Consider the following 54,700-nt stretch of genomic DNA (forward strand, 5'->3'; position numbering starts at 1 on the left):
CCTGTGCGGGCATGCCGGCGCCCGGGCCGTGGTGCGGGAGGCCGTCCGGCGCGGTGGCGCCGGGAGCCTGCGGCGCGGCCGGCGACGGCGGCGGCGTGGCGGGTGCGGTCCGGGGCGGGCCGCCGGCGACGAGGACGTCGTCCGGTGCGGGCCGGGCAGGTTCGGACTCCGGAGAAGGGTCGTCCTGATCAGCGCTCACAAGCCATAAGGATGCCCGACGATGCGAGCGGCCGGACCGGAAACCGTGCATCGCCGGGCATAACACCACATCGGCCAGGGCGGCCGGCCTCCGCGCCGCCCGCCCCGACCTGCGGGCTCACTCGCTGTCGAGCCCGCTCTGCAGCGAGGCGACCTCCGACGGAGTGGCGCCGATCACCTTGTACTGCGCGTGCTTGTAGAAGGTGCCGCCGGTGGACTTGGCCCAGCTCTGCCACGCCGCGGTCGCGATCCGGCAGCTCGCCCACACCGAGCTCGAGTCGTTCATCGTGATGGTGTCGGTGCAGTTGCCGAGGTCCTTGCCGGTCAGCGTGCCGGCGGTGATGTTGAACCGGACGTCGACCGTCACCGGGGTGGACGCCCCGTACGGCGGGCGGATCTTGGCCTCGACCGTGCAGCCGGAGTTGCTGTTGCAGCCGCCCTTCTTCCACTCGTCGACCGACGGGCGCGCCGACGCGTCGAACGAGTTCTTCAGGTCGCCCATGCTGGTCCGCATGGTGGAGATGACCGTGGACGCCTCGGACGAGGACTTCGGCGTCACGTCCAGCGCCACCCGCGGCGTCGTCGCCTCGTAGCGCAGCAGCTGCGCGTCGTCGGCGTCGGTGATGTAGAGCGTCGAGGTGAAGGTGGTGAACTTCAGCGCCTTCTTGCCGGCCCAGGTCGTCTTCAGCGGCTTGACCTTGGCGGTCGCGGCGGCGCGCAGCTTGGCCGCGAGCGCGGTCGGCGACAGCTCCTGCTTGAAGTCGATGTCGAGCTTGTCGGCGCTCAGCCGGCCCCACTGCTGCCCGCTGCCGAGGTAGTACGGCGTGCCCTCGGTGCTCTCGATCTGGTCGCGCCAGTACGAGGCGTCGGCCTTCAGGAACAGCTTGCCGTCGGCCGACAGCAGCGTGACGCTGTCGCTGTTCCAGGTGACCGGGCCGGTCGCGCGGCCGCCCTTGGTCACGTCGAGCTGGCCCTCGATGTTGTCGGCGCCGCCGCCGAAGTCGCCCTTCAGCCCGACGACGCGCTCGGCGGCCATGGAGTCGGCCGCGGCCTTCAGCTTCTCCTCGGGCGACTTGCCGCCGCCGTTGGCCGCCACCACGAACACGACGACGCCGATGAGGAGGATCACCACGACCGCGCCGCCGACGAGCGCCGCGATCAGCGGGCCGCTGCTGCGCTTGGGCGGCGGCATGCCGGGACCCATCGGCCCGGTGGGGCCGGGGGGCGGCGGGAAGAACGGCGGCGGCGTGCCGGGGCCGCCGGGACCGCCATACCCGCCGGGCGGCGGCGCGCCGGGACCGCCCGGAGCGCCCGGAATGCCCTGGCCACCCGGGTAGCCGGGGCCGCCCGGACCAGGGGAAGCGCCGGGCCCCGCAGGCGGCGGCGGAGGCGGCCAGGAGGCACCACCCGGGTTCTCCCAGCCCGGGTTCGGCGGAGGGTTGCTCATCCGGTCACGTCCTTCCAGGTCAACTGACCCCAATGCATTCCCTAGTGTGCAGCAAAACGATGGCATTGTGATCCACCGAGGTGGAGGTACGACGCCACACTCCGCACGCCCCTTTCGGGGATACTTGCTTGGACGCGGACGGGAGGGTGGCGGTGCATAACTATTTCGACTCATATGTCGCGCTTGCCGCGCTGGTGATCGCCGGCGGCGGCATCGTCGGCGGCGGCCTCGCCGCGAACCGGATGCTCCGTCCGCACCGCCCGACTGTGGAGAAGCTCACCACCTACGAGTGCGGCGTCGACCCGGTCGGCGACGGCTGGGCGCACTCCTACATCCGCTACTACGTCTTCGCCTACCTGTACGTCGTCTTCGCGGTGGACGCCGTGTTCCTCTTCCCCTGGGCGACGGTCTTCTCCGCCCCCGGCTACGGCGCCACCACGCTCGGCGAGATGTTCGTCTTCCTGGGCTTCCTCGCCGTCGGGCTCCTCTACGCGGGCCGCAAGGGCGTCCTGTCCTGGCTCTGAGCCGCCGGCCGTGCCCTCTCTGAACCTCCGGCCGTGCCCGCTCTGAGCCGGCGGCTCGGCGCCCGAGGCCTCCGGCAGGGCCCGTCCGGGCTGTAACAATGCATGCGTGGGCACCATCGATCTCCCGCCGCCGAGCGTCGGACCGCTGTCGCGGCTCGCCCCCAAGCCGGTCAAGTTCGTGCTCAACTGGGGCCGCCGCTACTCGCTGTGGGTCTTCAACTTCGGCCTGGCCTGCTGCGCGATCGAGTTCATCGCCACCTCGATGAGCAGGCACGACTTCATCCGGCTCGGCGTCATCCCGTTCGCGCCCGGCCCCCGCCAGGCCGACCTGATGGTCGTGTCCGGCACCGTCAGCGACAAGATGGCGCCCGCCGTCCGCCGGCTGTACGAGCAGATGCCCGAGCCGAAGTACGTGATCTCGTTCGGCGCCTGCTCCAACTGCGGCGGCCCGTACTGGGACTCTTACTGCGTCACCAAGGGCGTCGACCAGATCATCCCGGTGGACGTGTACGTGCCGGGCTGCCCGCCGCGCCCCGAGGCGCTGCTGCAGGGCATCGTCCACCTCCAGGAGAAGATCGCCGCCGAGTCGCTCGGCGACCGCTACGACGGCGGCGACCCGATGAGCCCGCCGCCCGCGCCGCGGCCGTTCTCGGCCACCGTCCTGCGCCGCCCCCTCCAGCCGCCGCCCGCCGAGCCCCCCGCGCCGGAAGAGCCATCCGCGTCCGAAGAGCCATCTGCGCCGGACGAGCCGTCCGCTTCGGATACGACGCGTCCCGTTCCGCCGCCGGTCGACGCGCCCGCGCCCGCGCCGGACGCCGAACCGCGGGCCGCCGACGAGACACGCCCGCTTCCGCCCGCCGAGCCGCCGACCGTCCCGGCGCCCGAGACCGAGGCCGCGGCGGTGCGTCCGGACGACGAGACGCGCCCCGTACCGCCCGTCGAACCGCAAGTCGATGCGCCGCCCGCCGAGGGCGACACCAGGCCGCTGCCCGCCGCCGAACCGGAACCGGAACCGGAGCCCGGCATGGCCCGGCCCGACGACGAGACGCGGCCGATCCCGGCCACCGAGCACGAGCCCGCCGCCGAACCGCAGCGGCGGCGCCGGGACGAGCACGACCCGTCGATCATCCCGGGGCTCGCCGACGACGGGAACGACGACGAGATCGGGCGGGACCGGTGAGCGCCCCCGCGGAGCTCGCCGCCGCCTGGACGGACCGGTTCGGCGACGGCGTGACGACCGAGGAGACCGCCGGCGGGCTGTCCGTCGGCGTGCCGGCCGACCGCTGGGTGGAGGCGCTCACCTTCGCCCGCGACGACCTGGCCTGCGGTTTCTTCGACTGGCTGACCGGCGTGGACGAGCTCGACGAGGGGTTCGCCGTCGTCGTCCACGTCTACTCGCTGGAGCGGCGCCACCACCTCCTCGTCCGGACGCGGGTGCCGCGGGACGCGCCGTCGCTGCCGACCGCGACCGGCGTCTTCCGGGGCGCGGCGTGGCACGAGCGGGAGACGGCCGAGATGTTCGGCATCGGGTTCGAGGGGCACCCGAACCTCGTCCCGCTGCTGCTGCCGGACGGGTTCGAGGGGCATCCGCTGCGCAAGGACTTCGTGCTGGCGGCGCGGGTCGCGAAGCCGTGGCCGGGCGCGAAGGAGCCCGGCGAGTCCGGGCACGGCGCGCCGAGCCGCCGCCGCGTCCGCCCGCCCGGCGTGCCCGACGAGGGCCCGTGGGCGGAGGTGGCCGAGCGCCGCCGGACCGCGGGCCGCCCGCCGCAGGAGCCGGACGAGCCGGACGCGCGGCGCCCGCCGCGGGAGCGGGGCCCGGATGCTTGAGATCATCGGGAAGCTGGTGCTGGTCGCGGCGGCGTTCGCGCTGCTGCCGCTGCTGGTCGGGCAGGCCGAGCACAAGGTGATGGCGCACATGCAGGGCCGCCTCGGCCCCATGTACGCGGGCGGTTTCCACGGCTGGGCGCAGCTCGTCGCGGACGGCGTGAAGTTCGCGCAGAAGGAGGACGTGGTCCCGCGCGACGCCGACCGGTGGGTGTTCAAGCTGGCGCCGGGCGTCGCGCTCGTCCCGTACCTGCTGGTGCTGATCGTGGTGCCGGTCGGGCCGGGCGGGCAGGTCGCGCTGGACCTCGGCGTCGGGGTGTTCTTCGCGCTCGCGGTGATGGGCATCGGCGTGATCGGCGCGATCATGGCGGGCTGGGCGAGCGCGAACAAGTACGCGCTGCTCGGCGGGATCCGGGTCGCCGCGCAACTGATGTCCTACGAGCTGCCGATGGTGTTCGCGGCGTCGTCGGTGGCGATGGCGGCGGGCACGCTGTCGCTGCAGGGCATCGTCGGCGAATGGCGCTGGTGGTGGCTGCCGTGGCAGGCGATCGGCGCGGTGGTGTTCTTCGTCGCGGGCCTCGCCGAGCTGCGCCGCCCGCCGTTCGACATGCCGGTCGCCGACTCGGAGATCATCTTCGGCCCGTACACCGAGTACGGCGGGCTGCGGTTCGCGCTGTTCATCCTGGCGGAGTACGCCGGGATCGTGGTGCTGTGCGCGCTGACGGCCGTGCTGTTCCTCGGCGGCTGGAAGGGCCCGTTCCTGGACACCGAGCTGGGCTGGCTCTGGACGCTGCTCAAGGTCGCCGTGCTGGCGTTCTGCGTGATCTGGCTGAGGGTCAGCTACCCGCGCATGCGCGAGGACCAGCTGCAGAAACTCGCGTGGGCGTGGCTCGTGCCGCTGTCGCTGGCGCAGCTCGCGCTGACCGGCGTCCTCAAGGTCGCCTTCGCCTGACCTCCGTTCTCCGTCCGGGAACCGTCGGGTCACCCGCCCGCGCCGGCCGTCAGCCGTCGCCGTTCTCCAGGTCGTTCGCCCCGATATGGAGGGGCTCGACCCACTCCTCGCCCCAGTCGTCGAGGTAGGTGTGGTCCTCCATGAGGTCGTCGGAAGCCCAGCGGACGCGCACCCGTCCGGCCCGCAGCACCGGCTCCCGGAGGGGCGGCGCCGCGGCGGCGACGGCGTCCCAGTCGAGGTCGAGCCGCTCGACCGCCACCCCGCCGTGGGACGCCGGCGCCTTCCCCGCCTCGGCGTCCTCCAGGATCCGGTCGAGGCGCGAGCCCGCGTCGGCGTCCCCGGCCTCGCTCCGTTCGTGCAGGTCGAGGACGTGCGCCAGCAGTGGCAGCGCGCGGGCCTCGTCGAAGTCGTAGGGGTCCATGACCCGGTCGAGGACGTCCCACAGGTCGTCGTCCCGCCGCTGCGCGGCGATGGTCTCCGCAAGCGCCTCGTCGCACCGCGCGTCGCCCGTCCGCAGGTAAGGGCGCAGGTCGACGCCCTCGACGATCACGCCCTCCTGGACGACCCACAGGTGCAGGAGCGCGCCGCACCGCATCACGAGGTTGGAGTCGGCGCCGCGGCCGTCGTAGTGGCCGGCGAAGGCGGCGGCGAGGTCGGCGACGGACGTGCCGACGAAGATGTCGCCCTGGGGGGCGCCTCCGGAGCCCATCGAGAACTCCAACAGGCAGCAGCTGTGGGCCGCGCCCTCTTCCTCCTGGTCGAGGTCGTCGAGGTCGTCGGGTGCGGCGGGGGCGGGATCGGGCACGGTGGCCTCCGGAGGCGGGGAGCGGCAGCCGTCCCTTTCTAGCGCACCGGGCCGACAGCGGATCGGGATCGGCGGAAGATCAGGGAAGGAAGATCGTGTACTCGGAGAGCTGCGGCATGATCGCGGGCGGCAGATCGCAGTCCACGGCCATCTCCTCGACGGACACGAACGTGCCGTGCTCGTCCCGGTGCGCGACGACCCGCTCGGCCAGCTCCTCCGTCATCCCCGGCAGCGCCGCGATGATCTCCACCGGGGCGTGGTTGGCGTCGACGAGGCCGCCGTCGTCGTAGGCGCGCGGGACGTCGGGGCGGCCGATTCGCAGCTCGTGCGCGAGGGCCGGGTCGTCGGCCGCGATCGCGCGGGCGTCGGCGCGCAGGTTCCGCCGGTACTTGGCGTACTCGACGGCGTTCTCGTTGTTGTGGCTGCGCGGGACCTCGCGGGGGTACACCTGACGCCGGACGGCGAACGCGTGCGCCGTGCCCGCGGGCCACAGCGTCAGCAGCAGGATCGTGCCGAGCGCGATCAGCAGGATGTTCCCGCTGCTCAGCGCGGCGAGCACCGTCACCAGGCCGACCCCGTAGCCGGCCGCGGCGGCCCCGTGGTTCCACGAGCCGCGCTTGACGGCGGCGTAGAGGAACGTCACGGGCGTCGCGAACCCGAGCGTGAGGAACGGCATGATCGCCCACAGCACGCCGTTCGGCTCCGCGGGCGGCGGCGGGAGCGGCGGCACGGGACGCAGCGGCGGCAGCGGATACCCCCCGGAACCCCAGGTCGGGGACGCGTCCGGCCGTCCTGGCGGCGGGACGGGACGCGCCGGCGGGACGGGACGCGCTGGCGGCACCGGACGCGGCACGGAAGGCGGGCGGGGCGCGGAAGGCGGTCGGGGTGCGGAGGGAGACGGCGGCGCGGCCGGATGGGGCGGGACGGCGGCCGGGCGCGGCGGAACGGGCGGACGCGGCGGCAGCGAGGAGCCGCGCGGCGGCGTGAAACCGTCCGGCTTGGTGGTGCGATGGACCGGCATACCGCCCGGCGGCGTCCCCTGTACGGGCGTCCCGCCCGGCGGTGTGGCGCCCGAAGGCGTGGAGGACTGCGGGCGGGCGTGGTCGGCTCCGTGGTCGTACTGTCCGTCCGCATGGTGGCTCACATGTCCTCCTTGCCCGCAGGCGTACAGGAGCGCGGGCCGCGGGTGCCCGCGTATCGTCCGACGAACGCCGAACCCGCCGCGTTCCACCGCGGCGTTTCGTACGCAATCATGTTGCGCGTGGGACGGTTGCCAGGAGGTGGGCTGGCCAAGGGGCTGGCCGTCACGTTGCGGACTATGACGCGGCGCTCCATCACGCGTCAATACCCCGAGGTGCAGCCCGATCTGCCCCCGCGCAGCCGGGGGGTGATCGCGCTCTTCGAGGAGAACTGCACCGTGTGCATGCTCTGCGCGCGCGAGTGTCCCGACTGGTGCATCTACATCGACTCGCACAAGGAGACCGTCCCCGCCGAGGGCGGGGGGCGGCCCCGCGTCCACAACGTCCTCGACCGGTTCGCGATCGACTTCGCCCTCTGCATGTACTGCGGGATCTGCATCGAGGTGTGCCCGTTCGACGCGCTGTTCTGGTCGCCGGAGTTCGAGTACTCCGAGTACGACATCGCGGAGCTGACCCACGAGAAGGAGCGGCTGCGGGAGTGGATGTGGACGGTCCCGCCGCCGCAGGCCCACGACCCGGCGGCCGAGCCGCCGAAGGAGGTCGCGGCGGCGGAGAAGGCGGCGGCGCGGGCCGCGCGGCGCCCGCCGCCCGACCGTCCGGGAGGCGGGCCGTGAGCGGCCAGGAGATCGTCTTCACGCTGCTCGGGGTGGTGGCCGTCGGCGCCGGGATCATGGTGGTGACGACGCGGCGGCTCGTCCACGCGGCGCTGTGGCTGGTGCTGTCGTTCGGCGCGCTCGCGGGCGGCTACCTGGTGCTGACCGCGGAGTTCGTCGCGTGGGTGCAGGTGCTGATCTACGTCGGCGCGGTCGTCGTGCTGCTGCTGTTCGGGATCATGCTGACCCGCGCGCCGATCGGCGACTCCGCCGACCTCGACTCCGGCAACCGGTGGGCCGCCGCGGCGGTCGCCGTCGCCACCGCCGCGCTCCTGGTCACCGTCATGGTCATGGGGTTCCGGGACGAGAGGATGCCGCTGCGCGCGGGCGGCGGGTCGGCGAGCGAGCTCGGCGCGAGCGTGTTCCGCACGTGGGTGCTGCCGTTCGAGGTGCTGTCGGTGCTGCTGCTGGCCTCGCTGGTCGGCGCGATCGTCCTGTCCCGCACCGACATAGGCCCCCGGCTCCCCGGCAGGCGGAAGGGACGCGGCTGATGCATCTGGCCTACCCGACCGTCGTCGCGGCGCTGCTGTTCTCCGTCGGCGTCTACGGGGTGCTCGCGCGGCGCAACGCCATCCTCGTCCTGATGTCGGTCGAGCTGATGCTGAACGCGGTGAACCTGAACCTCGTCACGTTCGACATGCGGTTCCGCGACCGGCTGCACGGCGGGCAGGTGCTCACCCTGTTCACGATCGTGATCGCGGCGGCGGAGGTCGGGCTCGGCCTCGCGATCGTCCTGCTGGTGTACCGGAACCGGCGGATGGTCGACGTCGACCGGCTCCGGGAGCTGGCCGAATCCGACGACGCGCCGGACGAGGAGACCGGGTCCGAACCCGGCACCGAGCCCGGCGCCGAGCCGGTCGAGGAGGCGGCGCCGTGATCTGGCTCGCGTCCCTGGCGATCCTGCTGCCGTTCCTCGCCGCGTTCGGCGGGATGCTGGGCGGCCCCGCGCTCGGGCGGCTGCTCGGGCGGCTGCTCGGCGGACGGTCGGCGCGGCGCGACGGCCCCGCGCTGATCGCCTGCGCGCCGGTCGCCGTCTCGCTGGTCCTGGCGGCGGTCGTCGCGTTCGTCGTCTGGCAGGACCCCGGCGAGCGGACGGGCACGCTGACGGTGATCGACACCGGGTCCGTGCCGATCCGGGTCGGGCTGCAGGTGGACGGCCTGTCCGCGGTCGTCGCGCTGATGGTCTGCTGCGTCGCGCTCGCCGTCCAGGTGTACTCGGTCGCCTACATGGACGGCGACCGGCGCTACTCGTCGTACGCCGCGTTCATCTCGCTGTTCACCGCCGCGATGCTGCTCGTGGTGTTCGCCGGCGACCTCCTCGTCCTGTACGCCGGCTGGGAGGTCATGGGCATCTGCTCGTACTTCCTGATCGGCCACCACTGGGAGGAGCGGGCGAACTCCCGCGCGGCCGTCAAGGCGTTCCTGGTGACGCGGCTGGGCGACGTCGGGTTCCTCATCGGGATCATCGTGCTCGGGCTCGGCGCGCGGACGTTCGAGATCCACGGCGTCCTGACCCGGGTCTGGACGATGCCGGACGCGACGCTCACCGCCGCCGCGCTGCTGCTGCTCGCCGGCGTCGCGGGCAAGAGCGCCCAGTTCCCGCTGCACACCTGGCTCCCGGACGCGATGGCGGGCCCCACGCCGATCAGCGCGCTGATCCACGCCGCGACGATGGTCGCGGCCGGCATGTACGTCGTCGCGCGGCTGTACGGGGCGTTCGCCGCCGCGCCGGGAGCGCTGGCCGTCCTCGGCGTCATCGCGGTGATCTCGATGGTCGGCGCGGCGCTCGCGGCCCTCGCCCAGGACGACCTGAAACGCGTCCTCGCCTACTCGACGATCAGCCAGCTCGCCGTGATGGGGGCCGCGCTCGCGGTCGGCGCGAAGTCCGCGGCGATCTTCCACCTGCTGACGCATGGGGCGTTCAAGGCGCTGTTGTTCCTCGCCGCCGGCTGCGTGATCGCGACCACCGGGTCCGCGCTGCTGGCGCACCACGGCGGGCTCCGGCGCGGCATGCCGGTCACGTTCTGGTCGATGACGGTGGGGTTCGCGGCGCTCGCGGGCGTCCCGCCGTTCAGCGGCTGGTTCAGCAAGGACTCCGTCATCGAGGCCGCCCAGCACGCCGCCCTGCACGGCGGCGAGACGACCAAGGCGGGCTGGTTCGCCTACGCCCCGCTGAACAGCGGTCCCGTGGCCGGTGAGGTCACCATGACCCATTCCTTCGGCCTCTACCAGGACCAGCCTCATTGGAGGACGCTGCCTTCCGGGGTGGCGTGGCTGGTCTACCTCGGGCTGCTGCTGACGGTCGCGCTGACGGCGGCGTACGCGATGCGGGCCTGGCTGATGGCGTTCTTCGGGGAGCCGCGCGGGACGTACGAGATCCGCGAGCCGTCGAGGATCATGTCGTGGACGGTCGCGGCGCTGGCCGTCCCGGCGGCGATCCTCGGGTTCTTCGGGCTGGGAGCGGGCGAGCTGCGGCCGCACATCGGCCCGGCGCTGCTCGGCATCGCGCTCCTGATCGTCGGCGGCGGCGCGGTGTTCCTGCTCTGGAACCGCGACCCGGCGTCCGACCCGTCGGGGGCCCTCGGGCCGGCGCGCAGGGTGTTGGCACGGGGCTTCTACGTGGACGAGCTGTACGCGATGGCGGTCGTCCGGCCCGTCCGGGCTCTCGCGCGCGGGGTCGTGCGGTTCGACCGGCGCGGCGTCGACGCGGCCGTCGTCGGGGCCGGGCGGGGCGCGCGGCGGCTCGGCGGGCTGCTGCGCATCCCGCAGAACGGCAACCCGCAGACGTACCTGACGGGCCTGCTCGCGGGCGTCGTCGTCATCACGGCCCTGGTGGTGATCTTCCGGTGATCTTCCTGTGGATGATGGCGATCCCGCTGTTCGGGGCGCTGGCGATGCTCGTCCCGGCGGACCGGTTCCTGCGCACCGGGTTCGCCGTCCGGGCGTTCGGGACGGGCGTGTCCGCCGCGACGCTGCTCGTCGCGGTGTCCGCGATGACCGCGTTCGACTTCGGCGACACGTCCCGGACGCAGCTCCAGGCGGACTGGGCGTGGGCGCCCGCGATCGGGCTGCGGTTCCACCTCGGCGCCGACGGGATCTCGCTGCCGCTGGTCGTGCTGACCGCGCTGCTGACGTTCCTGTGCTTCCTGTACACGCTGCGGCATCCCCCGGCGGGCGGGCGGATCCGGCTGCTGACCGCGCTGCTGCTCGTCCTCGAGATCGGGCTGATCGGCACGTTCACCGCCCTCGACCTCGTGCTGTTCTTCGTGTTCTTCGAGACCGTCCTGATCCCCATGTACGTGGTGATCATGCTGTGGGGCGGGGACGGGCGGCGCGCCGCCGCGGCCAAGTTCATCCTGTACACGCTGCTCGGATCGGGGCTGCTGCTCGCCGGGATGCTGCTGGTCGCCGTCAACGCGGGCACGCTCGACATGGTCCAGCTGGCCGCGCGGCACGGCTCCGGCGTCTCCCGCGGCGTCCAGATCACCGCGTTCGCGCTGATGGCGATCGGGTTCGCGGTGAAGGCGCCGATGTGGCCGCTGCACACCTGGCTGCCGGACGCGCACACCGAGGCGCCGACCGTCGGGTCCGTGCTGCTGGCCGGGGTGCTGCTGAAGATGGGCACCTACGGGCTCGTCCGCGTGGCGCTGCCGCTCGCCCCGGACGGCGCGCAGGTGTGGGCGCCGTGGCTGGGACTCCTCGCCGTCATCGGGATCATCTACGGGGCGCTCGCCTGCCTCGCCCAGCGCGACCTCAAACGGATGATCGCCTACTCGTCCGTCGGGCACATGGGGTTCGTCCTGCTCGGCATCGCGACGCTCACCCCCGTCGGGATCAACGCGGCGCTGTTCGGCAACATCGCGCACGGCCTGATCACCGGGCTGCTGTTCTTCCTGGCCGGAGCGGTGAAGGACCGCTGGGGCACCACCGACATGGACGCGATCGGCGGCGGCATGCTCGGCACGTCGCCCCGGCTGGCGTCCGTGCTGACGTTCGCGTCCGTCGCCTCGCTCGGGCTGCCCGGCCTCGCCGGGTTCTGGGGCGAGATGCTGGCGATGGTCGGCGCGTACCGCCCGCACGCCGACCTCCCGCGCGCCGCGTTCGTCACGTTCATGGCGGTCGCCGGGATCGGCGCGCTGCTCACCGCCGGCTACTTCCTGCGCATGCTCGCCAAGATCACGCACGGGACGCGGCCGGCCGCCGCGGCGGCCCCGGGAGCCGTGGTGTCCGCCCAGGAGTACGCCGCCTGGGTGCCGCTGATCGCGCTCACCCTGCTCGTCGGGCTGTGGCCGAAGACCCTGCTGGACGTGACCGCCGCGCCGGTCCGCGCGCTGTTCGGAGGCGGCTGATGATCCAGGGCATCGACTACGCGGCGATCGCGCCGCCGCTGATCGTCGCCGCCGCCGCGCTCGCGCTGCTGCTCGCCGACGCGTTCGACGCCCCGCGCCGCGTCCTCGGCCTGGCCTGCGGCGGGTCCCTCGGCGCCGCGCTGGTCGCGGTGATCGCGCTCGCGCCCGGCGACCGGCGCGCCACCTTCTGCGTGCCCGCCTCGCTGCGCGGCGGCGGCCCCCGCTCCTGCTCCTACGTCACCGACGACTTCACCCTGCTGTTCCAGGGCATCGTGCTCGCCGCGGCCCTCGTCGTCGTGCTGCTGTCCCTCCAGGAGATCACCGACGCGGAGATCCCGGCGGGGGAGTACCACTTCCTGCTGCTGTGCGCGGTGATCGGCGCCCTGACGCTCGTCGCCGCCCGCGACCTCGTCCTGCTGCTGGTCGCGCTGGAGACGCTGTCGCTGCCGGTGTTCGCCCTCGTCGGGCTCCGCCGCTACGACGGGCGGGCGTCCGAGGCCGCGCTCAAGCTGTTCCTCGTCTCCGTCGTCTCCACGGCGATCATGCTGTTCGGCATCTCGCTGGTCTACGGGACGACCGGCGCCATGCACCTCGACCGGATCGCGCCCGCCCTCGACCGCGTCCCGTCCGACCTGGACCCGGTCGCCGCCGTCGGCGCCGTCCTCGTCCTCGCCGGGTTCGCGTTCAAGGTCGCCGCCGTCCCGTTCCACTTCTGGGCCCCCGACGTGTACAACGGCGCGCCGCTGCCCGTCGCCGCGTTCCTGTCCGTCGTGTCGAAGGCCGCCGGATTCGCCGGGCTCGCGATCGTCCTCGCCCTCGGGCTGCCCGCGTACGGGCACGTGTGGGGACCGGTGATCGGCGTCCTCGCGGCGCTCACCATGACGCTCGGCAACCTCGTCGCGCTCCGCCAGCGGACCGCGATCCGGCTGCTCGCCTGGTCGTCCGTCGCCCAGTCCGGGTACATGCTCGCGCCCCTGTCGGTCGGGTCCCACCGCCTCCCCGAGGCCGTCGCCGCGACCACCGCGTACGTCGCCCTTTACGCCGTCATGAACCTCGGCGCGTTCACCGTCGTCATCGGGTTCGCGCGGCGCGGCCTCCGCGGCGCCCGCCCCCACCGCGACACCCTGGACGGCTTCCGCGGCCTCGCCCACCGCAGCCCCGCCACCGCGACCGCCCTCGCGTTCTTCCTCATCTGCCTCGCCGGCCTCCCGCCCGGCGTCATGGGGCTGTTCGCGAAGGTCGTGGTGTTCCGCTCCACCGTCGCCGGCGGCGTCACCTGGCTCGCCGTGATCATGGCGATCAACACCGTCATCGGCCTGTACTACTACCTCGCCTGGGCCGTCCGGCTCTTCACCCCGCCCGTCCGCCCCTTCACCGACCCGCTGCCCGGATGGCCCGTCCGCGCCGCCCTCGCCGCCACCGCCGCCGGCGCGGTCGTGCTCTCGATCGCCCCCCAGATCGTCCTCCAGACCGTCTCCGCCGCGACCTAGCCTGGAAGGGGACGCACCGGCCCCGGGAACGTTGGGGCTGGTCACACCGTTGTCGTTCATGTCGGGCCTGGACGGGGAGGCGGCGAAGAGTGCGGTTCAACGGCGTCAAGACGGCGGCACTGATCGCTGCGCTGTCGGCACTGATGCTCGCGATCGGCTGGGCGTTCGGCGGCACCGCCGGCCTCACCATCGCGCTGGTCATCGCCCTCGGCACCAACGGCGTCGCCTACGTCTTCTCCGACCGGATCGCGCTGCGCTCCATGCGCGCCCACCCCGTCGGCGAGGTCGAGGCGCCCGTCCTCTACCGGCTCGTCCGCGAGCTGTCCACCACCGCCCGCCAGCCCATGCCGCGGCTGTACGTCTCCGAGACCCGCCAGCCGAACGCGTTCGCCACCGGCCGCAACCCGCGCAACGCCGCCGTCTGCTGCACCCGCGGCATCCTCCGCATGCTGGACGAGCGGGAACTGCGCGCCGTCCTCGGCCACGAGCTCTCGCACGTCTACAACCGCGACATCCTGATCTCCTCCGTCGCCGCCGCCATCGCCACCGTGATCACCTACCTGTCGCACCTGGCGATCTTCCTGCCGATCGGCCGGGCGGACGACGACGACGGCCCCGGGGTCCTCGGCGCCCTGCTCATGCTGGTGCTCGGCCCCGTCGCCGCCGCCGTCGTGCAGATGGCGATCAGCCGCACCCGCGAGTTCGCCGCCGACTCCGCCGGCGCCCGCCTCACCGGCGACCCGCTCGCCCTCGCGTCCGCCCTCCGCAAGATCGAGGCGGGCACCCAGGCGATGCCGCTGCCGCAGGACCCCGAGCTCGCCACCACCAGCGCCCTGATGATCGCCAACCCGTTCCGCGGCGCCGGCATCGGCAAGCTGTTCTCCACCCACCCGCCGACCGCCGAGCGCATCGCCCGCCTCGAACGGATGGCGGACCGCCCCTAGAGCGCCGTAAGGATCACCGGGCCGTCCCCGGTGATCGCGATCGTGTGCTCGAAATGCGCGGCCCGGCTGCCGTCCGCCGTCGCGATCGACCAGCCGTCCGCCAGCGTGTGCGCCTCGTCCGACCCGCCCTCGTGGAGCATCGGCTCGATCGCGATCGTCAGGCCCTCGCGCAGCGGCATCCCCTTGCCGGCCCGGCCCACGTTCGGCACCGGCGGGTCCTCGTGCATCTCCGTCCCGATGCCGTGCCCGCCGCAGCCCTGCATGATCCCGTAGCCGGCCTCGCGCGCCGTCCGCTCGACCGCGTTCGCGATGTCGCCCATCCGGTTCCCCGGCACGGCCGCCGCGATCGCCCGCTCCAGCGCCGTCCGCGTCACGTCCAGCAGCCGCTGCCCGGACTCGTCCCCGGTCCCGACGAAGAACGACACGGCCGCGTCCCCGCAGTACCCGCCGAGCGTCGCCCCGCAGTCCACCGAGACCAGGTCCCCGTCCTTCAGCACCCGCCTGCCCGGAATGCCGTGCACGACCACGTCATTGACCGACACGCAGATGTTCGCCGGATACGGCACGGGCGCCCAGCTCGGCTTGTAGTGCAGGAACGGCGACGTCGCGCCGTGCTCCTTCAAGATCCGCCCGGCCACCGCGTCCAGCTCCGCCACCGGCAGGCCGGGCTCCGCCGCCTCCCGCGTCCCCGCCAGGATCCGGGCCACGACCCGTCCGGCCTCCCGCATGCGCTCCCACTCCCGTGGGCTTCGGTACGTCACCATGGCGAAGATAGTAATACCAGTATTAGTATGCTTCCATGGTCCGCACGCCACTCACCGACGAGCAGCGCGACCGGGGCCGCGCCCTCGGCCAGGTCCTCCGCGCCGCCCGCGGCCCCCGCAGCGCCGCCGCCGTCGCCCACGACGCCGGCATCTCCCTCGACACCCTCCGCAAGATCGAGCGCGGCGCCATCGCCGCCCCCGCCTTCTTCACCGTCGCGTCCCTGGCCCGCGTCCTGGACCTCGACCTGACCGCCCTCGCCGCCCGCCTCGAACCGTTCTGCGAACCGGAGCGAACCGACGAGCCCGCCGCCGCGTCATAAACCACGAGAGCGCGCCGGCCGCCTCTGCGGGGGAGGCGGCCGGCGCGCTCTCGCCGCGTCTACCGGTAATTCACAAACTGGAGGGCGACGTCCAGGTCCTTGCCCTTCAGCAACGCGATGACCTGCTGCAGATCGTCCTTCTTCTTCGAGCTCACCCGCAGCTCGTCCCCCTGGACCTGGGCCTTGATCCCCTTCGGCCCCTCGTCCCGGACGATCTTGCCGATCTTCTTCGCGTCCTCCTGGGAGATGCCCTCCTTCAGCCCGACGCCCAGCTTGTAGACCTTCCCCGACAACCTGGGCTCGCCCGGGTCGATCGCCTTCAGCGAGATGCCCCGCTTGACCAGCTTGTCCTTCAGCACGTCGAGCACGGCGTTCGCCCGCTCCTCGGTGTTCGCCTGGATCTCGATGCTCTCCCCGGACCACTTGATCCCCGCGTCCACGTTCCGGAAGTCGAACCGGTTGGCCACCTCCTTGGCGGCCTGGTTCAGAGCGTTGTCGACCTCCTGCCGGTCGAGCTTCGAGACGATGTCAAACGAGCTGTCGGCCATCGCGCACACTTCCCCTCAGCAGCACCTTCGCGGTCCTGAGAGCGTATCGACTCCCGCCCCGCCCCCGCCGCTCCGCACCGCCCGCCTCCGATGTCACGACCACTCGCCGCGTCCGCTATTCTTTCCAGTGCCGTCGCGAGAGCGACGCCACGGCGGGTTGCCCGAGTGGCCAATGGGAGCGGACTGTAAATCCGTCGGCTTAGCCTACGCAGGTTCGAACCCTGCACCCGCCACACCACAAAGAACGGCCCCTGACCAGGCAAGTCTTGGTCAGGGGCCGTTCTCGTGTTGTCCGGCTGTCTCTGATCGTTTATGGCCCTCTACGGCCGTCTGTGCCGAATACGTGCCGAAGTTCTAGGGGCTCTTTGGCCTGGTCGCTTCGCTGATTCGGCGTTTGGCGTCCTCCTCCTGACCGGCCACGCACTTGGCGTAGACGCGCAGCAGGACGGCCACGCTGTGCCCCGCCCACTCGGCGACCTGAGCGGGAGGCACGCCCGCTCCGAGCCACGTCGACACGGCCGCGTGCCGCAGGGCGTACGGCGTCTCAGCCAACGGCGAGGCCGCCTCACGAGGCGTCAGTGCCTTCTCTCGTGCCTTACGCCAGGCCCCGAGGTACGTCCGATCGGTCATGATCCCGCCGCGCGGCCCGACGAACAGCCGGCCCCCGGCCGGGATGTTGAACTCCTTGATGTGGTGGCGCAGCAGCGTCACGAGTTCCGGGTGGATCGGCACGGACCGGGTCTCGCCGGGCGCCCGATGCTTGAGGGGCTGCCTGTCCCGCGGCTTGCCGCTATCCGTCCACCGGGAGCCGCTCCGCGGTTCGGCATGGGTCAGCCTCATCTCTCCCCAGCCGTCATCCGGCAGGCTCACCAGGGCCTCACGCCGCAGGTCCACCGCTTCCTCAGGACGCAGCGCGGCGTAGTACAGGACCGCGAAGAACGCGACCATGCGCTCACCGCGCTTGCCCTGGCTACGGACGCCGTCGAGGAGCCGCCGCGCCTGGTCCGGATTGGCGACCACCCGAAGATCAAGCGTCTGCGCCACTCGCGGCCGCGTCCACTTGATCAGCGTCAGCGGGTTGACCGGCAAAAGGCGCTGCTCACACGCGTACTCCATGGCGTTGTTGAACGTCGCCCGCTTGCGCGTCGCCGTGCTCCCCGCCGCCGGCGAACCGTCCTGTCGACGGCTCAGCCGGTCGAGGACCTGACGCGCGAGCTGCGGCCCCTGCCTGTCCGGCGCAAGGTCGTTCATGTCCACCGTGTTCCGCTCCAGCCAGCGGACGGCCGACGCCAGGTGTTCGGGCGGCTCGGTTTCGCCGTTCTGCAGGCGCGCGCTGTACGCCCAGGTCCGTAGAGCCTCACGCAGCAGCGGCGCGGCCGGAGCCCCCTTGCCCGTGGTCAGCAGGGCCTCAGTCGCGTCCGTGAGCGCTTCGGCGATGCCCCGCCGATGGTTGGGCGATGCATACGGCCATTTGACCGAGCAGTAGTCGAGGGAGAAGGCGAACCAGGTGGTTGCGTCCTCCTCACGCTTCCAGGACAGAGGACGGCCGGTCCTGACCCCGGCCACGTCCGCAGAGCAGCCCCACCCACCACGACGACGACCCGCCGCCCCTCGTCCCGAAGCAGCGAAGCCAACCCCTCACCCTCGCCGCCCGACTCAGCCGCGGTAGCGAACCCACTCGTCCACAACAGCCGAGGCAGAACCACCGCCCCAAACGCCCGGACAACCCGAGCCCCCTGCGTCCACTCGACGCCAGCCCCAGGCCGGAACGAAACCCCCGCATCAACCCGAGGAGCCGCCGTCTCCTCATACGCCGCACGCACCAGTTCGGCGAGCCGCTCGGACTCTTCCGGGTCAAGCTCCAGGGCACCGAACAACCGGGCTACCACATTCGGGTTGGAGACCCGCCGCCCCGTCTCCACCCGAGACACCGTCGGCTGAGGTACCCCGGCCCGTGAGGCCAGGCCAACACCGGACAACCCAGCAGCCAGCCGCAGCCGCCGCAACTCCTGCCCGATCTCCCGCAGCCGCTCAGCACCCATGACCGAGCGTTCTACCACCCGCACGCGCACCCTGCAGCCACAGCAAGGCAGAGCTGGAGCGTTCACACCCATGGAGGTGATTGAGGAGCTCAATCTCAGCGGCCCCCGCCAGATGCTCTGACAACGGGCTTGCTTCGGCCCGAAGCAGGAGCTGCCGCTCACTCAACATCTCGAGCCAGGTGAACGTCCAATCGATCGTGAGCGACACCAGCCCCACCATGCCCAGCCCTAGCGATGCCCCAGGACTGCGGGACTTCAAGTTGCGGATCTTGTCGGGGATGCGCGGCAACGCCCCTATGGTCGAGGGCGCTCTCCGCAACCTCGGCGCAGGGCAGGCCGACATGATCGCGGCCCGTGAACGCACCGAACACGTCTTCCTGCCCGCCGGCCGCTACGGGAACGCCGCCGCTCTGCTCGGGCCCCCCGCTGACATCGCAGACCATTCAGCCGACCCCAGCTAACGTCGCCGACGATGCGTCGCTGACGAAGGTCACCTACGAGCTTCCTCTGTGGCCAGGCCTGGTCTTCTACCTGGTCGGCAGGCCCGGCCTCCCCGTGGCCCACGACTTCGGGTTCGCCCGTTCACCCCAGGCGCCACACACCCTCCCTGACGAGTACACCGATCTTCACGCCTGGGCTTAGGTCCGTAGCGAAGTCCTCGAACGCTTCGGCCCACCGATCGGGGATGGCGACATCTGGCCCCCATACGAGGAGTACAAGGTCCAAGCCCGCGACGTCGACGGATGCACCCGCCCGTTCTGGGCGGTGTTCTCCTGGAACCTGCTCCAACACGTTGAGTGGACCAGCGCCCAGCCTTCCTGATCGCGCACTGTCACGCGTCACCCAGGCCTGAGGAGCTAAGCGTCCCCCGCGGACCAGACAGCACCCTGCCAAGACCGACAACTCCACCAGGGCCAATCCCGGCCTCCCTGACACGCGACGCCCGCAAACGAACACGCGACAGCCAAGCCGAACAGGCACCCGTCAAGCATGTGATGGGACAGAGGTGTCAAGCATCTCCCGGGACAGGACACACCCTGCCAAGACCGCCGGATGAGAACTTTCTCTACGTCTTGAACTTTCTCTACGTCTTCAAGGGCGCCCGCTCCGCGGTCGCCGCTGGCCCGCCCGCGCCGGGCGTGCGGCCGCTCCGGGCCGGTCCCGACGCGAGCGAGCCAGCTCTGCAGCCGTCACCCCCACTGATCGAGACACCTGGCATCTCATCACGCTCTCCCGGCTCATGCGCGTTGCCGCGAGCAACGCACCAGGACTCGGGTCGGATGTTCAAGGCCGAGCCTGGAGAGTCGAGTATCTTGGAGACTCGCGAAAGTTGAGTGGCTGCGGTCGCGTAGGGCCGGATCATCGCACAGGCAGAAAGAATTATCGTGACGATAAACAGGATCACCGTAAAAGGCTACAAAGCACTTCAAAATGCGCAATCGATTGACATCAAAAACCTGACCGTTATTGCCGGTGTGAACAGTTCGGGTAAGTCCAGCGTAGTTCAGCCACTTCTCCTGCTGAAGCAGACGTTGGATGCGTCTTATGATCCAGGTCCGCTCTTGCTGGATGGCGCGAATGTCAACATCACTGCGATCGAACAAGTGCTATCGCGTGGCCAAACGAGATCTTCTCAAGTCAAAAGCTTCACATTGGGCCTGGGCTACGAGGAAGGCAAGGTGATTGAACTAAAGTTCGGCAAAAACCCCAAGGGGGATCTAAAAGTTTTGGAGATGAGTCGAACGCTGCCAAATATAGATAGGAAACTCGTGCTGCGCGAGGGCATGAGCGATAACCAGATTAGAGAAGCGATACCGGGTGCGATACTAGAAAATTATACAGACATAATTCGAAGGCTCCGGGACCGGACCCGGCAGTTGGCGGTTGTGCGCGATCGGTCTTTCTTGGACATCGGCGTGCGGTTCTCTGATGGCCCGAGTTCGCGGACTGCCGTGCTTACCAAGCTTTCTAGTATCGTCTATGACGATTTCTCGACGGATTCGATCGAAGCTGAGATATCCAGAATCATTCATTTGCCCGCTCTAAGGGGTAATCCGGCGCGTACGTATCGAACAGTTGCGGTAGAGGGTCGTTACCCCGGCACGTTTGAAACCTATACGGCCGGTATCATTGCTGCATGGCAAAATCGCCACGCCAAGAGCAAGTTGGCTACTCTGAAGTCTGATCTCGAAGAAATTGGCTTGACTTGGAAAGTTGAAGCCAAGCAGATTGACGACACTCAAGTTGAGCTTCTTGTAGGGCGGTTGCCGCGCGCACGCCAGGGAGGAGCTCACGACGTCGTAAACATCGCTGACGTTGGTTTCGGCGTCTCCCAGACTCTCCCAGTAATTGTGGCCCTCATTGCTGCGTCACCTGGGCAAATAGTGTACCTAGAGCAGCCAGAGATCCATCTTCACCCAAGAGCACAATTTGTGTTCGGTAATTTGCTTGCGCGTGCAGTATCTCGTGGAGTAAAGGTAATTCTGGAGACGCATAGCTCGCTGCTCATCCGCTCCATCCAGACGAAGATCGCTCAAGGAGTCTTGTCGCCTCGAGATGTGAGCCTTAACTGGTTCGCGCGAAACCCGACGACCGGTTTTACGGCAGTCACCGCCGCAGAGCTGGAAAATGATGGCTCATTCGGGGACTGGCCAGAAGATTTCGATGAGGTTTACCTTGAAGCCGAGTCGAAGTATCTGGATGCTGCCACAGAGTACGCGGCCTACGACTATGAGTAAAATGTCCCGGAAAATAGTCGTGGACACCTCCATTGCTCGTTCGGCTGGCCTTAAAGAGCATCCGACATCGATTAACTGTCGACAATTTCTAGATACAATGCTCAGAGTTGGACATAAGGTGGTCATGTCGGCCGAACTCCAAAGAGAGTGGACCAAGCACCAGTCGCTATATGCAACTCGATGGCTTAGTGCAATGCGCCAGAAGAGAAAGATTGTTATAGTCACAAGCGAAGCAGATTTGCGCAACAAGCTGTTGGAGCTTTTGGAGGAAATGGCGGATGCTGGAAATATCAATCTTAAGCAAAAGAATGCAATTACAAAAGATCTTCTACTTGTAACGGCCGCCAATAAGGCCGATATGATAGTTGCTTCGTGTGACGACAAAATGAGAGATATGCTTCGAATTGTCGCCCCGCAATGCATTGAAGTCTTTGCAATTGTTTGGGTTAATCCAAATTGTATTTCGGATGCTGCTGTTTCGTGGCTGGAATCGGGCGCTCGGATAGCGGACCGTCCAAGTCTGGGGCAGGCAGGGTGACGCGTTATGAAGAAGGCTTTCAATACGTGCTCGACGGCAGACCCACGGATCTGCTGTAGCCGTGCGGGCTGGCGGTCCAGCGAGAGCGAAGCGGGGGCCTCGCGGCCCCCAGCCCCCCGCGGGCCGGAGGGTACACCCGCGCGAAGCGGTCTGTCGCACCGTCTCGCCGTTCGCGCGGACGCACCCTCCGGGACGGGCGTGGGTGCTAACGGTGGCGCTGACAGCAGGCTTGGATGATCTTGGACGGGTGTGGACGTACGGGAGGGCGCGGGGCTGGTCAGGGGACTTGTGGGGACATTCCTGGACAGACCTGATCTTGCTTGTAAACAGACGGCAGGTGGTGGAGCGTGGCTGGCTGCGGAGGTGGACACGTAGAATCTGCGCGTATGGCCCCGTTCGGAGATGTCAAAGCCTCGTTCTGGGGGACTGGTGACTATGGTGTTCAGCCGCCCTTGATGGCGGGGGCGATCGATGAGGCCGAGGCCCTCCTTGGGGTGAGGCTTCCCCAGGCTCTGCTTGATCTCCTGAGGGTCCAGAACGGTGGTCTCGTGGCCGATGCTTGGAACGCCTTCACGACCGACCAGCCCAACTCTTGGAGTCCCACTCACGTCCCCTTGGCCGACCTGTTCGGGATTGGTCGCCGTGAAGGCACGTTGTCTCTCCTCGATACGCCGTACTTGGTCCAGGAGTGGGACTTGCCGTCTCCAACTGTTCTCTTGTCAGGTGATGGGCACTACTGGGTAGCGCTGGACTACCGCGCAAGCGGGCGACAGGGCGAGCCGTCTGTTGCCTGGATCGATGCCGATCTAGAAACCGAACTCTGGCTGGCGGCAGACTTCCGATCGTTCGTCCAGAGACTCGTCCCCGCCACCGGCTAGCTCGGTGTGCCGAATACGGGCCGAAGTTCGGAGGCCGGAGAGAAAAGGGGCAGGTCAGACGACTTCGGCGGTGGGACTGTAAATCCGTCGGCTTAGCCTACGCAGGTTCGAACCCTGCACCCGCCACACCCAGCGAAACGGCCTCTGACCAGGCACAACGGTCAGAGGCCGTTCGCATATCCAAGATCCCCCGCCTGGAGCGTGAGGCGTGGGCGTCGGCTCACCGGGCGGCCGCGCCGGTCCGCGCATCGCGAGGCCGTCGCCCGTCCCCCCAGTCGCCGGCGGTTTGTCTTCTGGGCGCGCGCGGAACAGCGCTACCAGGCCGACAGCGAGCCAGGGCACGACGATCAGCGCAGCAAGAGCGAACGGCACGACAGAACGCCTCTCGTTGGACGACTTCTGCCGCTGGGATCTGTACTACGCCCGCCCCAGGATGGCGCACTACACATGCCAGCGTTGGCCTGAGAGTCACACGTCCGCCGGGGCGGTGTCAACGGATCGTCAGGTTCGGCCGGCTTCGGAGCTTCGATGGCGAGATCGACCGGGGTCTGCGTGCGGGATTATGTCGATCATTGGCTCGGCGGGGTGGTGCGGAGAAGAGATGCTTGATTATGAGAAGGAAGCGGTTTGTTACGACCGCACTCGTGGGGGTGAGCCGCGGGCGGCGGCTGCGGCGGAGGCTGTGCTGGGGCTGATTCCGGGTGGTGCGGAGGTCGTGGTTGATGTGGGGTGCGGGACGGGGATCGTCACGGCGCGGCTTCGGGGGGACGGGCGGAGGGTGGTGGGGGTTGACAGGGCTGCGGGCATGCTTGGGTTCGCCGTCCGGCGGCTGGGGGCGGGGAATGCCGTTCTTGCGGACGCTGGTTGCTTGCCGTTCGCGGACGGGTCCTGTGACGTGGTGGTGACTGTGTGGTTGCTTCATCTGGTCGGGTGTGAGGAAGCCGATCGGATTCTCGCCGAATGTGCTCGGGTTCTGAGGCCGGGTGGGGGTCTGGTCAGCACGGTCGACAAGGATCTGGCCTTTTTCGAGACCGGCAGTGATGTGACGGAAGTGATCGCTCGGCATATCTCGATTAGGGGGACGGTGCGGCCTGACGGGGCCGGGCGGATCGGCGATGTCCTGGCTGGGTTGGACATGATGCCGGCGGGCGAAGGATCGTTCAGGGGCGCAGGACAGGGGCGTAGCCCTTTGGTTTGGCGTGACAAGGTAGGGCGTCTGCCGTGGGGTGTGGACGACGTCGAATCGGTTCGGGTGGGGTTGGCGGCCTTGCCTGACCAGGAGGTTCCCCGCCCCGATCCGGTTTATCGGATCAGGGCTTTCGTCAAGCGCCGCTGAGGCGGTGTATCGCGGGCGTATGGAAAAGCGGATACGCCGTCGCAACGGGCGTCTGGCTTCAGTGAAGGTATGGATCAGAGGCCATCACGTCGTACGCGCAGGCGGTTTCTCGCCGAGGCGGGTCCTGGTCACGGGCCTTCTCTTCGGTGGCAGTCGTGACGGTCAAGGTGCGCGTTCTTGCGTTTGTCACTCGGGTCGTCGCGGTGATGCTGGTGCCGGTCGCGTTCTGTCGCGGGCCGGGGCGTGCTCGTTTTCTCGCGTGCCAATGGGCGTTGAGCCTGCGCTTTCCCGCTGAGGATCTTCGCGGGCTGGCGCCGGAGACGCTGGCGGCGTTCACGCATGCGCGGGCCGAGGCGTTCTGGCGGGACGGGCAGCTGATCGGCCTCACCTCGGGGTACCGGGACGCGAGGGAGCAGTACCGGATCTTCGCCGAGGAGGTGTGGCGGACCGGGTCGGTCGCGGCGGCGCGGCGCCGGGTGCTGCCGCCGGAGGAGTCCAGTCACGTGCGGGGGTTCGGGCTCGACGTCCGGCCGACCGAGGGCGCGCGGTGGCTCGAACGGCACGGGTGGCGGTACGGGCTCTACCGCGTCTACGACAACGAGTGGTGGCACTTCGAGTACCGGACGGCGGCGCCGATCCGGCTGCCGCACCCGGACGCCGCGCCGCGGAGTCGGCCGTGAACGGGCCGACGTTGCGGACTGGGGCATCTTCTCCGCGCTGATCAAGCACATGCGGAAGGCGATCATCTACTTGCCGGCGATCTCGATGATGCTGTACGTCGCGGCCTGCCTGGTGCTGACCGGGATGCTGCCTTAGGAGCAGCTGGTCGACGCCGCTGCCGTCCCGGGCTCGGGTGATTTGCGTCACCTCTGTTCCGGTTGTGCGGCGTGTCAGTTTGCATACGTCCGCGATATGCGGGGCCGCATAGCCTTGAGGCGTGCGTGTGCTGATCGTGGAAGACGAGCCCTACCTGGCCGAGGCCGTCCGGGACGGTCTCCGGCTGGAGGCGATCGCCGCCGACATCGCCGGCGACGGCGACTCCGCCCTGGAGATGCTCGCCGTGAACTCCTACGACCTGGCGGTCCTGGACCGCGACATCCCCGGTCCGTCCGGCGACGAGATCGCGCGGCGGATCGTCGCGTCCGGCAGCGGCCTGCCGATCCTCATGCTCACCGCGGCCGACCGGATCGACGACAAGGCCTCGGGGTTCGAGCTCGGCGCCGACGACTACCTCACCAAGCCGTTCGAGCTGAGGGAACTGGTCATGCGGCTGCGGGCGCTGGACCGCAGGCGCGGGCGCGCACGGCCACCGGTCAGCGAGATCGCGGGCCTGCGGGTGGACCCGTTCCGCCGGGAGGTCTACCGGGACGGGCGCTACGTCGCGCTCACCCGCAAGCAGTTCGCCGTGCTCGACGTCCTCGTCGCCGCCGAAGGCGGGGTCGTCAGCGCCGAAGAGCTGCTGGAACGGGCCTGGGACGCCAACGCCGACCCGTTCACCAACGCCGTCCGCATCACCGTCTCCGCGCTGCGCAAACGGCTCGGCGAGCCCTGGTTGATCGCCACGGTGCCGGGCGTCGGCTACCGGATCGACACGACGCAGCCCGGCGGCGCACATGCGTAGGCGTCCAGGGCTGAGCGCGCGGCTGAAGCTCACCATCAGCTACGCCGGGGTGATCGTCTTCTCCGGCGCCCTCCTGCTCGCCGTGGTGTGGGTGTTCCTGCTGCGCTACGTACCCGACCAGGTGATCACGCCAGGGCCGGGGTTCTTCCGGCAGCGGGGGCCGGGCCCGCCGTTCATCCCGAACCGCTCCGACCTCTGGCGCGCCTTCGCCCCCCGCGCCACCCAGGCGCTGGGCTTCCTCCTGCTGTTCGGGCTCGTGGGCGGATGGCTCCTCGCCGGACGGATGCTCGCGCCGCTGACCCGCATCGCGGACGCGGCGCGGCTGGCCGCGGACGGATCGCTGTCCCACCGGATCCGCCTGGAAGGCCCGCGCGACGAGTTCCGCGAGCTCGCCGACGTGTTCGACACCATGCTCGAACGGCTCGAATCGCACATCACCGAGCAGCAGCGGTTCGCCGCGAACGCCTCCCACGAGCTGCGCACCCCTCTGGCGATCTCGCAGACGCTCCTCGACGTCGCCAGCAACGACCCCGCGTGGGACCGGGGCGAACTCCTCGAACGCCTGCAGACCGTCAACACGCGCGCGATCAACCTCACCGAGGCCCTCCTGCTGCTCAGCCGCAGCGACCGCAGGAGCTTCACGCGCGAGCCCGTCGACCTGTCCCTCGTCGCGGAGGAGGCCGCCGAGACGCTGCTGCCCCTCGCCGAGAAGCGGCGGATCACGCTGGAGGTCACCGGCGAGAGGGCCCAGACGGCCGGCTCGGCGGAGCTGATCCTGCGGATGGTGACGAACCTCGTCCAGAACGCGATCGTCCACAACCTCCCCGCAGGCGGGACCGTGACCGTCCACACGGCATCGCAGGACGACGCGAGCGTCCTGCGGGTCGAGAACACGGGCCATCCGCTCCCCTGGGACCTCGTGCCGACGCTCACCGAACCCTTCCAGCGCGGGACGCGGCGCATCCGCACCGACGAGCACGCCGGCGTCGGCCTCGGGTTGGCGATCGTGCACAGCATCGTCCGGGCCCACGACGGCACCCTGGACCTCGCGCCCCGTCCCGCCGGCGGTCTCGTCGCCACGATCCGGCTGCCCAGGATGCGCCAGGACCCGCCCCCGGCCGGACCCCACCAGACGGCGGACGAACCGTCACCGGCGGCGGTCGTGGAAGGCGCGCATGAACCGCTGCGGTTCACCGGTGGCGAACGCTTCGCCGAAGGCGGTGACGCTTTCGTCCATGGCCTGGGACAGAGGGACGTCCTCCCATGAGCGCAGGAGACGCTTCTGCTGCCGGACGGCCTCCGGGCCGAGCGCGGCCAACCCGCGGGCGGCGCCGTCCACGGCCGCGTCGAGTTCCCCGGGCTCGGCCAGTTTCTGGATGAGCCCCCAGTCCAGTGCGGTGGCGGCGTCGACGTCCTCGCCGGTCAGCAGCAGCCAGGTGGCGCGCGAGGCGCCGATGAGCCGGGGAAGCAGCGCCGCGTGGATCACCGAGGGGATGCCGAGCCTCACCTCCGGCATCCCGTAGCGGGAGCCCGCGCCGCCGATGCGCAGGTCGCAGGACAGCGCGACCTCCAGACCGCCGCCGAGGCACCAGCCCGCGAGCCTGGCGATGACCGGGGCGGGGAAGTCCCGGAGGTCGTCGCACAGCGCGCGCAGCCGGCTGATGAACGCGCGGCCGGACGCGCCGTCGAGGCCGGCCATCTCGTCGATGTCGGCGCCCGCGATGAACGCCTTCTCCCCGCTGCCGCGCATGACCAGCACCCTGACGCCGGCGCGGGCGCGCAGGCCGGCGAGGGCCCGGCGGAGGTCCTCGATCACGGGCGTGGAGAGGACGTTCAGAGATCGGGCGTTCGTGATGGTGAGGGTGGCGATGCCCTGATCGTCCACCTGTACGCGGGCGTGGCCGGGCTCTCCGCCGTGGCCGGGATCTGCGGGACGGGTCATGGTCTCAGGAGCCGCGGACGCGGGTGAGGCGGATGCGGACCGGGACCGAGAACCTCTCCGCGAACGCCGTGGCGCTCCCGAACCGGGCGTCGATGGCCTCGCCGTACTTCTCCAGCCAGGCCGGGTTGCCGGTGACGGGCGGGCCGCCGTCCAGGATCTCGGCGGTGCCGGTAAGGACGACGATGTCGGTGCCGCCGCCGCTGTCGAGGTTGAGCGAGACCAGCGGCCGCCGCCGGATGTTCGCGAGCCGCCGCGCGCCCGCCTGGCTGTAGACCAGCACGCTGTCGGCGCCGTCCCACAGGAACCCGACCGGGTTCGGCTGCGGGGTGCCGTCGCGCCCGACGGTCGTCAGCCAGATCGTCGTCTCGCGGGTGAGCCGCCGGCGGACGCGCTCGCCGAAGTCGGTGGCCGGGTCGGGGATCACTTCGCTCGCCACGCCGGCCGATGCTACGCCCCGGCCGGGGCATGACGGTATCGGTGACGGGACGAGGCGATATCGGTGACGGGATGAGGCGATGAGTTTCGCGGGGGTGGCCGGTCTCTTCTGGGGAGTCGTCGAGAGGAGAGTGTCATGAGCGGGGTCCGGGTACTGGTCGGGACGCGCAAGGGCGCGTTCGTGCTGACCGCGGACGGGAAGCGGGAGACGTGGGACGTCAGCGGGCCGCACTTCGGGGGGTGGGAGATGTACCACGTCGCCGGATCGCCCGCGGACCCGCAGCGGCTGTACGCGTCGCAGTCGACCGGCTGGTTCGGGCAGCTGATCCAGCGGTCGGACGACGGGGGCGCGACGTGGCGTCCGATGGGCAACGAGTTCCGGTACGAGGGGGAGCCCGGTACGCACCAGTGGTACGACGGGACGCCGCGTCCGTGGGAGTTCAACCGGGTGTGGCATCTGGAGCCGTCGCCGGTGGACCCGGACGTGGTGTACGCGGGCGTCGAGGACGCGGCGCTGTTCCGGACGGGCGACGGCGGGCAGACCTGGCAGGAGCTGCCGGGCCTGCGCGGCCACGGGTCGGGGCCGGACTGGCAGCCGGGCGCCGGCGGGATGTGCCTGCACACCGTGGTGCTCGACCCGGTGGACGCGGCGCGGATGTACGTGGCGATCTCGGCGGCGGGCGTGTTCCGCACCGACGACGCCGGCAAGACGTGGCGGCCGGCGAACCGGGGGCTGCGGTCGGAGGGGATCCCCGACCCGGAGGCGGAGGTCGGGCACTGCGTACACCGGATCGCGATGCATCCGTCGCGTCCGGAGGTGCTGTTCATGCAGAAGCACTGGGACGTGATGCGCAGCGACGACGCGGGGGAGACGTGGCGGGAGATCAGCGGCGACCTGCCGAGCGACTTCGGGTTCCCGATCGCGGTGCACGCCCACGAGCCGGACACCGTCTACGTCGTGCCGATCAAGAGCGACTCGGAGCACTACCCGCCGGAGGGGCGGCTGCGCGTCTACCGGAGCCGGGCCGGGGGGAACGAGTGGGAGCCGCTGACGGAGGGGCTGCCGCAGCGCCACTGCTACGTCAACGTGCTGCGGGACGCGATGGCGGTCGACTCGCTGGACCCGTGCGGGATCTACTTCGGGACGACCGGCGGGCAGGTGTACGGGTCGTCGGACGAGGGGGACACCTGGACGCCGATCGTCCGCGACCTTCCGTCGGTGCTCTCGGTGGAAGTGCAGGCGCTGCCGTGATCCGTGTGGTGCTGCCCGCGCATCTGCGGGAGCTCGCCGGGGTGGACGGGGAGGTGGAGGTCGAGGGGACGACCATCGCGACGGTGCTGGACGCGCTGGAGGCCCGGTTCCCGATGCTGCGGGGGACGATCCGCGATCGCGCGACGGGGCGGCGGCGGGCGTTCGTGCGCTTCTACGCGTGCGCGGAGGATCTGTCCCATGAGCCGGTGGACGCGCCGCTGCCGGGGCCCGTCGTCGCGGGCGCCGAGCCGTTCATGGTGGTGGGCGCCATGGCCGGCGGCTGAGGGGGCGGCGCGCCGGTGCGTGGTTGCCGACCGTGGCGCCGGCGCGCCGCTTCTACGACCAACTGTAGTACTACGAGAGGTAGTACGGAAGCCCGTAGTACTACCCGCCGTGGTGACCTGGCCCTCCGTCGGATAATCTGAACGTCGTGAAGGGTCTTGGAGAGCTTGAACGCACGGTCATGGAGGTTCTGTGGGCGCGGGAGGACGCCGGCTCGGGCGCCGCCACCGCCCGCGACGTGAGCCGTGCGCTGGCCCATGACCGCGACCTCGCCCACACCACGGTGATGACCGTGCTGGACAGGCTCGCCAAGAAGGACTTCCTCGCCCGCGAGCGGGACGGCCGCGCGTGGCGGTACCGGCCGGTCGCGAGCCGGGAGAGCTACGTCACGGAGCTGATGCTGGGCGCCCTGAGCGAGACGGGCGACCGCGACGCCGCGCTGGCGCACTTCGTCCGGTCGGTCTCGAGCGACGAGGTCGACGTGATCCGCCAGGCCTTGGCCGGCCTCACGAAGGAACCACCGGCATGACCGGAACCGCCCTGCTCGCATTGATCTCCCTGGGGACCGTCGGCGGGGCGCACCTGCTGTCCCGGGCCAGGTGGACGTGGCGCACCCCGCGCCTCGGCATCGCCCTCTGGCAGTCGCTCGGCCTGTGCTGGGGCGTCGCCACGATCGGGGCGCTGCTCGGCGTCGCGCTCGCGCCGTACCGCAAGGGCGTGCTGGGCGGCATCCCCGGCCTCTACGACGATCAGGCCGCCAAGCTCGACGCCGTACACATGGCCGCGCTGCTGGCGGCCGTGAGCCTCGCCGCCGTGCTGCTGGTGATGCTGATGTACGCGGTGGTCCGCGTGGTCCGCGCCAGACACCGGCACCGAGTACTCCTCGCCCTCGTCTCCCGCCGCGATTCGGCCGTGCCCGGAACCCTGGTCCTCGACCATCCGGGCGCGGCCGCTTACTGCGTTCCGGGGGTCCGCTCGTCCAAGGTCGTGGTGAGCGCCGGGACCCTCGAGCTGCTGGACCGCGCCGAGCTGGCCGCGGTCCTCGCGCACGAGCGCGCGCACGCGCGCGAGCGCCACGACCTGGTGCTGCTGCCGTTCGCGTCGCTGCGCCAGGTGTTCCCGCAGTTCGGGCTGGTCGGACGGTGCCTGGACGCGGTGGAGCTGCTGATCGAGATGGCCGCGGACGACCGGGCCCGGTCGGGCCGCCCGCCGCGCGAGCTGGCGACGGCGCTGCTGCGGTTCGCCGCCGCCCGCCCGGCCGCCGCGCCGTCCGGGACGCTCGGTGTCGCGTCCGCCGACGACATCCCGGTGATGGCGCGGGTCAACCGGCTGCTGGAGCCGAAGCCGCTGTCGCGCCGGGCCCGGCTCGCCGCGACGGCGGCCGTGCCGCTGCTGGCCGGTCTCCCGCTGATCCTCATGGTGCTGCCCACCTGACTCCGCCGTCCCCGCAGGTCCGGGTCAGTCGGCGAGGACGGTGCCGTAGAGGCGGTCGGCGCGCAGCCGGATCACGAGCCGCTCGTCCTTGACCATCTGCTCCAGGAACGCCCGCTCGTCGGCGGGGTCGGCGAAGCCGGGCGTCATCGCGAGGAGCTCCCGCCCGGTGGCGTCGCCGGGCTCTTCGCTGATCGGGGACAGTTCCGCCGTCCCCTCGGCGACCACGAACGACAGGTGGTCCGGGGCGGCCGCGTGGAGCGCGGCCCGCGGGTCGTTCCGGATCTGCTTGACCTTCGCGCGCCCGGCCGTGGTCGAGATCCGCGCGATCCGCTCCGCCGCGTCCCAGCTGTAGACGACGGTGGACAGGTGCGGGTGGCCGCTCTTCCTGGTGGTGGCGAGGACGGCGAACTGCTGCTCGCCGAGGAGGCGGGCGAGGTCGTCCTCGCCGATGGGCTTGGGGCCGGGTCCCTGTCCGGGGCCGTACTCGGTCATGGTGATCTCCTTCAGGCGTTGGTGGGGACGGACTCGATGGGCGCGGGCGCGTCCGCCGCGGGCTTCGGGCTGCGCAGGACGAGGACGCCGACCAGGAACGCGGCGACCAGCAGGCCCGCCGAGACGGTGAACGCCAGGTGGTACCCGCCGGTCAGCGCGGCGGCCTCGGACCGGCCGTCCGCGCGCAGGTGCTCGGTGCGGGACGCGGCGAGCGTCGACAGCACCGCCACGCCGAGCGCCATCCCGATCTGCTGGACGGTGTTGAACAGCCCGGACACCAGGCCCGCGTCGTCGGGGCGGGCGCCGGACATCCCGAGGCCGGTCAGCGCGGGCAGGACGAGCCCGCCACCGGAGATCAGCACCATCACGGGCAGCAGGTCGGCGGCGTAGCCCGCGTCCTGCGGGATCCGGGTCAGCCATCCCATCGCGCCCATCAGCAGGACGAGCCCGGCGAGCAGCACGGCGCGCTCGCCGAAGCGGCGGCTCAGCCGCGCCGAGACGAAGAGCGAGATCGTGCCGATGGCGACGGCGGCGGGCAGCATCGCGAGGCCGGTCTCCAGCGCGTCGTAGCCGAGGACCTTCTGCATGTAGAGCGCGACGATGATCTGGAACGAGAACATCGCCGACAGCGCCAGCATCTGCGCGACGTAGGAGCCGGACGCGTTGCGCGAGCGCAGCAGGCGCAGCGGCATCAGCGGCGTGGCGGCCTTCGCCTGCCGGACGAAGAACCCGGCGAGCAGGGCCAGCGACACGGCGCCGAGGCCGAGCGTGCGGCCCGACAGCCAGCCGGCGTCCTCGGCCTTGACGACGGTGTAGATGCCGAGCATCAGCCCGGACGTGACGAGCAGCGCGCCCGCGACGTCGGCGCCGCCGCGCAGCCCGGTGCCGGCGTCGCGGGGCAGCGCGACGACCGCCAGCGCGATCGTGGCGAGTCCGATCGGCACGTTGATCAGGAAGATCCAGTGCCAGCTGAGCGCGTCGGTGAGCACCCCGCCGAGCACCTGGCCGATGGACGCGCCGGCGGCGCCGGTGAAGCTGAAGACGCCGATGGCCTTGGCGCGCTCGCCGGGTTCGGTGAACAGCGTGACGAGGATGCCGAGGACGACGGCGGAGGCCATCGCGCTGCCGACGCCTTGCAGGAACCGGGCGGCGATGAGCAGGCCCGGTGTGGTGGCGGCGCCGGCGAGCACGGACGCGCCGGTGAACACCGCGTTCCCGGCGAGGAACATCGTCTTGCGGCCGATCAGGTCGCCGAGCCGTCCGGCGAGGAGCAGCAGGCCGCCGAAGGCGATCAGGTAGGCGTTGACGGTCCAGCTCAGCCCGGCGGCGGAGAAGCCGAGGTCGCGCTGGATGGACGGCATCGCGACGGTGACGATGCTGCCGTCCAGGATCGTCATCAGCGCGGCGGCGGACAGCACGCCGAGAGCGGTCCCGCGGGACCGTGCGGACAGGTTCATGGGGTCATCTCCCGTTCGAGGCGAACAGGAGAGACGTTAGCAGATAGTTTTGTTAGAGACGATCTATTGTCGACCTACTTGTTGCGCTCCCGCTTGCGCCGCACCGGCTGCGCCTGCTCGACCGGGGTGCTCAGGTGCCCCTCGGCCAGCCGCCGCAGCGCCCGCACGAGCACGTCGCGCTCGCCGTCCGGCAGCGACCCGAGCGCCTCCGCGTGCACCCGGTCGACGATCTCCTGCCCCCGCCGGGCCGTCTCGGCGCCCTTCTCGCTGACGGCGATGATCCGCGCGCGCCGGTCCGCCGACGACGGGCGCCGCTCCGCGAGCCCCGCCTTCTCCAGCGCGTCCACCGTCACGACCATCGTCGTCTTGTCCATGTCGCCGATCTCGGCCAGCTGGATCTGCGTGCGCTCCTCCTCGAGCGCATGCACCAGCACGCAGTGCATGCGCGGCGTCAGCCCGATCTCGCCGAGCGCCGCCGTCATCCGCGACTTCAGCACATGCGAGGTGTGGTCGAGCAGGTAGGACAGGTCCGTCACGGTGTTGGCAGGGGCGAGCGCGGTCATGCCCCCAGCCTACCCAGGTCGTTCCGTTCCGGATTATCTACTGCCATCCGGAACCCGGATGGGATACCGTGAAGGCATGAAGCGCACCGCGTGCCTGTGCTGGCGGCCGTCCTAGGACGGCCGACACCCACGCACGCCTCGGGCCGTCCGCTGGACGGCCCGCTCTCTTCTCCGCACCCGGGTCCGTCCGGCGGGCCCCGGAACCAGGAGGAGAGCCCCATGCAGACCACCGAGAACCCGCGGCCCGCCGAAACCCCGCGGCCCGCCGAAACCCCGCGGCCCGCAGAGTCCCCGCAGCCCGCAGAGGCCGCGCAGGCCACCGGGAATCCGCAGGCCACCGACCCGTACCGCAACCTCGAAGCGCGCGTCGCCGCCGACCCCGGCGCGTTCCGGATCCTCACCGGCGACCGGCCGACCGGCGCCCTGCACCTCGGCCATTACTTCGGCACCCTCGCCAACCGCGTCCGGCTCCAGCGCGCCGGCGTCGACCTGTTCGTGCTGGTCGCCGACTACCAGGTGCTCACCGACCGGGACGTCGCCGACCGGCTCGGTGAGCACGTCGAGGGCCTGGTCGCCGACTACCTCGCCGCGGGCATCGACCCGTCCACCGCGACGATCTTCCGGCACAGCGCCGTCCCCGCGCTGAACCAGCTGATGCTGCCGTTCCTGTCCCTGGTCACGGTCGGCGAGCTGAGCCGCAACCCCACGGTGAAGGACGAGATCGCCGCGTCCAAGCAGGCCTCGGTGAGCGGGCTGATGTTCACCTACCCCGTCCACCAGGCCGCCGACATCCTGTTCTGCAAGTCCAACCTCGTCCCCGTGGGCGCCGACCAGCTCCCGCACCTGGAGGTCACCCGGACGATCGCGCGCCGCTTCAACGACCGGTACGCCCCCGTCTTCCCGGTCCCGGACGCGCTGCTGTCCGCCGCGCCGACCCTGCTCGGCACCGACGGCCGCAAGATGAGCAAGAGCCGCGGCAACGCGATCGCGCTCTCCGCGACCCCCGACGAGACGGCGCGGCTGATCAAGCGGGCGGTGACCGACGCCGACCGGCACATCGAGTACGCGCCGGACACCCGTCCCGAGGTGTCCAACCTGGTGCTGCTCGCCGCGCTCTGCCAGGGCCGCGACCCGCGCGAGGTGGCCGCGGAGATCGGCGACGGCGGCGGCGCCGCGCTCAAGCGGACGGTGACCGAGTCGGTCAACGAGTTCCTGCGCCCGATCCGCGCCCGCCGCGCCGAGATCATGGCCGACCGCGGCCACCTGCGCCGCGTCCTCGCCGAGGGCAACGAGCGCGCCGCCGCGATCGCCGACCGGACGCTCGACGAGGTCCGCGAGGCCATGTCCATGACCACATGAGGACGCGCGGTACCCGCGGGTTCAGGCCGGCCCGGGGCCGGCGGCCTCGCGCGGCCCGATGCCCGCGAGGACGGCTGCCACCAGGTCGTCCACCGAGTAGCGGGGGGACGGCTCGGCGATGCCCCGGCCCTGGAACAGCGCCGACAGCACCGGCTCGTGGCAGGCGCCGACGATCATGGAGGTGGCGGCGTCGACGGGCGCGCCGGCGGCGATGCGGCCGAGACCGCGTTCGGCCTCCAGGTAGCCGCGGAGGCGGTGCCGCCAGTCGCGGTCGGGGTCGCTCAGCCCGGCGAACCGGGCGAGCACCTCAGGGGTCGCGATGAGGCCGGTCAGCGCGGGGACCAGCCGGCCGTGTAGGGCCAGCCCGTGGGCGACGTACGCGCGCAGGTTGCCCTCGACCGTGCCCGTACCGGGCGCGGGCAGGGGATCGAGGCCGCTCTCGATCGCCGTGGCGCGGGCGCGCAGGGCGAGGGCGATCAGCTCCTCCTTGTCGGCGAAGTGGTTGTAGAGCACGCCGCCCGCGACGCCCGCCTCCTGCGCGATGGCCCGGACGGTCAGCCCCGCCGTCCCGCGCTCGGCGATCATCCGCTCGGCGGTCGCGATCAGGTGCTCGCGCAGGGTCCGGTCGCCGCCGCGCAGCGCGGCCGCCTTTCGAGGTGACATCACCCCGCATCGTATAGATCCGGCTCGTAGAGATCCGGCCGCCGGGGACCGCGGCCCCGCTCATCGCCGGGCATGCACGAGCCACGCGGTGCTGCGCAGCCGGACGGCGCCGTCGCGCTCGAACGGGCGCATCGCGTCGGTGATCGCGGCGCGGAGTCCGGGGCCGTCGCCGAGGTTGTGGCGGACGGGACCCCAGCCGGCGAGGAACTCCGCGGCGTCGGCGGCGTCGCGTCCCCAGACCTGCTCGGCGTGCACGGTGCGGCAGGCGACGTCGCGGAACCCGGCGGCGCCGAGGATCGCGCGGACGCGGTCCGGGTCGGACATCGACAGCGGCCCGCCGTGCCCGGTGACGGTCTCGGCCTGCGGGGCGATCGCGGCGAAGACGGTGCCGAGGTCGGTGCCGGCGGGGGACGCCATGGCGAGGAAGGCGAGGCGGCCGCCCTCGCGCAGGGCGCGCCGGACGTTGCCGAACGCGGCGACCGGGTCGGCGAAGAACATGATCCCGAACCGGCTGACCGCGGCGTCGAACGCGGCGTCCGGGAACGGGTGGACCTGCGCGTCGCCCTGCTCGAACGCGGCGTTCGGGACGCCCTCCTGATCGGTGAGCGCGCGGGCGCGGGCGAGCATCGGCGCGGACAGGTCGACGCCGAGCGCCCGGCCGAGCGGGGCCCGCCGCGCGGCGAGCCGGGTGACGTAGCCGTTGCCGCAGCCGAGGTCGAGGACGTGGTCGCGGGGACCGATCGCGGCGGCCTCCAGCAGCGCGGCGTCGAAGCCGTTGTTGACGGCGTCGTACCGGTCGTGGTGGTCGGCCCAGTGCTCGCCCTCGTAGCCGTTCCATGCCTCGGCCTGGGCGGTGTTGACGACGTCCATCGCAGCCTCCTCCTTGTGAACGCATGTTCATGAACGTATGTTCATAATGAGGGCGCGCGTCGCCGGAGGTCAAGGCCGTATGCGTTTCCTCAGCTCAGCGCATCGACGAACGCGGCGGTCGCGGGGTCGGTGGCGCGGGAATGCAGCAGTTCCGTCCGGTGGACGACCCGGGGCGCGCGCACGGGCACCTCCGCGAGCCCCTCCCCGCGCGCCAGGCCCGCAGGGAGGACGGCCAGGCCGTGGCCTGCGGCGATGAGCGCGAGGAGGAATGGCAGGTCGCCGCCCTCGCAGGTCAGGGACGGGGTGAACCCGTCGCGTGCGCCGGTGGCCTGGCGGAGTGCGGGGAGCGGGACGGCGACGTCCGGGACGTCCAGCCAGAGCGCGTCGACCAGGTCGTTCAGGTCCGCGCCCGGACGCGAAGCCAGCGGATGCGCGGACGGCAGGACCAGCGCGAGCGGCCGTTCCGCGATGGCGACGGCCGCCAGCGGGACGGTGTCGGCCAGCCGGAGCGGGTCGTTGGGCGCGGCGATCCCGTCGACCAGCCCGATGTCGAGGTCGCCCGCCGCGACCGCCACATCGATCTCGGCCCGGCCCATCACCTGCACCGCGGCCTCGACGCGTGGGTGAGCGGCGCGCGCGCGAGCGAGGGGGTCCGCGATGTAGGCGGAGGCCAGCGGTGACGCGCCGACGCGCAGCCGGGCCCGCGCCGTCCCGGACATCCGGACGATCTCCGAGCGCGCCGCCTGGAGCCGCAGCAGGATCGGGCCGGCGTGCTCCAGCAGCCGCGCGCCCGCCTCGGTGGTGCCGACCGGCCGCCGGTGCAGCAGTGCGACCTTGAGGTCGTTCTCCAGCGACGCGATCTGCTGCGACACGGCGGCCTGCGTGTAGCCGAGTTCGGCCGCGGCGGCGGAGAACGAGCCCGTCCGCACGACGGTGACGAACGTCCGGAGCAGGTGCGGGTCCACGAGATAAGTGTCGCTTATGTTCGCATCGGAAATCATCGTTGGCGCTTAAGCGGGGGACGGGGTCAGGATCGAGGTATGACCTTCACAGCGCGCATCGCCCTGGTCGGGGAGCGGTCCCCGAACGTCCAGTCGCACGTCCGGATCCCGCGCCTGCTGGACGCGGTCCGCGAGCGCGACGGCCTCCTCGCGGAGGCGTACTGGATCCCGACCGACGAGGTCGGCGCCGGCCTCGGCGGCTTCGACGGCGTCTGGCTGCTGCCCGGCAGCCCGTACCGCAGCGAGGCGGGCGTCCTCACCGCGATCCGGTCGGCGCGGGAGGGCCGGATCCCGGTGCTCGGGACGTGCGGCGGCTTCCAGCACATGATCCTGGAGTACGCGCGGAACGTCTGCGGCATCACCCGCGCCAAGCACGCGGAGAACGAGGACGCCGGCGACGACGCGGTGATCACGCCGCTGGCCTGCTCGCTCGCGGGACACGAGGGCGAGGTGAACGTGGCGCCCGGCTCGTCCGCCGAGCGGATCATGGGGACGTCGCGCAGCATCGAGCGCTTCAACTGCACGTTCGGGCCGAACCCCGCGTACATCGGGACGCTGGAGGCGAACGGGCTGCGCTTCACCGGCCACGACGACGAGGGCCAGGTGCGGATCGCCGAGCTGCCCGGGCACCCGTTCTACTTCGCGACGCTCTTCCAGCCGGAGCTGGCGGGGGACGGGAGCCGCCCGCATCCGGTGGTCGCCGCGTTCGTCGCCGCCGCCTGCGCCGCGGTCCGCGAGCGGGCCGCCGACCGGGCCTGACCCGGGCCCGGCCGGGCGGGGCGGGCCCGCGTCAGACGCGCTTGTCGAGGAGCGGCTCCCGCACCGGCGCGGCGGGAGCCGCCGGGGACGCGGCAGGGCGCAGGAACAGCACGGCGAGCACGACGGTGACGACCGTCAGGCCGAAGTCGGCCCAGATGGCGGTCTCGGCGGCGGACGCGAACGCGGCCCGGCCGGGGTGCGCGCCGAGCGCGGCGAAGAAGATCGCGCCGAGCACCGCGACGCCGGTCGCGCCGGAGAACTGCTGCGCGGTGCTCAGCACCCCGGACGCGGCGCCGGCCTGCGCGGGCCGGATCCCGGACATCACCGCGCCGATCACCGACGGCAGCGTCAGCCCGCCGCCGAGGCCGAGCAGCCCGAGCGGCGCGAGCAGCCAGGGGGCGGTGACGCCGCCGCCGAGGACGTGCAGCTCGACGGCGAACGCCAGCACGCCGAGCGCGCTGACGACCGTCCCGCACACGAGCACCTTCAGCCCGAACCGGGCGACGAGCGGGCGGCCGGACAGGGACGCGACCATGGTCAGCACCGCCATCGGCCCGAACTCCAGGCCCGCTTCGAGCGGCGTCAGGTGCAGGCCGCCCTGCAGCAGCATCGTCAGCACGACGTTCATGCTGCCGAACGAGGCGAGGAACGCGACGTTCAGCGCCAGCCCGAGGTCGAACGACCGGGCGCGGAACAGGGCGAGGTCGAGCAGCGGCTCGCCGCCGGTCCGGGCGAGCCGCCGCTCCCACCCCAGCGTCGCGGCGAGGACCGGGACGGACGCGGCGAGCGAGATCCACGTCCACGCGGGCCAGCCCTGCTCGCGGCCCATGGCGAGCGGGACGAGCGCGAGCGCGAGGGCGGCGGAGATCCCGGCCGCGCCGGCCGGGTCGAGGCGGGGCCGCCGGTCCGACCGGGTCCCGGGCAGCGACCGGGCGGCGAGCGCGAGCGCGGCGGCGCCGACCGGCACGTTCACCAGGAAGATCGTCCGCCAGCCGAGGCCGAACAGGTCCGCCTGGAGGAGCAGGCCGCCGCCGATCTGCCCGGCGACGCCCCCGCCGCCGAGGACGACGCCGTACCAGGCCATCGCGCGCGGCCGGTCCGCCGCCGGGAGCGCGGCGGTGATCAGCGCGAGGACCTGCGGGACCATCGCCGCGCCGGTCAGGCCCTGGAGCAGCCGCGCCGCGACGAGCTGGACGGGCGACTGCGCGAGCCCGCACAGCAGCGACGCGGCGGTGAAGGCGGCCATGCCGAGGACGAACAGCCGCTTGTGGCCGAACAGGTCGCCGAGGCGCCCGCCGGTCACCATGCCGCTCGCGTAGGTGAAGGCGTAACCGGCGATGACGAGTTCGAGGGCGACCGGCCCGGCGTGCAGGTCGCGCTGGAGCGACGGCGTCGCGACGTTCACGACCATGTAGTCGAACGACACCATGAACGTCGCCGAGAGGATGACCGGCAGGATCAGCCGGCTGTGCTTTTCGGATGCCATGACCTCTACGGTCGTGACGCGCGGCCCGTGCCACATTGGGAGGAATACGTAGTCCGTCGGGCCGGGTTCTTCAGATTCCCGGACCGGGTGCTCAGGAGGTGCGGTGGCGTCCGTTCTCGTGGCTCGTACGGCCGAGCTGGCCGTGCTCGCGGACGCCTACGCGCGCGCGTGCGAGGCCGGGCCGGTGACTGTGCTGGTCGGCGGCGAGGCGGGCATCGGCAAGAGCCGGCTGGTCGCGGAGTTCGCGGCCCGGCTGCCGTCCCGGACGCGGGTGGTGCGCGGCGACTGCCTGGAGGCCGGCGGCGGGTTCGCCTACGCGCCGTTCATCGCCGCGATGCGCGCGCTCGTCCGCGACCTCGGCGCCGAGCGCGCCGCCGGACTGCTGCCGGGCGGCGGGCGGCTCGGGCTCGCGCACTGGCTGCCGGTCCTGGGCGTCGCGCCCGACGAGCCGGACCCGGTGTACGGGCGGGCTCGGCTGTACGAGGACGTCCTGACGCTGGTCGAGGGCGCGGCGCTGGAACGTCCGCTCGCCGTCGTCCTGGAGGACCTGCACTGGGCGGACCCGTCGAGCCGCGAGCTGCTGGCGTTCCTCGTCCACAACCTGTCCGGGCCGGGGGTGCTGCTGGTCGGCACGTACCGGTCGACGGACCTGGACGAGCGGCATCCGCTGCGTCCGGTGCTGGCCGGGCTGGCGCGGTCGCCGCGCGTCCGCCTGCTCGAACCCGCGCCGCTGACCTGCGACGAGGTGGGCGGGCTGGTCGCCGCCCGGCTCGGGTACCGGCCGGAGCGCGGCGTCGTCGAGGAGATCGCGCGGCGCAGCGAGGGCAACCCGCTGTTCGTGGAGGCGCTCGCGGACGCGGGCGCGCAGGGCGGGACACCGCGCCGGCTGCGGGACCTGCTGCTCGCCGGGTTCCGCGTGCTGCCGGACGGGTCTCGTGGCGTGCTGCACGCCGCGTCGGTGGCGTCGGCATGGGGCGGTGGCCTCGCGCACCGGTTCCTGGCGTCCGTGACGGGCCTGGACGACCTGGCCCTAGAGGACGCGATACGTCCTGCGGTAGATCGCGGTCTGCTCTTGGCGGATGGCGGCGGATACACGTTCCGGCATGCGCTCCTACGCCAGGCCGTGTACGAGGACGTGCTGCCGAGCGCGCGCGCCCGTCTGCACAAGCGGGCAGGTGCGGCCCTGCAAGCCGACCCCGATCTCGTCCCGGACGGGCGCGCCGCAGCGGAAGAGGCCGCGCACTGGTGCGCGGCGGGCGAGAAGGAGCAGGCGTTCGACGCGCTGTGGCGCGCCGCCGCCTCCGCGCGCGCCGTCCACGCCCACCCCGAGCAGTTGCGGATCCTCGAACGCGTGCTCCGGCAGTGGGACGGCATCACCGAGCCTGAACGCGTCCTCGGCGCCGACCGGATCGACGTCCTGCACCGCGCGGCGGAGGCGTGCCTGTCGGCGGGCGAGGCGGCGCGGGGCGTCGACCTGGCATCGGAGGCGCTCGCGGCGCTCGACCAGGAACGCGATCCGCGGCGTGCCGTGCTGCTCCTCGAACTGCGCAGCATGCTCCGCCACCGGCTCGGCGACCCGGCGCTCGACGACCTGCGCGCGGCCGTGGCGCTGCTGCCGGACGGGGCGCCGGCGGCGGTCCGGGGACGTCCGCTGTCGACGCTGGCCAACCGGCTGTTCCTGATGTCGAGCCCGGACGAGTCGCGGGCGCTGGCGGCCGAGGCGCTCGCCGCCGGGCGCGAGTCCGGGGACGCGCGGGTGCGGGCGTGGGCGCTGCTGACGCTCGGCTCGCTCGACGGCGCCGCCGGTGACCTCGACGCCGGGCTGGCCCGGATCGCCGAGGCCGCGGAGATCGCCAGGGCCGCCGGGGAGTCGGCGGTCCCGCTGGTCATCGCGGCGATGGCGGAGGCGGACGCGCTGCACGGCATGGGCCTGGACGAGCGGGCCGCCGAGGTCGTCGCGAGCGGGATGGAGACCGCGCGCCGCGCCGGCCTGGACCGGGACCAGGGCGCGGGCCTGGCCGCGAAGGGCGCCGAGCCGCTGTGGGAGCTGGGCCGCTGGGACGAGGCGGCGGCGCTGCTGCGGGGCGTCCTCGCGCTCGACCCGCCGCCGCTGTTCCGCGCGCTCGCCCAGGTCAACCTGGGGTTCCTCCTGCTCGCGCAGGGCGATGCCGCGGCGGCCGGCGAGGCGGCCGACGCCGCGTACGCGGTCATGGGGGACCGCTATTGGGGCAAGGCGTTCCGGCTCCCGCTGCACGACCTGCGCTGCCGGGTCGCGATGGCCCGCGACGACCTCGCCGCCGCCGACGGGATCCTCGCCCGCGCCCTCGACGGCCCCGGCCTGTCCGAGACGTCCCGCTTCGTGTGGCCGCTGCTGCTGACCGGCGCCCGGCTGTGCGGGGAGCGGCTCGCCCGGTCGGCCGCCGACCCCGGCGCGGCGCGCGGCGCCCGCGAGCGGCTCGCGGAGCTGCGCGACCTGGCCGGACGGCTGCCGGTCATCGGTCCCGTCCAGCACGCGTACCGGGCGTCGTTCCGCGCCGAGGCCGGCGACCAGGGCTGGGACGAGGCCGTGCGAGCGTGGCGTGAACTCGGCCGTCCCTACCGGCTGGCGTGGGCTCTGTTCCGCGCGGCCGAGGAGCCCGGCGTCCCGTCCGTGGAGGCGGCCGAGCGGTGCCGTGAGGCCGCGTCGATCGCCGCTCGGCTCGGCGCGAAACTGCTGCTCAGGGACATCGAGTTGCTCGCCGCGCGCGCCCGCCTCTCCCTGGACGAGCCGGTCCCGGAACCTGCTCCTGAGCCGGCGGCGCCGGATCCGGCGCGGCGGCTCGGCCTGACCCGCCGCGAGACCGAGGTGCTGCGGCTGGTCGCCGACGGCCGCAGCAACCGGCAGATCGCGGAGGCACTGTTCATCTCCGCCCGGACGGCGGGCGTCCACGTGTCCAACATCCTGGCGAAGCTGCGGGTCGCGTCGCGGACGGAGGCGGCGGCGCTGGCGCACCGGCTGCGCCTGTTCGAGCCGCCCGCCGGCTGATCTTCGCCGCCATCGGGATCGCGACCTTCGCCGGCCGGCGGCCCGCCGACACCGCGCACTGGGAACTGCTCGCCGGGTCGCTCGCGCTCAGCGCCGCCATGGGCCTGGCGCGCGGCGCGCTCATGCCGATGTGGCGGGAGGCCGACGGCGTCTCGATCGCCGTCCAGCTCGCCGTCATCGCCGTCCGGGCCGGCGCGCTCCGCGCCCCGCGCCCGGTCGCCGCCTAGTACTCCTTGAGGGCGATGGCGGTGGCGGCGGCGTGGATCGGGGCGATGACCTTGGCCATGATCCGCTCCCGGCCCGGCATCCGGCCCATCAGCCCGAGCATCGCCATCGACATGCGGACCGCGCCCGCGGTCCGCATCACCATGCGCTTGAGGTTCGCCGGCCCGAGCTCCTGGTTCCGCTCGGCGAACGGCCGCATCTCCCGCTCGTACGCGGCGAACCCGGCCTCGTGGTCGCCGCCCGCGGCGGCCAGCTCCCCGGCCAGCACGTACGCGCCGACCAGCGCCAGGCTCGTGCCCTGGCCCGACGCCGGCGACGCGCAGTACGCGGCGTCGCCGAGCAGCGCGACCCGCCCGCTCGACCAGCCGTCCATGCGGACCTGCGCGACCGCGTCGAAGTAGAAGTCCGGCGCCGCGGCCATCCCGTCCAGCAGCCGCGGGACCTCCCATCCCTCGCCCGCGTACGCGGCGGCCAGCGCCTGCTCCTGCGCGGCCCGCCCGCGCGGGACGTCCGCCTCCTCCGACCGGAACAGGAACATCGCCTTCGCGTCCGCGTCGCCGTCGACGCTGTAGGCGAGGGTCGTCCGGCCGGGGCCGATGTAGGTGACCTCCTCGCGGTCCAGGCCGAGGTGGTTCGGCACACCGAAGATCGCGATGCGGTGGCCGAGGTCGCGGACGAACCGCTCCTCGGGTCCGAAGGCCAGCGCCCGGGTGGCCGAGTGCAGCCCGTCGGCGCCGATCACCAGGTCGAACGTCCGGACGAGCCCGCTGTCGAAGGCGACCTCGACGCCGTCGGCGGTCTGCGTGAGCCCCGTGATCGAGTCGCCGAACAGGTACTCGGCGTCGGTGCGCTCGAAGAGCAGCCGGTGCAGGTCGCCGCGCAGGACCTCCGCGTCGCCGTGGACCCGGCCGCCGAAGGTGTCGCCGTCCATGCTCGCGACCCGCTTGCCCGCCGCGTTCACGACCGTCCCGCTCCGGACGCCGGTGCGCCGCGCGCGGAGCTCGTCCAGCAGGCCCATGCGCTCGGCGACGGTCAGCGCCGCGCCCCGGACGTCGACCTTGTAGCCGCCCGCGCGGATGGCGGGCGCCCGCTCCACGACGGTCGGGGCGAAGCCGTGGCGGCGCAGCCAGAAGGCGAGGGTGAGGCCCGCGATGCCGGCGCCGGAGATCAGGACGTTCGTGTTCGTGTTCGTCATGCCCTGGACGGTACATCCGTGTAAGACAACTGTGCAAGACATTCGTATAAGACATTTGTGCGAGACATCGGCTAGGGTCGTCCCATGGGCAACCGCGAGGACCTTCTGGACGGCGCGAGGCGCTGCCTGCTGAGCAAGGGCTACACGCGCACGACGGCGCGCGACATCGCCACCGAGTCGGGCGTCAGCCTGGCCGCGATCGGCTACCACTTCGGCTCGAAGGACGAGCTGCTGCGGGCGGCGCTGCGCCAGGCGATCGAGGAGTGGGGCGGGGAGATCGCCGCGATCCTGGCCGCCGAGACCGACCCCGGCCTGACCGGCGCGGAGCGGTTCGAGGCGACCTGGGAGCGGATCCTCGCCTCGTTCGCGCGGACGCGCCCGCTCTGGGCGATCCAGTTCGAGGTGATCGCGCAGATCGAGCGGACGCCGGAGCTGCGCGCCGCCTTCCCCGACGCGAACCGGGAGGCGCGGCTCGGGCTGGCCGAGCTGTTCGGGACGGGCCCGGCGGTCCTCGGGGAGCGGCGCGCCGAGCTGGCCGGCGCCTGCTACCAGGCCCTGCTGGCGGGGCTCGCGGCGCAGGCGCTCGTCGACCCGGACGGCGTGCCGGCGGCGTCCGACCTGGTGGACGCGGTGCGCGCGGTCGCCGCGCCGCTTCAGTAGAACGGAATCATTCGTTCCCCTAGTATGGACGCATGGAGACCACCACGCCGGCGCCCATGAGCGGCCGCAAGGCCCAGGCGGCGCGCAACGACGAACTGATCAGGGAGGCGGCCCGGGCGGTGTTCACCGCGGACCCGGGCGCCCCCATCGCCGCCGTCGCCGAGCACGCGGGAGTGGGCATCAGCGCCCTCTACCGCCGGTACAAGAGCAAGGAGGACCTGCTCCAGAAGCTCGCCGACGACGGCATGGACCGCTACCTCGCCGAGGTCGAGGCGGCACTCGCCGACGACGGCGACCCATGGGAGGCGTTCGCCGCGTTCATGCGCCGCTGCCTGGACATCGGCGCCGGGTCCCTGACGATGCGGCTCGCGGGCAGCTTCCCCGTCACCGACGCGATGAGCGCCAAGGGCCGCGAGATCCACCTCGCCACCACGCGGCTGCTGGACCGGGTGAAGGAGGCCGGCGCGCTCCGCCGCGACATCGAGGTCGGCGACGTCTCGGTGATGCTGGAGTACCTGCACGGCATCCGGATCGGCGACGACGAGCGGATGAACCGGCTCCAGCACCGCTACCTGGCGCTCATGCTCGACTCGCTGCACCTCGCGGACGCCGCCGAACTGCCCGGCCCGCCCCCCGCCTGGCAGGAGCTGCGTGGCCGGTATGACGACTAGCGTGGACCGGCGGGCCCTCAACCGGGCGCTGCTGGCGCGGCAGATGCTGCTGCGGCGGCACGCGATGTCGCCGATCGAGGCGATCGAGCACCTCGTCGGGATGCAGTCGCAGGCGCCGAACCCGCCGCACATCGGGCTCTGGAGCAGGCTCGACGGGTTCGGCTTCGACGACCTCACCGCGCCCATGAACGACCGCCGCGTCCTGCGGATGGTGCTGATGCGCGGCACGCTGCACCTGGTCAGCGCGCGCGACGCGCTGATGCTGCGGCCCCTGACGCAGCCGATCCTCGACAACCACCTGAGGAGCCCGCGCGGCGCGGCCCTCACCGGCGTCCCCGGCGCCGCCGCCCACGCGCGGAAGATCCTGGAGGACGCGCCGCGCTCCGACAAGGAGCTGCGCGCGCTCCTCGCCGAGCACCGGCCGGACGCGGACGCCGCGGACCTCGCCTGGGCCGTCCGCCTCTCACTGCCGCTGGTGCAGGTCCCGCCGCGCGGGATCTGGGGCGCGTCCGGCGTCGCCAAGCACACGACCCTGGAGGCCTGGCTGGACGGCCACCCCGTCCCGGAGCCGTCCGTCGACGAGATGGTGCTGCGCTACCTCGGCGCGTTCGGGCCGGCGACCGTCCAGGACGTCCAGCAGTGGTCGGGCCTGACGCGGCTGGGCGAGGTCGTCGAACGGCACCGGTCCGGCCTGCGGGCGTTCCGGGACGAGGAGGGCCGCACGCTCTACGACCTGCCGGACGCGCCGCGCCCCGAACCGGACACGCCGGCGCCCGTCCGGTTCGTCCCGGACTTCGACAACCTGCTGCTCTCGCACGCCGACCGGGCGCGGATTATCAGCGAGGAGCACCGCCGGCGGGTCTTCACCGTCAACGGCATCATCCGGGCGACGTACCTGGTGGACGGGTTCGTCCACGGCATGTGGAAGATCGAGAAGGTGCGCGGCGGCGTGACGCTGCGGATCTCCCCGTTCGCGCCGGTCCCGGCGCGCGAGCGGGAGGCGCTCGCCGAGGAGGGCGCGCGCCTGCTGGCCGCCGCCCACCCGGCCGCGAAGGCCCGCACCGTCGAGTTCGAGCCGCCCGACCCCCGTTGAGCGGTGGCGTGCCGCCCTTGCCGGCGGTCTCTCAAGGGCGGCACGCCGCGACTCGACGCGCCGTCAGCGGCGCTTGCTCGCGCAGGGCGCCTCGCCGTGCGGGTCCAGCGAGGTCAGCAGGGTGTGCAGGGTCTTGCGGAACTCCAGCATCTGCTCGCGGGTCAGCGGGTCGAACAGGGTCCGGCGGACCTCGGCGACGTGGCCGGGGGCGGCCTCCTCCAGCGCCGCGAACCCCTCGTCGGTCAGCTCGGCGATGGTCGTGCGGCGGTCCTCGGCGTCCTTGGACCGGCGCACCCAGCCGGCCGCCTCCAGCCGGTTGACCGCGTGCGACAGCCGGCTCGGCGACGAGTGGACGATCGCGGCGAGCTCGGTCATGGTCAGCGCGCGGCCGGGCGACTCCGACAGCATCGCCAGGATCATGTAGTAGGCGTGCGGCATCCCGGAGTCGCGCTGGAGCTGGCGGTCGAGGGCCTCGGTCAGCAGCCGGGAGGTCCACAGGAACGCGCGCCAGGTCTCCTGCTCGTCCGCGTCGAGCCACCGGGTGTCGGTCATGTCCGTATTTTACGCAAGTATTTGAACCCTCAAGACTTGAACGTTCAATCAACTCGGAGATATGGTTCAGATCTGAACTTTTTTCTCGTTGGGGGACGTCATGAACCGGATGCCGGTGCTCTACCTCAGCCACGGCGCGCCGCCGCTGGCCGACGACGCCGTCTGGACCGCCGAGCTCGCCCGCTGGTCGGCCGGGCTGCCCAAGCCGGAGGCGATCCTGATGGTGTCCGCGCACTGGGAGGAGGCGCCGCTGTCGATCGGCGCGACCCGCCCCGTGCCGCTCGTGTACGACTTCTGGGGCTTCCCGGAGCACTACTACACCGTCCGCTATGACGCGCCCGGGGCCCCGGAACTGGCCGCCGACGTGCGCAAACTCATCCCCGGCGTACACCAGGACGAGGAGCGCGGCCTCGACCACGGCGCCTACGTCCCGCTCGTGGAGATGTACCCGGACGCGGACGTCCCGGTGCTCCAGATGTCCATGCCGACCCTCGACCCCGAGCGGCTCTTCGAGGTCGGCCGGAGCCTCGCGCCGCTCCGCGACCAGGGCGTCCTGATCGTCGGCAGCGGCTTCACCACCCACAACCTGCGCGCCATGAGCCCCGCCCCGGACGCCCCGCCGCCCGCCTGGTCCGCCGAGTTCGACGAGTGGACGGACCGCGCCGTCGAGGGCGGCGACGTCGACGCGCTGCTCGACTTCCGTGCCAAGGCGCCCGCCGCGCGCATCGCCCACCCGCGCACCGAGCACTTCGCGCCGCTGTTCGTCGCGCTCGGCGCCGACGCCGACGCCCCGTCCGGGCGCCGGTCCGTCATCGACGGCTACTGGTTCGGGATGGCGAAGCGCTCGTTCCAGTTCGGCTGAGCGAAGGCCGGGCAGAAGGCACGGCGACGGCCCCGGCGGCGTTCACGCTCCGCCGGGGCCCGTCGCCGTCAGGTCACTTCATGTCGGCGAAACCGGTGCGCCACGACGGCGTCCGCGGCTTCCAGCCCAGCCCGAGCGCCTTGGCGTTCGACACCGGACGGCCCGTCGTGGCCGCGTGCTTGCCGGCGCTGCCCGGCGTCGGCGCGCCGAGCGCCGCGCTGTAGACCGGCAGCCACTCCGCCGTCGTCGCCGGCTCGTCGTCGACGATGTTGACCGGACCGGCCGGCCAGTCCAGCGCCGCCAGCGCGGCCGCGGCCGCGTCGTCGGCGTGCACGAACGACGTCCACGCCGGCGCCAGCCGCAGGCTGCCCGCCTTCACCCGCTGCGCGATCGCGCCGTCCGGCGCGTACCAGGTGCCGGGCCCGTACAGCGCCCCGTACCGCAGCACGACGCCGCGCTCCAGCTCGGCGACCGCGTTCTCCAGCGCCGCGATGCCCGCGTAGGGCGGCAGCGAGGCGTCCAGCGCGTCGGTCTCGGTGGCGGGCGTCTCGCCCGGCACGTACAGCCAGGCGATGCTCTGCGCGATCATCGTCTCGACGCCCGCCGCCTTCGCCGCGTCGACCAGGTTGCGGGTGCCCTGGATGCGCAGCTGCGAGTTGGCCTCGAAGTCCTCACCGCTGAGATCGGTGAGCTGGTGCACGATCGCGTCCGGCCGCGCGTCCGCGACGGCCTCGCGGATCGCGGCGGCGTCCAGGACGTCCACGACGACCGGCGCGGCGCCGAGCTCGGTGACGGAGCCGGTGCGCTCCTCGCGGCGTGTCGTCCCTGCGACCTCGTGGCCCGCCTGGACGAGCAGCGGGATCAGCCGGCGGCCGATGACTCCGGTCGCTCCGGCGAGGAAGATCTTCAAGGGGGTAACCTCCACGACTGTCACGCCTTTGTGGTCGTCTGACGGCAGGATAGGCAGAGTCCTGATCCAGGTCACGCGCGGCCCCGGCGCGGGCCGCCCCCCGTGGCCGCCGGACGACGGGCGGACGAGCCGCACCGCCCCGTGGAAGCTCGTCCGACATGAGGGTACCGCCGGAGACCGTCCGTGTGCGTTTCGTGCCCGCCGCGGGGGACAATTCTGTGCATGAACATCACTCTCGTCCGCGGTGACATCACCGAACAGGACGTCGACGCCGTGGTGAACGCGGCGAACTCGTCCCTGCTCGGCGGCGGCGGGGTCGACGGGGCGATCCACCGCAAGGGCGGCCCGGAGATCCTGGACGAGTGCCGCAAGCTGCGCGCCTCGCACTACGGCGGGGGGCTGCCGACCGGGCAGGCGGTCGCGACGACGGCGGGGCGGCTGCCCGCCCGCTGGGTGATCCACACCGTCGGGCCGGTCTACGCGAAGTCCGAGGACCGCTCCGGCCTGCTGGCCTCCTGCTACCGCGAGTCGCTGCGGGTCGCCGACGAGCTGGGCGTCGCGTCGATCGCGTTCCCGGCCGTGTCGGCGGGCATCTACGGCTGGCCGATGGACGACGCCGCCCGGATCGCGGTCGGTACGGTGCGGGCGGCGCAGACCAAGGTGCAAGACGTGCGGTTCGTGCTGTTCACCGAGGACGCGTACGCGGCGTTCGAGCGCGCCGTCGGCGAACCCTAACCCGGCGCGCCTCGGCCGCTGTCAGTCGTCCTTCTTCGGCGGCGGCACGACCAGGACGGGGCGGCCCGCGTGGTGCAGGACACGCGTCGACACGCTGCCGAGGATCATCGACCGGGCGCCCGCGAGGCCCCGCGAACCCGTCACGACCAGCGAGGCGTCCAGTTCCTCCGCCACGTCGACGATCGCGGCCCACACCGGCCCGCCGCCGCGCTCGGCGCGCGGGGTCACCTGGGTCGCGCCGGCGGCCTCGGCGAGCTCGGCGCCCTTGCGGGCGAGCGCCTCGGCCTGCTTCTCCTCCTCGAACTTGCCGTCGTCGCCCTGCTCGGCGGCGAGCGGGACGCCGGCGGCGAGCGGCGCCCAGGTGATCTGGGTCAGCAGCGGTTCCCACACGCTGAGGATCACGATCGGTTCCGGCTGGAGGTGCTTCGCGGCGTATTCGATCGCGGTCTGCGAGTCGTCGGAACCGTCGAAGGCAATGAGTACCGTCATACCGGGGATATCTCCAGATCAGCCTGCGGAATTCCCGCCGGGACCGCTCGTGATCAAGCTCTCACCCGGCCGCGGGCGCCCGCCCGGGCCCGGGCGGCCCGGCGAACGCCTGCGCGACGTCCAGCCACCGGCCGGCGTCCGCGCCCGTCGCGACGACGGCGAGATCGGCCCGGTTGCGCCGCTGCGTGACCAGGTGGCAGAAGTCGAGCGCGGGCCCGGTGACCGACTGCGCCGCGCCGTCCGGACCCCACGTCCACTTCTCGCCGCCCGGGCCGGTCAGCTCGACGCGGAACTCCTCCGCGGGCGGCTCCAGGCCCCGGTTGCGGAACGCGAAGTCGCGGGTCCGGACGCCGATGTGCGCCACGTGCCGGAGCCGGGCCGACGGCTCGCGCCGGACGCCGAGCGCGTCCGCGACGTCCTCGCCGTGCGCCCACGTCTCCATCAGCCGCGCCGTCGCCATCGACGCCACGCTCATCGGCGGCCCGAACCACGGCAGCCGCGTGCCCGGCGGGACGTCGGCGAGCGCCTCGACCATGCCGCGCCGTGCGTCCCGCCAGCGGGCCAGCAGGCGGGCGGGCTCCTCGGCCGCGCCCTCGCGCGCGCCCCGCTCGACATAGCCGGCGGGGTCCGCGACGGCCTGTTCGAGGTGGTGGGCGAACGCGTCGGCGTCGGTGGCCGCGTCGACCGCCTGCCCGTCCGTCCAGGCCAGGTGGGCGATCTGGTGCGCGATCGTCCAGCCCTCGGCGGGCGTCGGGTCCGCCCAGCGGGCGGCGGGCAGCGGCGCCACCAGGGCGTCGAGGGAGTCGCCTTCGGCGGCGAGGTCGGCGAGCAGGCTGTGCAGGTCCGGCATCCGCCCAGGATTCCGTGCCGGGCACCGTCCCGTACAGCCCCCGGCGGCCCCGAACCGAACCCGGTTCAGTCCAGGAGCGCGCGGGCGGCCGCGTAGTCGGCCTTGCCGTTCGGCAGCCGCAGCGACGCGTCGGTCCGCACGAACGCCTTCGGGATCTTGTAGCGGGCCAGGTGATCGGCGCAGCCCGCGCGCAGCGCGCCGTCCTCCGGAGCCGCCGCCGGACGCAGCACCGCGACGATCTCGGTGCCCCAGCGCTCGCTCGGCCGGCCCACGACCAGCGCGTCCTCGACGCCGGGCAGCCCGCGCAGCACGCCCTCGACCTCCTCCGCGAACACCTTCTCGCCGCCGGTGTTGATCGTCGTCGCGTCGCGCCCGTGCACCTCGACGGTGCCGTCGGCGAGGTGGCGGGCCCGGTCGCCCGGGACGACGAGGCGGTCGTCGCCGATCGTCAGGAACGTCGCGGCGGTCTTGTCGGGGTCGCCGAGGTAGCCGAGCGGGACCGCGTCGCCGCCCTTGGCCAGCCAGCCCAGCTCGTCCTCGCCCGGCTCCAGCTTCCGGGTCCGGTCGGCGCTCAGCACCGCGCCGCCCGGCGCCATCGCGAACGTGCGGGCGTCCGCGCCGGCGCGCGTCACCGAGAACCCGCTCTCCGACGAGCCGAGCACGTCGACGATCCGCGCGCCCGGGATCAGCTCCAGCAGCCGCCGCTTCACCTCCGGGCTGATCGCCGCCGCCGAGTTGACCAGCGAGCGCAGCGACCCGAGGTCGTGCGGGCGGCGCTCCAGCGCGTCCGCGACCGGCCGCGCGAACGCGTCGCCGACCAGCGGCATCCGGGTCGCCCGCTCCCGCTCGGCGGTCGCCATCAGGTCCTCGGCGTCCAGGCCGTCCACCCGGTCCGGGAAGATCACGCACCCGCCGGCGCACCACGCGCCGAGCGCGGACCAGGTGCCGGCGCCGTGCATCAGCGGCGGGCCGACGAGCACCCGCTGTTCGGCGCGCAGCGCCCGTGCGACCGCCTCGTCCAGGTCGTCGAGCGGGGAGCCGTCGCGGCGGCGCAGGCCGAGCGGGCCGATCATCAGGTCGCCGATCCGCCACAGCACGCCCTTGGGCAGCCCGGTCGTCCCGCCGGTGTAGAGGATGTGCAGGTCGCCGGCCTCGGGCCGGACCCCGGGGAGGGGATCGGCGGACGCCGCCGCGAGCGCCGCCTCGTAGTCGAGGGCGCCGGGCAGCAGGCCGGCGCCGGACTCGTCGGCCACCTGGAGCAGCAGCGGCGGGACGTCGAGGCGCTTGACGACCCGCTCGATCGCCTCGGCGAACCGCGCGTGGAACATGATCGCGGCCGGGCGCGCGTCGGCGAACAGCTGCGCCAGCTCGTCGTCCACGTACCGGTAGTTGACGTTGAACGGGGCGACGCGGGCCTTGTGCGCGCCGACCAGGCCCTCGACGTACTCCGGGCCGTTGTGCAGGTAGAGCGCGAGGTGGTCGTGCGGCGACTCCCACGGCCCGGCCGGCCGCCGGTCGCGCACGCCGAGCCCGTGCTCGTGCAGGACGTGCGCGAGCCGCCGGGTCCGCCCGGCGGCCTCGGTCCAGCTCAGCCGCCGGTCGCGCCAGACCATCGCCTCGCGGTCGGGAACGGCGGCGGCGACGGCCTCGTGCAGGGTCGCCAGGTCGAGCTGGGGCATGCGGCTCTCCTCCGGGTGACGGGTGCGGTCGGGTGCGGGTCGGGACTCGCGGACTCGGGGGGCTCGGGGACGCGCGTCGGACGCCAGCGTAAACGACTACTTACCGTCGTGACCGAATCGGGTTCGATTACCGGCATGTCCCGTCAAAGACCGACAATCTGCAGGTGGTCGGATCGCAAAAGCCCGTGGGGGAGGTGACCCGCGGCACCACGAACCCCAACCGCCTGCGCCGGATCGACCGCTGGATCGCCGCCACGCAGGCCGCCGCGCTGCGCGCGGGCGACCGGCCCCTCGCCGTCGACCTCGGCTACGGCGCGTCCCCCGTCACCACCTACGAGCTCTACACCCGCCTGCGCGCCGTCGCGCCCCGGCTGGAGGTCGTCGGCATCGAGATCGAGCCCGGCCGCGTCGCCGCGGGCCACGCGTTCCTCGGCCGGACCGGGCCGCACGACGGGCTCTCGTTCCGGCGCGGCGGCTTCGAGGTGCCCGTGCCGCGCCGGCCCGTCCTGATCCGCGCGTTCAACGTCCTCCGCCAGTACGACGAGGCCGCCGCCCTCCGCGCCTGGGACCGGCTGCGCTCGCGGCTCGCGCCCGGGGGCGTCCTCGTCGAGGGCACCTGCGACGAGATCGGGCGCCGCGCCGTCTGGGTCGCCCTCGCCCCGGACGGCCCCCGGACGATCACCTTCGCCGCTCACCTGCCGACCCTCGGCCGCCCGTCCGACCTGGCCGAACGCCTGCCGAAGACGCTGATCCACCGGAACGTGCCGGGCGAGCGCGTACACGACCTGCTCGCGGCGTTCGACCGCTGCTGGGCGACGGCCGCGCCGCACTCGGCGTTCGGCCCGCGCGCCCGCTGGATCGAAGCGGTCCGCCTCCTCGCCCTCACGTACCCCGTCCTGACGACCCCGCCCTACGGCCCCCGCCAACGCTGGCGCCAAGGCGAACTGACCCTTCCCTGGACCGCCGTCGCCCCTCGTTGAGTTGCGGCGCGTCGCATTGAGGGCGCCGCCATGAGGGCGACGCGCGAGGTCAGGGCTCGCGGTGGAGCCTGTGCGGAGCCGCCTGGACGCGGGGCTGGACGTCGATCCGGTCGATGTTGACGTGCGGCGGGCGCGTCACCGCCCACGCGACGCAGTCCGCCACGTCCTCCGCCACCAGCGGCTCCGGGACGCCCTCGTACGGCTTCGCCGCGCGCTCCTCGTCGCCGTGGAACCGGACGAGGGAGAACTCCTCCGTCTTCACCAGCCCCGGCGCGACCTCGGTCACCCGGACCGGCTTCGCCACCAGCTCCAGCCGCATCACCTCGTTCACCGCGTACGCGGCGTGCTTGGCCGCGTTGTACCCGCCGCCGCCCTCGTACGGGACGTGCGCCGCGAGCGAGGTGATGTTCACCACGTGGCCCGCACCGCTCTCGATCAGCTTCGGGAGCAGCGCCTTCGTCACCCGGACGAGCCCGAGCACGTTCGTCTCGTACATGGCCCGGTAGTCGTCGAGGTCGGCGGTCTCCACGGTGTCGAGGCCGAGCGCGCCGCCGGCGTTGTTGACGAGCACGTGGCAGGTCCCGACCGCCGCCGCGAGCGCGTCCACCGACTCCTGCGAGGTCACGTCCAGCGTGAACGGCACGATCCTGGCCGCGCCGGGGACCTCCTCGGAGATCTCCTTGGCGAGCCCGTCGAGGCGCTCGCGGCGCCGCGCCGCCAGCACGACGTTGAAGCCCTCCGCCGCCAGCCGCCTGGCCGTGGCGGCCCCGATTCCGCTGCTTGCTCCGGTCACTACCGCGGTCTTACGCATGCGCACAGCCTCCCAGGTGACGGGGGCGGCCCTGCCGGTGAGGTCGATCACTGTGGCGAGAAGTGACGATTGTCCCCCTTCCTGAGGGAACAGGTAACGCGCTCGATAGGTTGCACTACCGGAGGTGGTGTCCGGTGTCGCGTCGTATCAACCGAGTTGCGACGGTCAGTGTTCATACTTCCCCCCTCGACCAACCCGGTACCGGCGACGCGGGCGGCATGAACGTCTACATCGTCGAGGTGGCCAAGCGGCTCGCCGCCCGCGGCGTCGAGGTGGACATCTTCACCCGCGCGACCTGCCGGGCCCTGCCCCCGGTCGCCGAACTCGCCCCCGGCGTCCTCGTCCGGCACGTCGTCGCCGGCCCGTTCGAGGAGCTCGACAAGGGCGAGCTGCCCCGCCAGCTGTGCGGCTTCACCTCCGGCGTGCTGCGCGCCGAGGCGTCCTACGACCCCGGCCACTACGACCTCCTGCACACCCACTACTGGCTTTCCGGGCAGGCCGGATGGGCGGCGAAGCAGCGCTGGGGCGTCCCGCTCGTCCACTCGATGCACACCATGGCCAAGGTCAAGAACGCCGCGCTCGCCGACGGCGACAAGCCCGAACCGGACGAGCGCGTCCTCGGCGAGGAGCAGGTCGTCGCGTCCTCCGACCAGCTCGTCGCCAACACCCGCGAGGAGGCCGACGAGCTGATCGGCCTCTACGGCGCCGACCCCCGCCGCGTCGCCGTCGTCAGCCCCGGCGTCGACCTGTCGCTGTTCCGCCCCGAGTCCCCGATCCTCGCCCGCAGCACCGGGCTCC

The 54,700-nt window shown here is 72.2% G+C and carries 56 protein-coding genes, 1 tRNA gene and 2 pseudogenes (1 of these 59 cut by a window edge); 35 read left to right on the plus strand and 24 right to left on the minus strand.

Annotated elements, in window-relative coordinates; translation table 11 throughout:
- Together F9B16_RS52455 and F9B16_RS06185 are read right to left on the minus strand one after the other, a co-directional pair.
- A pseudogene (locus tag F9B16_RS52455) lies at positions 1-199 on the minus strand (hypothetical protein); the annotation flags it as partial.
- Between the two features lie 117 nt (positions 200-316).
- Entirely contained in the window at positions 317-1,390 is a 1,074-nt protein-coding gene (locus tag F9B16_RS06185) for a hypothetical protein (RefSeq protein WP_225991407.1), read from the minus strand.
- A gap of 407 nt (positions 1,391-1,797) precedes the next feature.
- On the opposite strand from F9B16_RS06185, the gene F9B16_RS06190 reads away from it, so the two are divergent.
- The 4 genes from F9B16_RS06190 to F9B16_RS06205 all read left to right on the plus strand — a co-directional run bounded on the left by F9B16_RS06190 (position 1,798) and on the right by F9B16_RS06205 (position 4,945).
- Complete coding sequence (locus F9B16_RS06190) at positions 1,798-2,169, plus strand: NADH-quinone oxidoreductase subunit A (RefSeq protein WP_225991408.1); 372 nt, start codon at positions 1,798-1,800, stop codon at positions 2,167-2,169.
- Positions 2,170-2,275: 106 nt separating this feature from the next.
- Positions 2,276-3,349 (plus strand): NADH-quinone oxidoreductase subunit B, encoded by a 1,074-nt coding sequence (gene nuoB / locus F9B16_RS54355; protein WP_151538947.1) that lies wholly within the window; start codon positions 2,276-2,278, stop codon positions 3,347-3,349.
- Positions 3,346-3,996, plus strand: coding sequence for an NADH-quinone oxidoreductase subunit C (locus F9B16_RS06200; RefSeq protein WP_151538949.1), 651 nt, complete (start codon positions 3,346-3,348; stop codon positions 3,994-3,996). Before nuoB ends, F9B16_RS06200 begins: the two co-directional genes overlap by 4 nt.
- Positions 3,989-4,945 carry a complex I subunit 1/NuoH family protein gene (locus F9B16_RS06205; RefSeq protein ID WP_151538951.1) on the plus strand — a complete coding sequence of 319 codons (957 nt, stop codon included), beginning with the start codon at positions 3,989-3,991 and terminating at the stop codon, positions 4,943-4,945. The genes F9B16_RS06200 and F9B16_RS06205 overlap by 8 nt, the downstream gene beginning before the upstream one ends.
- Positions 4,946-4,994: 49 nt before the next feature.
- Here the strand turns inward: F9B16_RS06205 and F9B16_RS06210 are convergent, their stop codons facing one another.
- Positions 4,995-5,750 (minus strand): hypothetical protein, encoded by a 756-nt coding sequence (locus tag F9B16_RS06210; protein WP_151538953.1) that lies wholly within the window; start codon positions 5,748-5,750, stop codon positions 4,995-4,997.
- A 79-nt stretch (positions 5,751-5,829) separates the two neighbouring features.
- The gene (locus F9B16_RS06215) at positions 5,830-6,480 is read right to left on the minus strand and encodes a ComEA family DNA-binding protein (RefSeq protein WP_225991409.1); all 651 of its coding nucleotides are present in this window, start codon (positions 6,478-6,480) and stop codon (positions 5,830-5,832) included.
- Between the two features lie 588 nt (positions 6,481-7,068).
- Here F9B16_RS06215 and F9B16_RS06220 point away from each other — a divergent pair.
- The 7 genes from F9B16_RS06220 to htpX all read left to right on the plus strand — a co-directional run bounded on the left by F9B16_RS06220 (position 7,069) and on the right by htpX (position 14,385).
- Positions 7,069-7,563, plus strand: coding sequence for a 4Fe-4S binding protein (locus F9B16_RS06220; RefSeq protein ID WP_225991410.1), 495 nt, complete (start codon positions 7,069-7,071; stop codon positions 7,561-7,563).
- A 56-nt stretch (positions 7,564-7,619) separates the two neighbouring features.
- Complete coding sequence (locus F9B16_RS06225) at positions 7,620-8,093, plus strand: NADH-quinone oxidoreductase subunit J family protein (protein WP_404800477.1); 474 nt, start codon at positions 7,620-7,622, stop codon at positions 8,091-8,093.
- Positions 8,093-8,479 carry an NADH-quinone oxidoreductase subunit NuoK gene (gene nuoK, locus F9B16_RS06230; protein ID WP_151538959.1) on the plus strand — a complete coding sequence of 129 codons (387 nt, stop codon included), beginning with the start codon at positions 8,093-8,095 and terminating at the stop codon, positions 8,477-8,479. The genes F9B16_RS06225 and nuoK overlap by 1 nt, the downstream gene beginning before the upstream one ends.
- Entirely contained in the window at positions 8,476-10,452 is a 1,977-nt protein-coding gene (locus F9B16_RS06235) for an NADH-quinone oxidoreductase subunit 5 family protein (RefSeq protein ID WP_318839216.1), read from the plus strand. The genes nuoK and F9B16_RS06235 overlap by 4 nt, the downstream gene beginning before the upstream one ends.
- Entirely contained in the window at positions 10,449-11,951 is a 1,503-nt protein-coding gene (locus tag F9B16_RS06240) for a complex I subunit 4 family protein (RefSeq protein WP_318839217.1), read from the plus strand. Before F9B16_RS06235 ends, F9B16_RS06240 begins: the two co-directional genes overlap by 4 nt.
- Positions 11,951-13,441, plus strand: a complete 1,491-nt coding sequence (locus F9B16_RS06245) for an NADH-quinone oxidoreductase subunit N (RefSeq protein WP_151538961.1) — start codon at positions 11,951-11,953, stop codon at positions 13,439-13,441. Before F9B16_RS06240 ends, F9B16_RS06245 begins: the two co-directional genes overlap by 1 nt.
- 89 nt (positions 13,442-13,530) lie before the next feature.
- Positions 13,531-14,385 carry a zinc metalloprotease HtpX gene (htpX, locus tag F9B16_RS06250; RefSeq protein WP_151538963.1) on the plus strand — a complete coding sequence of 285 codons (855 nt, stop codon included), beginning with the start codon at positions 13,531-13,533 and terminating at the stop codon, positions 14,383-14,385.
- Here htpX and map read toward each other — a convergent pair.
- Entirely contained in the window at positions 14,382-15,149 is a 768-nt protein-coding gene (gene map, locus F9B16_RS06255) for a type I methionyl aminopeptidase (protein WP_151538965.1), read from the minus strand. The two genes, htpX and map, sit on opposite strands and share 4 nt — an antisense overlap.
- Positions 15,150-15,184: 35 nt before the next feature.
- Between map and F9B16_RS06260 the strand changes: the two genes are divergently transcribed.
- Complete coding sequence (locus F9B16_RS06260) at positions 15,185-15,469, plus strand: helix-turn-helix domain-containing protein (protein ID WP_151538967.1); 285 nt, start codon at positions 15,185-15,187, stop codon at positions 15,467-15,469.
- 59 nt (positions 15,470-15,528) lie between these two features.
- Here F9B16_RS06260 and F9B16_RS06265 read toward each other — a convergent pair whose 3' ends face one another.
- Positions 15,529-16,017, minus strand: coding sequence for a YajQ family cyclic di-GMP-binding protein (locus tag F9B16_RS06265; RefSeq protein WP_151538969.1), 489 nt, complete (start codon positions 16,015-16,017; stop codon positions 15,529-15,531).
- 151 nt (positions 16,018-16,168) lie between these two features.
- On the opposite strand from F9B16_RS06265, the gene F9B16_RS06270 reads away from it, so the two are divergent.
- A tRNA-Tyr gene (locus F9B16_RS06270) sits at positions 16,169-16,250 on the plus strand.
- Positions 16,251-16,371: 121 nt separating this feature from the next.
- On the opposite strand, the gene F9B16_RS52470 is transcribed toward F9B16_RS06270, so the two are convergent.
- A complete protein-coding gene (locus F9B16_RS52470; protein ID WP_225991411.1) occupies positions 16,372-17,583 on the minus strand; it encodes a tyrosine-type recombinase/integrase in 1,212 nt (403 codons plus the stop codon).
- Positions 17,584-17,861: 278 nt separating this feature from the next.
- A pseudogene (locus F9B16_RS52475) lies at positions 17,862-18,131 on the minus strand (helix-turn-helix domain-containing protein); the annotation flags it as partial.
- A gap of 1,313 nt (positions 18,132-19,444) precedes the next feature.
- Here F9B16_RS52475 and F9B16_RS06285 point away from each other — a divergent pair.
- The 7 genes from F9B16_RS06285 (at position 19,445) to F9B16_RS06315 (ending at position 26,437) form a co-directional block, all read left to right on the plus strand.
- Positions 19,445-20,797 (plus strand): AAA family ATPase, encoded by a 1,353-nt coding sequence (locus tag F9B16_RS06285; protein WP_225991412.1) that lies wholly within the window; start codon positions 19,445-19,447, stop codon positions 20,795-20,797.
- A 124-nt stretch (positions 20,798-20,921) separates the two neighbouring features.
- Positions 20,922-21,335, plus strand: coding sequence for a hypothetical protein (locus tag F9B16_RS06290; protein WP_151538975.1), 414 nt, complete (start codon positions 20,922-20,924; stop codon positions 21,333-21,335).
- A gap of 386 nt (positions 21,336-21,721) precedes the next feature.
- The gene (locus F9B16_RS06295) at positions 21,722-22,213 is read left to right on the plus strand and encodes an SMI1/KNR4 family protein (RefSeq protein WP_151538977.1); all 492 of its coding nucleotides are present in this window, start codon (positions 21,722-21,724) and stop codon (positions 22,211-22,213) included.
- Between the two features lie 601 nt (positions 22,214-22,814).
- The gene (locus F9B16_RS06300) at positions 22,815-23,549 is read left to right on the plus strand and encodes a class I SAM-dependent methyltransferase (protein ID WP_151538979.1); all 735 of its coding nucleotides are present in this window, start codon (positions 22,815-22,817) and stop codon (positions 23,547-23,549) included.
- Positions 23,550-23,821: 272 nt separating this feature from the next.
- Positions 23,822-24,229 carry a M15 family metallopeptidase gene (locus F9B16_RS06305; RefSeq protein WP_225991413.1) on the plus strand — a complete coding sequence of 136 codons (408 nt, stop codon included), beginning with the start codon at positions 23,822-23,824 and terminating at the stop codon, positions 24,227-24,229.
- A gap of 257 nt (positions 24,230-24,486) precedes the next feature.
- Complete coding sequence (locus F9B16_RS06310; protein ID WP_151538981.1) at positions 24,487-25,170, plus strand: response regulator transcription factor; 684 nt, start codon at positions 24,487-24,489, stop codon at positions 25,168-25,170.
- The gene (locus tag F9B16_RS06315) at positions 25,163-26,437 is read left to right on the plus strand and encodes a sensor histidine kinase (RefSeq protein WP_318839218.1); all 1,275 of its coding nucleotides are present in this window, start codon (positions 25,163-25,165) and stop codon (positions 26,435-26,437) included. The genes F9B16_RS06310 and F9B16_RS06315 overlap by 8 nt, the downstream gene beginning before the upstream one ends.
- Here the strand turns inward: F9B16_RS06315 and F9B16_RS06320 are convergent.
- Both F9B16_RS06320 and F9B16_RS06325 read right to left on the minus strand, forming a co-directional pair.
- Complete coding sequence (locus F9B16_RS06320; RefSeq protein ID WP_151538983.1) at positions 26,318-27,112, minus strand: enoyl-CoA hydratase; 795 nt, start codon at positions 27,110-27,112, stop codon at positions 26,318-26,320. The genes F9B16_RS06315 and F9B16_RS06320 overlap by 120 nt on opposite strands.
- Positions 27,113-27,116: 4 nt before the next feature.
- Positions 27,117-27,548, minus strand: coding sequence for a TIGR03667 family PPOX class F420-dependent oxidoreductase (locus F9B16_RS06325; RefSeq protein ID WP_151538985.1), 432 nt, complete (start codon positions 27,546-27,548; stop codon positions 27,117-27,119).
- 135 nt (positions 27,549-27,683) lie between these two features.
- Between F9B16_RS06325 and F9B16_RS06330 the strand changes: the two genes are divergently transcribed.
- The 4 genes from F9B16_RS06330 (at position 27,684) to F9B16_RS06345 (ending at position 30,515) form a co-directional block, all read left to right on the plus strand.
- Positions 27,684-28,799 carry a WD40/YVTN/BNR-like repeat-containing protein gene (locus F9B16_RS06330; protein WP_151538987.1) on the plus strand — a complete coding sequence of 372 codons (1,116 nt, stop codon included), beginning with the start codon at positions 27,684-27,686 and terminating at the stop codon, positions 28,797-28,799.
- Positions 28,796-29,083: a MoaD/ThiS family protein gene (locus tag F9B16_RS06335; protein ID WP_151538989.1), complete on the plus strand. Its 288-nt coding sequence runs from the start codon at positions 28,796-28,798 to the stop codon at positions 29,081-29,083. Before F9B16_RS06330 ends, F9B16_RS06335 begins: the two co-directional genes overlap by 4 nt.
- 146 nt (positions 29,084-29,229) lie before the next feature.
- Positions 29,230-29,610 (plus strand): BlaI/MecI/CopY family transcriptional regulator, encoded by a 381-nt coding sequence (locus F9B16_RS06340; RefSeq protein WP_151538991.1) that lies wholly within the window; start codon positions 29,230-29,232, stop codon positions 29,608-29,610.
- Positions 29,607-30,515, plus strand: a complete 909-nt coding sequence (locus tag F9B16_RS06345; RefSeq protein ID WP_151538993.1) for a M56 family metallopeptidase — start codon at positions 29,607-29,609, stop codon at positions 30,513-30,515. Before F9B16_RS06340 ends, F9B16_RS06345 begins: the two co-directional genes overlap by 4 nt.
- A gap of 24 nt (positions 30,516-30,539) precedes the next feature.
- On the opposite strand, the gene F9B16_RS06350 is transcribed toward F9B16_RS06345, so the two are convergent.
- From F9B16_RS06350 to F9B16_RS06360, 3 genes are all read right to left on the minus strand, one after another.
- Positions 30,540-31,007 (minus strand): TIGR03618 family F420-dependent PPOX class oxidoreductase, encoded by a 468-nt coding sequence (locus tag F9B16_RS06350; RefSeq protein ID WP_151538994.1) that lies wholly within the window; start codon positions 31,005-31,007, stop codon positions 30,540-30,542.
- An 11-nt stretch (positions 31,008-31,018) separates the two neighbouring features.
- Positions 31,019-32,464 carry an MFS transporter gene (locus F9B16_RS06355; protein WP_151538995.1) on the minus strand — a complete coding sequence of 482 codons (1,446 nt, stop codon included), beginning with the start codon at positions 32,462-32,464 and terminating at the stop codon, positions 31,019-31,021.
- A gap of 74 nt (positions 32,465-32,538) precedes the next feature.
- On the minus strand, positions 32,539-33,027 hold the full coding sequence (locus F9B16_RS06360) for a MarR family winged helix-turn-helix transcriptional regulator (RefSeq protein ID WP_151538996.1): 489 nt from the start codon (positions 33,025-33,027) through the stop codon (positions 32,539-32,541).
- Between the two features lie 219 nt (positions 33,028-33,246).
- Between F9B16_RS06360 and trpS the strand changes: the two genes are divergently transcribed.
- Positions 33,247-34,386 (plus strand): tryptophan--tRNA ligase, encoded by a 1,140-nt coding sequence (gene trpS, locus F9B16_RS06365; RefSeq protein ID WP_151538998.1) that lies wholly within the window; start codon positions 33,247-33,249, stop codon positions 34,384-34,386.
- A gap of 21 nt (positions 34,387-34,407) precedes the next feature.
- Here the strand turns inward: trpS and F9B16_RS06370 are convergent, their stop codons facing one another.
- The 3 genes from F9B16_RS06370 to F9B16_RS06380 all read right to left on the minus strand — a co-directional run bounded on the left by F9B16_RS06370 (position 34,408) and on the right by F9B16_RS06380 (position 36,884).
- Positions 34,408-35,049 carry a TetR/AcrR family transcriptional regulator gene (locus F9B16_RS06370; protein ID WP_151539000.1) on the minus strand — a complete coding sequence of 214 codons (642 nt, stop codon included), beginning with the start codon at positions 35,047-35,049 and terminating at the stop codon, positions 34,408-34,410.
- A gap of 60 nt (positions 35,050-35,109) precedes the next feature.
- Complete coding sequence (locus F9B16_RS06375; protein ID WP_151539002.1) at positions 35,110-35,919, minus strand: class I SAM-dependent methyltransferase; 810 nt, start codon at positions 35,917-35,919, stop codon at positions 35,110-35,112.
- An 89-nt stretch (positions 35,920-36,008) separates the two neighbouring features.
- Positions 36,009-36,884, minus strand: a complete 876-nt coding sequence (locus F9B16_RS06380) for a LysR family transcriptional regulator (RefSeq protein ID WP_151539004.1) — start codon at positions 36,882-36,884, stop codon at positions 36,009-36,011.
- A 75-nt stretch (positions 36,885-36,959) separates the two neighbouring features.
- Between F9B16_RS06380 and F9B16_RS06385 the strand changes: the two genes are divergently transcribed.
- Entirely contained in the window at positions 36,960-37,679 is a 720-nt protein-coding gene (locus tag F9B16_RS06385; RefSeq protein WP_151539006.1) for a CTP synthase C-terminal region-related (seleno)protein, read from the plus strand.
- Between the two features lie 31 nt (positions 37,680-37,710).
- On the opposite strand, the gene F9B16_RS06390 is transcribed toward F9B16_RS06385, so the two are convergent.
- A complete protein-coding gene (locus F9B16_RS06390; RefSeq protein ID WP_151539008.1) occupies positions 37,711-39,165 on the minus strand; it encodes an MFS transporter in 1,455 nt (484 codons plus the stop codon).
- A gap of 103 nt (positions 39,166-39,268) precedes the next feature.
- Here F9B16_RS06390 and F9B16_RS53855 point away from each other — a divergent pair, with 103 nt between their 5' ends.
- The gene (locus F9B16_RS53855; RefSeq protein WP_151539010.1) at positions 39,269-42,190 is read left to right on the plus strand and encodes a helix-turn-helix transcriptional regulator; all 2,922 of its coding nucleotides are present in this window, start codon (positions 39,269-39,271) and stop codon (positions 42,188-42,190) included.
- Between the two features lie 98 nt (positions 42,191-42,288).
- On the plus strand, positions 42,289-42,417 hold the full coding sequence (locus tag F9B16_RS53520; RefSeq protein ID WP_264159685.1) for a hypothetical protein: 129 nt from the start codon (positions 42,289-42,291) through the stop codon (positions 42,415-42,417).
- Here the strand turns inward: F9B16_RS53520 and F9B16_RS06400 are convergent.
- Positions 42,414-43,610: an FAD-dependent monooxygenase gene (locus tag F9B16_RS06400; RefSeq protein WP_151539012.1), complete on the minus strand. Its 1,197-nt coding sequence runs from the start codon at positions 43,608-43,610 to the stop codon at positions 42,414-42,416. The two genes, F9B16_RS53520 and F9B16_RS06400, sit on opposite strands and share 4 nt — an antisense overlap.
- 84 nt (positions 43,611-43,694) lie before the next feature.
- On the opposite strand from F9B16_RS06400, the gene F9B16_RS06405 reads away from it, so the two are divergent.
- From F9B16_RS06405 to F9B16_RS06415, 3 genes are read left to right on the plus strand one after another with little or no spacing between them, the layout of a single operon-like run.
- The gene (locus tag F9B16_RS06405) at positions 43,695-44,270 is read left to right on the plus strand and encodes a TetR/AcrR family transcriptional regulator (RefSeq protein ID WP_151539013.1); all 576 of its coding nucleotides are present in this window, start codon (positions 43,695-43,697) and stop codon (positions 44,268-44,270) included.
- 32 nt (positions 44,271-44,302) lie between these two features.
- Positions 44,303-44,941 (plus strand): TetR/AcrR family transcriptional regulator, encoded by a 639-nt coding sequence (locus tag F9B16_RS06410; RefSeq protein ID WP_225991414.1) that lies wholly within the window; start codon positions 44,303-44,305, stop codon positions 44,939-44,941.
- The gene (locus F9B16_RS06415) at positions 44,931-46,034 is read left to right on the plus strand and encodes a winged helix DNA-binding domain-containing protein (protein ID WP_151539016.1); all 1,104 of its coding nucleotides are present in this window, start codon (positions 44,931-44,933) and stop codon (positions 46,032-46,034) included. Before F9B16_RS06410 ends, F9B16_RS06415 begins: the two co-directional genes overlap by 11 nt.
- Positions 46,035-46,097: 63 nt before the next feature.
- Here F9B16_RS06415 and F9B16_RS06420 read toward each other — a convergent pair whose 3' ends face one another.
- Entirely contained in the window at positions 46,098-46,586 is a 489-nt protein-coding gene (locus F9B16_RS06420) for a MarR family winged helix-turn-helix transcriptional regulator (protein WP_151539018.1), read from the minus strand.
- Between the two features lie 100 nt (positions 46,587-46,686).
- Between F9B16_RS06420 and F9B16_RS06425 the strand changes: the two genes are divergently transcribed.
- Positions 46,687-47,448 (plus strand): dioxygenase family protein, encoded by a 762-nt coding sequence (locus F9B16_RS06425; protein WP_151539020.1) that lies wholly within the window; start codon positions 46,687-46,689, stop codon positions 47,446-47,448.
- A 73-nt stretch (positions 47,449-47,521) separates the two neighbouring features.
- On the opposite strand, the gene F9B16_RS06430 is transcribed toward F9B16_RS06425, so the two are convergent.
- Positions 47,522-48,373, minus strand: a complete 852-nt coding sequence (locus F9B16_RS06430; RefSeq protein WP_225991415.1) for an NAD-dependent epimerase/dehydratase family protein — start codon at positions 48,371-48,373, stop codon at positions 47,522-47,524.
- Positions 48,374-48,580: 207 nt separating this feature from the next.
- Between F9B16_RS06430 and F9B16_RS06435 the strand changes: the two genes are divergently transcribed.
- Positions 48,581-49,093, plus strand: coding sequence for an O-acetyl-ADP-ribose deacetylase (locus tag F9B16_RS06435; protein WP_151539024.1), 513 nt, complete (start codon positions 48,581-48,583; stop codon positions 49,091-49,093).
- Between the two features lie 21 nt (positions 49,094-49,114).
- On the opposite strand, the gene F9B16_RS06440 is transcribed toward F9B16_RS06435, so the two are convergent.
- The 3 genes from F9B16_RS06440 to F9B16_RS06450 all read right to left on the minus strand — a co-directional run bounded on the left by F9B16_RS06440 (position 49,115) and on the right by F9B16_RS06450 (position 52,111).
- Positions 49,115-49,582: a universal stress protein gene (locus tag F9B16_RS06440; RefSeq protein WP_151539026.1), complete on the minus strand. Its 468-nt coding sequence runs from the start codon at positions 49,580-49,582 to the stop codon at positions 49,115-49,117.
- 61 nt (positions 49,583-49,643) lie between these two features.
- Positions 49,644-50,432, minus strand: a complete 789-nt coding sequence (locus tag F9B16_RS06445) for a TIGR03084 family metal-binding protein (protein WP_151539028.1) — start codon at positions 50,430-50,432, stop codon at positions 49,644-49,646.
- Between the two features lie 65 nt (positions 50,433-50,497).
- Positions 50,498-52,111 (minus strand): AMP-binding protein, encoded by a 1,614-nt coding sequence (locus tag F9B16_RS06450; protein ID WP_151539030.1) that lies wholly within the window; start codon positions 52,109-52,111, stop codon positions 50,498-50,500.
- A gap of 164 nt (positions 52,112-52,275) precedes the next feature.
- On the opposite strand from F9B16_RS06450, the gene F9B16_RS06455 reads away from it, so the two are divergent.
- The gene (locus tag F9B16_RS06455) at positions 52,276-53,091 is read left to right on the plus strand and encodes a class I SAM-dependent methyltransferase (RefSeq protein WP_225991416.1); all 816 of its coding nucleotides are present in this window, start codon (positions 52,276-52,278) and stop codon (positions 53,089-53,091) included.
- A 49-nt stretch (positions 53,092-53,140) separates the two neighbouring features.
- On the opposite strand, the gene F9B16_RS06460 is transcribed toward F9B16_RS06455, so the two are convergent.
- Entirely contained in the window at positions 53,141-53,902 is a 762-nt protein-coding gene (locus tag F9B16_RS06460; protein WP_151539032.1) for an SDR family NAD(P)-dependent oxidoreductase, read from the minus strand.
- Positions 53,903-54,036: 134 nt separating this feature from the next.
- Here F9B16_RS06460 and mshA point away from each other — a divergent pair, with 134 nt between their 5' ends.
- A protein-coding gene (gene mshA, locus F9B16_RS06465; protein WP_151539034.1) for a D-inositol-3-phosphate glycosyltransferase crosses the window boundary here: on the plus strand, positions 54,037-54,700 show its 5' end (the start). It continues 680 nt past the right edge of the window; only the first 664 of its 1,344 coding nucleotides appear in the window; it begins with the start codon at positions 54,037-54,039; the stop codon falls past the right edge of the window.

Origin of the sequence: Actinomadura montaniterrae (assembly GCF_008923365.1) — a bacterium.
Lineage (GTDB): Bacteria > Actinomycetota > Actinomycetes > Streptosporangiales > Streptosporangiaceae > Spirillospora > Spirillospora montaniterrae.

Bases quoted from the DNA above. Each gene is read 5' to 3' on its own strand.
- F9B16_RS06265 (WP_151538969.1), bottom strand. From the start codon at position 16,017: ATGGCCGACAGCTCGTTTGACATCGTCTCGAAGCTCGACCGGCAGGAG.
- F9B16_RS06420 (WP_151539018.1), bottom strand. From the start codon at position 46,586: ATGACCGACACCCGGTGGCTCGACGCGGACGAGCAGGAGACCTGGCGC.
- trpS (WP_151538998.1), top strand. From the start codon at position 33,247: ATGCAGACCACCGAGAACCCGCGGCCCGCCGAAACCCCGCGGCCCGCC.
- F9B16_RS06440 (WP_151539026.1), bottom strand. From the start codon at position 49,582: ATGACGGTACTCATTGCCTTCGACGGTTCCGACGACTCGCAGACCGCG.
- F9B16_RS06450 (WP_151539030.1), bottom strand. From the start codon at position 52,111: ATGCCCCAGCTCGACCTGGCGACCCTGCACGAGGCCGTCGCCGCCGCC.
- F9B16_RS06330 (WP_151538987.1), top strand. From the start codon at position 27,684: ATGAGCGGGGTCCGGGTACTGGTCGGGACGCGCAAGGGCGCGTTCGTG.
- F9B16_RS06355 (WP_151538995.1), bottom strand. From the start codon at position 32,464: ATGAACCTGTCCGCACGGTCCCGCGGGACCGCTCTCGGCGTGCTGTCC.
- F9B16_RS06225 (WP_404800477.1), top strand. From the start codon at position 7,620: ATGGTGGTGACGACGCGGCGGCTCGTCCACGCGGCGCTGTGGCTGGTG.
- F9B16_RS06445 (WP_151539028.1), bottom strand. From the start codon at position 50,432: ATGCCGGACCTGCACAGCCTGCTCGCCGACCTCGCCGCCGAAGGCGAC.
- F9B16_RS06425 (WP_151539020.1), top strand. From the start codon at position 46,687: ATGAACCGGATGCCGGTGCTCTACCTCAGCCACGGCGCGCCGCCGCTG.
- F9B16_RS06315 (WP_318839218.1), top strand. From the start codon at position 25,163: ATGCGTAGGCGTCCAGGGCTGAGCGCGCGGCTGAAGCTCACCATCAGC.
- F9B16_RS06220 (WP_225991410.1), top strand. From the start codon at position 7,069: ATGACGCGGCGCTCCATCACGCGTCAATACCCCGAGGTGCAGCCCGAT.
- nuoK (WP_151538959.1), top strand. From the start codon at position 8,093: ATGCATCTGGCCTACCCGACCGTCGTCGCGGCGCTGCTGTTCTCCGTC.
- F9B16_RS06185 (WP_225991407.1), bottom strand. From the start codon at position 1,390: ATGCCGCCGCCCAAGCGCAGCAGCGGCCCGCTGATCGCGGCGCTCGTC.
- F9B16_RS06410 (WP_225991414.1), top strand. From the start codon at position 44,303: ATGGAGACCACCACGCCGGCGCCCATGAGCGGCCGCAAGGCCCAGGCG.
- F9B16_RS06320 (WP_151538983.1), bottom strand. From the start codon at position 27,112: ATGACCCGTCCCGCAGATCCCGGCCACGGCGGAGAGCCCGGCCACGCC.
- F9B16_RS06260 (WP_151538967.1), top strand. From the start codon at position 15,185: ATGGTCCGCACGCCACTCACCGACGAGCAGCGCGACCGGGGCCGCGCC.
- map (WP_151538965.1), bottom strand. From the start codon at position 15,149: ATGGTGACGTACCGAAGCCCACGGGAGTGGGAGCGCATGCGGGAGGCC.
- F9B16_RS06205 (WP_151538951.1), top strand. From the start codon at position 3,989: ATGCTTGAGATCATCGGGAAGCTGGTGCTGGTCGCGGCGGCGTTCGCG.
- F9B16_RS06435 (WP_151539024.1), top strand. From the start codon at position 48,581: ATGAACATCACTCTCGTCCGCGGTGACATCACCGAACAGGACGTCGAC.
- F9B16_RS06400 (WP_151539012.1), bottom strand. From the start codon at position 43,610: ATGACGAACACGAACACGAACGTCCTGATCTCCGGCGCCGGCATCGCG.
- F9B16_RS06245 (WP_151538961.1), top strand. From the start codon at position 11,951: ATGATCCAGGGCATCGACTACGCGGCGATCGCGCCGCCGCTGATCGTC.
- F9B16_RS06405 (WP_151539013.1), top strand. From the start codon at position 43,695: ATGGGCAACCGCGAGGACCTTCTGGACGGCGCGAGGCGCTGCCTGCTG.
- F9B16_RS06460 (WP_151539032.1), bottom strand. From the start codon at position 53,902: ATGCGTAAGACCGCGGTAGTGACCGGAGCAAGCAGCGGAATCGGGGCC.
- F9B16_RS53520 (WP_264159685.1), top strand. From the start codon at position 42,289: ATGGGCCTGGCGCGCGGCGCGCTCATGCCGATGTGGCGGGAGGCCGAC.
- F9B16_RS06345 (WP_151538993.1), top strand. From the start codon at position 29,607: ATGACCGGAACCGCCCTGCTCGCATTGATCTCCCTGGGGACCGTCGGC.
- F9B16_RS06390 (WP_151539008.1), bottom strand. From the start codon at position 39,165: ATGGCATCCGAAAAGCACAGCCGGCTGATCCTGCCGGTCATCCTCTCG.
- F9B16_RS06290 (WP_151538975.1), top strand. From the start codon at position 20,922: ATGTCGGCCGAACTCCAAAGAGAGTGGACCAAGCACCAGTCGCTATAT.
- F9B16_RS06375 (WP_151539002.1), bottom strand. From the start codon at position 35,919: ATGGACGTCGTCAACACCGCCCAGGCCGAGGCATGGAACGGCTACGAG.
- F9B16_RS06385 (WP_151539006.1), top strand. From the start codon at position 36,960: ATGACCTTCACAGCGCGCATCGCCCTGGTCGGGGAGCGGTCCCCGAAC.
- F9B16_RS06300 (WP_151538979.1), top strand. From the start codon at position 22,815: ATGCTTGATTATGAGAAGGAAGCGGTTTGTTACGACCGCACTCGTGGG.
- F9B16_RS06295 (WP_151538977.1), top strand. From the start codon at position 21,722: ATGGCCCCGTTCGGAGATGTCAAAGCCTCGTTCTGGGGGACTGGTGAC.
- F9B16_RS06370 (WP_151539000.1), bottom strand. From the start codon at position 35,049: ATGTCACCTCGAAAGGCGGCCGCGCTGCGCGGCGGCGACCGGACCCTG.
- F9B16_RS06350 (WP_151538994.1), bottom strand. From the start codon at position 31,007: ATGACCGAGTACGGCCCCGGACAGGGACCCGGCCCCAAGCCCATCGGC.
- F9B16_RS06360 (WP_151538996.1), bottom strand. From the start codon at position 33,027: ATGACCGCGCTCGCCCCTGCCAACACCGTGACGGACCTGTCCTACCTG.
- F9B16_RS06415 (WP_151539016.1), top strand. From the start codon at position 44,931: ATGACGACTAGCGTGGACCGGCGGGCCCTCAACCGGGCGCTGCTGGCG.